Raw genomic sequence first — 53,743 nt, forward strand, 5'->3', positions numbered from 1 at the left:
TCAGGAATCCGATCCCCAGACTGATCAGGCATAAGGTCACGACGACGCCGGCCAGGGCAGCGAGATTGGCCGTCAGCACGTCGAGTTGAGCCGACACGGAGCCGATGATGACCAGGGTCAGGATGATCACCGAGGCGATCCGCACGGGCCTGTCCATGGCCGCCGCGAAGCCGGGCCTCAGCGCGCGCACCAGCATGCCCAGCGCCACCGGCGCCAGCACGATCATGAACACCTCGATCGTCTTGGCCAGCTGAAGTCCCACCTGGCCGCCGCCGGGCTGGAAATAGCCGAGCGACAGATTGACCACGATCGGCAGGGTGATCACCGCCACGACCGAGTTGATGGCGGTCAAGCTGATGTTCAGCGCCACATCGCCCCGGAACAGGTGGCTGTAGAGGTTCGCCGTCGTCCCGCCCGGCGACGCCGCCAGCAGCATCATGCCCACAGCCAGCACCGGCGGCAGCCGGAACAGCAGCACCAGGCCGAAGCAGACCAGCGGGAGGAGAATCAGCTGGCAGGCCAGGGCGATGGACACCGCCTTCGGCTGTCTCCCGATCCGGACGAAATCACCGGTCGTGAGGCTGAGCCCCAAGCCGAACATGATGATCCCCAGCGCGACCGGCAGACCGATGACGGTGATGGCTGAACCCATGAGCGTGTTCCCCCGACGCGGTTTTGCGCCTTTTGGGGGTCAGCGTGTCACGTGATGCCCGGAGCACCAAGCCACGGCGCAGCGTATCGAACGACGCCCGCGCCGGCCCTGAGTCTTTCCTCCGCCCCCGAAACCGCTACGGTCCCGGCCTCAGTCTTAAGGGAGTCTCGCCCATGCGCCGCCGTACCTTCCTGTCGACCCTGCCCGCCGGGGCGTTGATGGCGACAGCCGGGACGCCCGCCGCCTCCCGACCTGTCATCCAGGCCCGGCCCGAGAACCCGTTCGTTGGCGTCACCATGGGCGACCGGATCACGGGGGCTCCGTTTGCGGGCCGCTCGACCGTCTGGGGCATGAACGGCGCGGCGGCGACGGCGCATCCGACGGCGACCCTGATCGGGGTCGACACCCTGAGGCGCGGCGGCTCGGCGATCGATGCGGCCATCGCCATCAACGCCGCCCTGGGCTTCCTCGAGCCGACCGCCAACGGCATCGGCGGCGACGCTTTCTGCATGCTGTGGGATCCGGCGCAGCGGAAGGTCGTCGGCTTCAACGGGTCTGGAAACAGTCCCCTCGCGTTGTCGCTTGAGACGGCTCGCAGCCGGGCGGTGGACGGCTACCTGCCGCGCTATGGCGCGGTGACGGTCAATGTGCCGGGCACGGTGGACGCCTGGTGGAGCGCGCACCAGCGCTACGGCAAGCTGCCGTGGAAGGACGTGCTGATCCCGGTCGCCGAACTGTGCGAGCAGGGCGTGCCCATGCCTCAGACCATCGCCTGGTACATGGAGCGCAACATGGCCGGGTTCGACCGGGCCGGGGGCATCGAGGAGAACGACAATCGCAAGGCCGTCTATGCGCCGGGCGGACGGACGCCGCGCGTCGGCGAGGTCTTCGCCAATCCGCACCTCGGTCGCATGCTGAGGCTGATCGCCGAGGGCGGCCGCGACGCCTTTTACGAAGGACCGATCGCCGAACAGATCGAGCGCTATTTCCGGCGCATCGGCGGCTGGATGACGCGGGCGGACCTGGCCGCGCACCGGACCGAATGGGTTCAGCCGATCCGGACCGACTATCGCGGGGTCGATGTCTATGGCCTCGGACCGAACACCCAGGGCCTGTCGACCAACCAGATCCTCAACATCTGCGAGCAGTTCGACCTGAAGGGTATGGGCTTCCAGTCGGCGGCCTCGATCCATCACCAGGCGGAGGCCAAGCGGCTGGCGTTCGAGGATCGGGCCAAATGGTTCGCCGACGACCGGTTCTCGCAGACGCCGGTCGAATGGCTGAACTCCAAGCCCTACGCCGCCGAACGGGCACGGCTGATCCGGCCGGACCGGATTATGGACCGCGCCTTTCCGGGCGATGCGCCGACCCAAGGCGACACGACCTATTTCAGCGTCGCCGACAAGGACGGGATGATGGTCAGCTGGATCCAGTCCAACTATCGCGGCATGGGCTCGGGGCTGGCGCCCGACGATGGCGAACGCCCGCTAGGCTTCATGTTCCAGGACCGGGGCGAGCTGTTCGCCCTGACCGACGACCATCCGAACGTCTACGCGCCGGGCAAGCGGCCCTTCCACACCATCATTCCCGGCTTTGCCTGCAAGGACGGGGAACCGTGGATGGCGTTCGGCGTGATGGGCGGCGGCATGCAGCCCCAGGGCCAGGCCCAGATCATCATCAACATGGTCGACTATGGCCTCGACCCGCAGGAGGCCGGGGACAGCCCGCGCTGGCAGCATGAGGGCTCATCCGAGCCGACAGGCCAGGCCGCCGAGGGCGCCGGAATCCTGCATCTGGAAAACGGCGTGCCGCAGGCGACGCGCGCCGGTCTGGAACAGCGTGGGTGGGTCCTCGGCCCGACCGACGGCGGCTTCGGCGGCTATCAGAACGTGGTGCGTCAGGACAACGGCGAAGGCCGCTGGACCTATGGCGCGGCGACTGAAATGCGCAAGGACGGGATCGCCCTGGCCTATTGAGCCTGGGCCTCCGCCGCCTCAGGGGCGAGCTTGTAGAGCGTGCCGCAGTATTCGCAGGTGACGTGGATCTTGCCGTCGGGCTCGACCATGTCGGTGCGTTCCTCCGGGCCGAAGGAGGCGAGGACGCCGGCGATGCGCTCGGCCGAACAGCGGCACTGGGCCTTCAGAGCGCGGGCGTCTTCCAGCCGCACGCCGTCCTCGTGGAACAGGCGGAACAGCAGGGTCTCGGGCGTGATGGTCGGATCGACCAGTTCGTCGTCGGCAAGCGTCTGGAACAGGGCGCGGGTGCGGTCCCAGACCTCCTCGGTCGAGCCGCGCGCATCGTCGGCGGCGATCAGCTGGATCAGGGCGCCGCCCGCGCGCCACGTCGTGCCGGTCTCGTCGGTGACGGAGCCGACGGCGAGGCGGACCTTGGTCGGGATCTGCTCGGACTGGACGAAATAGTGTTCGGCGGCCAGCGACAGGCTCTCGCCTTCAATCGGCGTGATGCCCTGGGTGCGTTCGAAGTCGGGTCCACGATCCAAGGTCATGACGAAGACGCCCTGGCCCAGCAGGGTGCGGGCGCCGGGGCGCGAGAAACCGCTGGATGCGGCGGCGACCTCGTCCTCGTCGAAGCGGCAGTAGCCGCGCAGGTGACCGTCAGTGTCGTAATCGGCGACGACATAGCGGACCGGACCGTCGCCCTGGGCCTGGACGATCAGCCGGCCTTCGAACTTCAGCGCCGAGCCAACCAAGGCGGCCAGCGCGCAGGCCTCGCCCAGCAGGGCGGCGACCGGCTCGGGATAGGCGTGGGCCGACAGGATCTTGTCGATGGCGTCTCCGAGACGGACCAGGCGGCCGCGCACAGGCCAGCCCTCGATCTGGAAGGCGGCGGCGAGGTCGTCGGTCGGCGCGGAAACGGCGGCAGGCTCGTGATCGGTCACGGCGGATCCTTGGGCGGTGAGAAATGTCGAGAACGGTGCAAGATAGGAGAGGCGAGGGCGGTTGGTAAGGGCGACCGCCAGTCGTCTGGCGCGGCTGCGTTCGCGTGCTAACTGTCGCAACCGGGCGCACGCCCCGCCCGTTCTTGCATGCCGACACCGACGAAAGCCCGATCATGCCCGCCAAGCCGAACCTGAAACCCCTCGATCAGCAGGCCATCATAATCACCGGCGCCACCTCAGGGATCGGCCTGTCCACCGCGCGCCGGGCGGCGAAGGCGGGCGCCTGCGTCTTCCTGATCGCGCGCGGCGAGAATGACCTGAAGGCGCTGGTCGAGGAACTGCAGCAGGAGGGTGCGCGGGTCGCCTATGCGGTCGCTGACGTCGCCGACTATGAAGCCCTGGCCGAGGCGGCGGACAAGTGCCGGCGGCTGTTCGGCGGCTTCGACACCTGGGTCAACAACGCCGGCGTGTCGATCTACGGCCCCATCCGCGAGACGACGCTGGAAGATCAGCACCAGTTGTTCGAGACCAACTACTGGGGCGTCGTGAACGGGTCGCTGATCGCCGCAGAGCATCTGAGGGCGCAGCCCGACGGCGGGACGATCGTCAACGTCGGCTCGGTTCTGGGCGACGCCCCCATGCCGGTGCAGGGCGTCTATTCGGCGTCCAAACATGCGGTGAAGGGTTTCACCAACGCCTTCCGCATGGAGTTGATGCGCGAAGGGTCGCCGGTCGCCGTCAGTCTGGTCAAGCCGGCGGCGGTGGATACGCCCTATCCGAAGCACGCCCGAAACCTGACGGGCTATGCGGTGCAGAACCCGCAGCCGGTCTATGCGACCAATGTGGTGGCGGACACCGTGCTGTGGTGCGCGACCCATCCGATCCGGGAGATTACCGTCGGCGGAGGAGGGCGCGTGATCGCGTCTTTCTACGCCCTGCTGCCGGGTCTGGCGGAACCACTTTTCGCGCGGTTCGCTCCAGTTGCCATGCGGGACAGGGGTTCCGCCTATCAGCCGTATGACGACGGGCTCTATGACCCGACCGACGACGGCCTCGATGAAGAGGTTCATTATCCCATGGTCCGACAGTTCAGCGCCCTTGCCGAAGTCCGCAAACATCCCGGCATCACCGCAGGATCCTTGGCCCTTGTCGCCACGGCCGCCCTGGTGACCTTTCTGCTCACCCAGCGGACGGGACCGCCCCGGTTCGAGGAGATCCGTGACCGGATCGATCCGCGCGGCTGGATCGACGCCGAGGCCCTGCGTCACCGCTTCGACGCCATCTCGCGCGGTCTGACTGAGCGGGCCGGGGAAGTCAGCGAGCGGGTTGGTGATCTGGGCGATGACGCCCGCCACGAGGCCAGGAAGCTCATGAAGCGTGGCCAGCGCGCCATGTCTGACAAGCAGCGCCGGAAGTACGCCCGCGAAGCGCGCCTCTATGCCGAGGAGACCGGCCGTTCGGCGCGTCGCTATGCCGGGGACGCCGGTCGCTACGCCAAGGATCACGCCCGTGAGGGCGGGGCCCTGCTGGCCGTGGCCACGATCGCAGCGGCCATCGGAGCGGCGGCTCTGGAAAGCCGCCGGCCCGACAGCCGGGTGCGGCGGCTGACCGGGCTGTAAGCCCTCTCACAAAGCCGTTGCTGCGAGTGCGAAGGTCGGCGAAAGAGGGGCATGACCGCCGCTCCGACGCTGATTTTCGACTTCGATTCGACCCTTGTGCGCATCGAAACCCTGGAGGCCCTCGCAGATATCTCTCTGGAGGGGCATGGCGATGCCGTGTCGATCAGGGCGCAGGTCGCCTCCCTGACCGATCGCGCCATGACCGGAGAGGTCGATTTCGGCGAAGCGCTGAGGGCGCGGCTGGCGATGCTGCCGCTGACGCGGATCCACGTTCTAGCTCTGGCGGACCGGATTCTGGACGAGGGGACGCCTTCAGTGCGGCGGAACCTGCGCTTCTTCAACGAGAACGCGGCCAACATCATCATCCTGTCAGGCGGCTTCCGCGAGATCATCGCGCCCATCGCCGAACGGCTGGGCGTGTCGCCGGATCGGGTCATCTGCAACGACCTGATCTACGACGCCGAAGGTCGTGTCATGGGCGTGGACGACGCCAACCCGCTGTCGCATGAGAATGGCAAGCCTACGGTGATCAAGGCGCTGGGTTTGAAAGGACCGGTCGTCATGGTGGGCGACGGCTGGAACGACGCCGAGGTCAAACTGGGTGGCGCGGCCGACCGGTTCTACGCCTTCACCGAGATCGCCCGTCGCGACAAGGTCGTCGCCGTGGCCGACGGCGAGGCCAAATCCATCGACGAACTTCTGCACGCCGAGGGGCTGGCCGGGCGGTGGTCCTATCCGCGCAGCCGCATCCGCATGCTGCTGCTGGAGAATATCCACCCCGCCGCCGTCGAGCGTCTGGAAGAGGCGGGCTATTCGGTAGAGACGATCAAGGGGGCTCTCGACGAGGCGGACCTGATCGAGAAGATCAAGGGCGTCCACGTTCTGGGCATCCGCTCCAAGACCAATGTGACTGAAGCGGTGCTGGAGGCGGCGGACCGACTGCTGGCCGTCGCGGCCTTCTGTATCGGCACCAACCAGATCGATCTGGACGCAGCGGCCTCCAAGGGCGTGGCGGTGTTCAATGCGCCCTATTCCAACACCCGCAGCGTGGTCGAACTGGCCATCGGCCTGACCATCACCCTGATGCGCGACGTGGTCGACAAGTCGGCGGCCATGCACGAGGGCCGATGGAAAAAGTCGGCCGATGGCTCGCGCGAACTGCGGGGCAAGACCCTGGGCATCGTCGGCTACGGCGCCATCGGATCGCAGCTGTCGGTGCTGGCCGAGGCCCTGGGCATGAGGGTCATCTTCCATGACCTGTCGGAGCGGCTGGCGCTGGGCAATGCGAAGCGGATGCGGTCGCTGGATGCGCTTCTGGCCGAGGCGGACGTGGTCACGCTGCATGTCGACGGGCGGCGCGAGAACGCCAATCTGATCGGCGCGTCCGAGTTCCAGATGATGCGACCGGGGACCCTGTTCCTGAACCTGTCGCGCGGCCATGTCGTCAACGTCGGGGCCCTGGCCCAAGCGATCGGGTCGGGCCGGATCGGCGGTGCGGCGCTCGATGTGTTCCCCGAGGAACCACGCACCAACGCCGATCCGTTCGACAGCCCGCTGATGGGGCTGAAGAACGTCATCCTGACCCCGCACATCGGCGGCTCGACCGAGGAGGCCCAGGAGGCCATCGCCGAGTTCGCGGCCGAACGGCTGCTGGGATACCTGAACCGCGGCGACACGACCTTCTGCGTCAATCTGCCCAACGTGCAGCTGACCGAGGTTTCCGGCGGCCACCGCATCCTGCACATCCACCGGAACCAGCCCGGCGTCATGGCCGAGCTGAACCGAGAGCTGTCGGCGGCCGGGCTCAACATCCTCGGCCAGCATCTGAAGACCGACGAACGCACTGGCTACGTCATCACCGACGTGGACCGCGACTATGACCCGCAGGCGCTCCGTGTCCTGAAGAGTGTGGCCGGAACGCTGCGCTTCCGACTTCTGCACTAGAAGCTTCCCCGGCGGCATCTTGCACTCCCGCAAAACGGGCGCAGACTGTCGTGTAACGGTCGTGCTCAATCGACCGACGGGAGGAAGACCATGTCACGTTATCTCCGCGGCGCAGCCTTGGCTGCGCTGACGCTCGCCGCATCCGCCGCGCTCGCCACTGCCGCCTCGGCCCAGTCCTACGGCCGTTTGGTCGTGCTGGGCGACTCGCTGAGTGACAACGGCAACCTGTACCTTGCATCCGGCGGGACCCAGCCGCCATCGCCGCCCTATTTCCAGGGCCGGTTCTCCAACGGGCGCGTCTTTACGGAACTGCTGGGTTTCAACGCCGCCAACTTCAACGGTGCGGTCACCGGCAGCATCAACCTCGCCTACGGCGGGTCGCGGACCGACAACAACGTCGCCTTCCCGCCCGGCATGCGTCAGCAACTGACGACCTATCTCGGCCGGGGCGGAGCGTTCGGCGCGAATGATCTGGTCAGTGTCCTGGGCGGCGCCAACAACATCTTCCAGGCGCTCCCGACCGCCGGCGTCAGCACCAACCCGGTTGCCGCCATCACCCCGACCCTGGCGGCCGCCGTCGCGGACATGAATTTCCTGGTGAACGACATCGCCGGTCGTGGCGCGGGGACGATTCTCGTGACCAACCTGCCGCGCCTGGGCATCACGCCTCAGTTCCGCACCTCGCCGGCCGCTGCCCTGGCCGACTATGCCGGATCGACCTTCAACAGCAGCCTGCAGACGGCTCTGTTGACGACCGCCGCCGCCCGTCCAGGCACGAACATCATCCTGTTCGATCTGGCCAAGGTCAGTGATCTGCTGGCCTCCAGCCCCGGCCGGTTCGGCCTGAGCAACGTGACCGAGGCCTGCTTCAATGGCGTCACGGTCTGCGCCAACCCTGACTCCTACCTGTATTTTGACGGCGTCCACCCGACAGCGGCCGGACACCGGCTGATCGCCACCCTGTCCGGCGACTACCTCTACTATGGTGACCGGGCCGCTGGTTCGACCCTGCAGGGCGAGACCGCCTATCGTCACCGCGAAGACGCCCTGGACGCCGCCGGCGCCCGGATGTCGGGACACGCGCCCTGGACTGCGGGAACCTCGATCTCGATCGGCGCTCTCTATGACCGCTCCGAGACCGACGCGCGCGCTACGGTGGCCTCGGCCAAGTCCGATGGCTACGGCGCCCAGATGACGCTGGAGTCGGGCACCGAGACGATGCGGTTCGGACTGACGGGAAGCTATCGCAACGCCGACGTCAGCGCCGGACCGACCAGCTTCGAACTGCAGACCCTGGCGCTGGACGCCGCTGCGGGCTGGCGGTCGGATGCGATGTTCATCAATGTCGCCGCCGGCTTCGCCAGTGATGACTACAACAATATCGAACGAGTCAGCGCCTTGGCGCCGATTATCCAGACAGCGACCACGCGGGGCTTCAGCTCCGGCGCCCGGTTGCAGGGGGGGATGTGGTTCGATGCGGGCGGGATCGCCATCTCGCCGCGCGTGGCGGTGACCTACGCCAACTCCGACGTCGACGGCTACATCGAGCAGGGGGCGGCGGCCTCCTACCAGTACCGTGACCGCTCGGTCAAAGGCGTCACCGCCGAGGCCGTGCTGCGGGCCGAGGGCGACATGGGCGGCTTCGCCGTCTTCGTCGAGGGCGGCTATCGCGACAGCCTCGACGACAGCTCCGATGCCGTCCGCGTCGGGATCGCGGGCAACCCCGCCCAGGTCCTGTCGCGTCGGTTCGACGACCCGTTCGGCGGTTCGGTCCTGGCCTCTGCCGGGCTGAGCGGGGATCTGGGCCCGCTCGAAGTCGAGATCGGCTATCGCGGCCGCTTCGGCGACCATGCCGACAGCCACATGGGCGGCATTACCCTGACCCTGCCGCTCTAAACGTCCTCCCCCGTCGGGAGGGGACCACGAAGTGGTGGAGGGGGCTGGCTGCAGACACAGCGTCTGGAGTCGGCCCCCTCCGTCACGTCACGAAACCGCTCCGCGCCACCTCCCCCGCTGGGGGAGGATCGCAGGTGCGACGCCCTGTCGCCCCCCGGACGCAACACCCGCGCCCCAAAGTCGCCCCATGAATTGTTGATACGTCCGCTTGCCGAAGCGTGTGCCGGTCCCGGACCCGCGCCCTCTGGCCTCCACTGCTTTCGCAAAAGCGCCACCGAGCCGACGACTTCATGCGCCGACTGTTTCCGACCGCCCGTGCCTTTGTGACCCACTCCGGCCAGACCGTCGCCCTGATCGGGGTCGCTGTTCTGGCCATGGCCATGGCGCCCGCCGAGCGGGAACCCCGCGACCAGATCTTCGCCCTGCCGGAGCGTCCGCCCGTTACCGCCGTGGCCGAGCCCGCCGGGCCGCTGACCCGACCGATGACCTTCGAGGAACCGGTGCGCGGCTTTGCGATCAACTCCCGCTTCGGCATGCGCCGGCTGGGCGGGGAGCCGGGAGCCCGGATGCACAAGGGCGTGGATATCGCCGCGCCTCAGGGCACTTCGGTCTATTCAGCCGCTGAAGGAGAAATCGCCCGAATCGGCCGTCAGCCCGAGGGGTACGGCAACTTCATCGAGATGCGCCACCCGAACGGCATGACGACGATGTACGCCCACCTGTCCCGGATCGATGTCGGATCAGGCGACCGGGTGCTGGCCGGCGAGCGGATCGGTCTCGTCGGTTCGACAGGCTATTCGACCGGCCCGCACCTGCATTTCGAAGTGCGTCGTGGCGGGTCGCAGGTGAACCCGTCCCGTGTCGTCGGTGAGACATTTCAGGTCGTGGTCGCCGACTGATTTCGATGCCGCTTTTCTCGTGACCGGTGCGTAACGGTCGGGACGTCGATTACGGTTCCAATGTAAAGTGTCCTTTGCTACCTCTAGGTCCGTAATCGACCAGGGGATGAATATGGTGGCCTTGACGCTCGAAGGCGTGAGCAAGCGCTACGGCGACTTTCAGGCGGTGAAGGACCTGAGTTTCGAGGTCCGGAAGGGCGCCATCTGCGGCTTCCTGGGCCCCAACGGCGCGGGCAAGACCTCGACCATCCGCATGATCCTGGGGCTTCAGGCAGCCTCCGCGGGCACGATCGACATCCTTGGCGCGTCCGACGGGCGCAAGGTGCGCGACCGGATCGGCTTCCTCCCGGAGGAACGCGGGCTCTACAAGAAGATGACGCCGGTGGAGGCGATCGCCTTCTTCGGCTCGCTGAAGGGGCTGCCGACGCGCGAAGGCAAGCGCCGCGCCCGCGAGATGCTGGAGGCCCAGGGCCTCGGCGCCTCGCAGAAGAAGAAGATGAAGGAGCTGTCCAAGGGGATGGCCCAGAAGGTCCAGCTGATCGCCTCGGTCGTACATCGGCCCGAGTTCGTGATCCTGGACGAGCCGTTCAGCGGGCTCGATCCCGTCAACCAGCAGGGGCTGGAGGCGGTGATCCGCGACCTGGCCGCCAATGGAGCGACCGTCCTGTTCTCCACCCATGTGATGCAGCACGCGGAGCGGCTGTGTGACCAGGTCGTGCTGATGGCGCGGGGCCGCAAGGCCTTCGACGGCACGGTGACCGAGGCGCGGGCGACCTCGCGACGGTTCCTGGAGCTGGAAGGCGAGATCACCCCCGAGGCCGTGGCGGCCCTGCCGGGCGTGACCGGCGTCGAGGTCGTGTCGGACAACGGCGGCGTGAGGGTGCTGAAGGGCGCCCTGGCCAGTGGCGCCGGCGGTCAGGAGGCGCTGAAGACCGCCTTCATCAGCGGCCTGGATGTACGCCGGTTCGAACTGAAGGAACCGACCCTGCATGACGCCTTCATCGACCTGACCGGCGACCATCCAGATCAGGATCAGAGCGTGGCCCGACCTGCCGCCAAATCGGAGGTGAGCCAATGAACCGCATCCTGCTGATCGCCCAGCGCGAGTTCCTCGCCTACGCCAAGACGGTCGGGTTCTGGCTGTCCTTGCTGGCCTTCCCCCTTTTCGCCGTGCTCGGCGGCGCCGTGCCTCTGCTGATGCGCGGCGCCGATCCCGTGCGCGCCGTCGTCCTGATCGAAGAGGGCCCGGCCGCGACCGGCCTGGCCGCCGCTGTGAAGGGCGCTCTGGCCGCCGACGCCGAACGACAGGCGGAACGCGCCCGCGAAGCCGCCGAGAAGGCCGCGGCATCGTCCGGGGCGCCTCCCGGTGCGGCGGAGAGCGCGATCGCCTCCATGACCCGGTCGCGCATTCGGTTTGTCGACGCCCCCGGCGATCTGGCGGGTGCGGAAACCGGCGCGGCCCAGGAGGTCGTGGTGCGGCGCTATCTGACCGACGCGACGCCCAAGGAACAGAGGCTGGACGCCGTCGTCTTCCTGACCCGCACGCCCGAGGGGCCGGCGGCCCGTGTCTGGGCCGCGCGCGCGACCGACGACACGGTCGAGGACTTCGTGCGCCGGGCCCTGCGCGACGAGAACCGCGACACCGTCCTGCGCGAGGCCGGAATCGACGCGGCCGTGGTCGAGCAGGTCGACGCCTTCCGACCCGAGATCAACGTCTTCTCACCGCGTTCGGCGGGGGGAGGGGAGGTGTCGTTCAAGGACCGCCTGCCCGGGATCATCGGCCTGGCCTTCAGCTTCATCCTGTGGTCGCTGATCATCACCGGAGCCTCGATCCTGCTGAACAGCGTGATGGAGGAGAAGTCGAACAAGATCCTCGAGGTCCTGCTGTCGTCGGCCTCGGCGACGGAGATCCTGACCGGCAAGGTACTTGGGGTGGCGATGCTGACCCTGTCGGTGCTGGTCGTCTGGGGCGGGATCGGGGCCGTGGGGCTGATCACGGCGGCGCCGTCCGTCGCGGCGGATGTGGCCTCGGTGCTGATGACCGACGGGCTGATCTTCTACTTCATGGGCTATATCGTCGGCGGCTATCTGATGTACGCGGTGCTGTTCGCGGCCATCGGCGCCTTCTGCGAGACGCCGCGCGACGCCCAGACCCTGATGGGCCCGATCATGATGGTGCTGGTGGTGCCCTTGCTGGTCGTCCAGATGGCCCTGGTGAACCCGGATGCGCCGGCCGTGAAGTTTCTGTCCTGGGTGCCCTTCTTCACGCCCTTCCTGATGAGCGCGCGGGCGCCGTCGGGGCCGCCGCTGATCGAGATCATCGGCACGATGGCGGGGATGTTCGCGGTGGCCCTGCTGATGGTGTGGCTGGCCGGGCGGGCGTTCCGTGCGGGTGCGCTGTCGGACGTGAAGCTGAGCTGGAAGAGCTTCGGCCAGGCGATCAGTGGGGGCGGGCGGTAGAGCGAGAAGTCTCCCTCCCCCGAAGGGGTGGGGGCGTCGCGTAGCGACGGGGTGGGGGCGGCAGGGCGATCCAGACAGAGGCCCGAGGAGTTTTGCCTTGCCGCCCCCACCCGGTCTCCGCTGCGCTCCGACCACCCTCCCCATAAGGGGAGGGAGAAGATCAAGCTGGAATCAAAAAGGCCGCCCCGGTTTCCCGGGACGGCCTTTGAAATCTTGAACTCCGGTCGCGGCCTTAGGCGCGCGGTACCCGGGGCTTCGGAGGCGGCAGCAGGCCTTCGCGCTGCATGCGCTTGCGGGCCAGTTTGCGGGCGCGACGAACGGCCTCGGCCTTCTGGCGGGCGCGCTTCTCCGAGGGCTTCTCGTAGTGCACGTGGCGCTTCATTTCACGGAAGCTGCCTTCGCGTTGCATCTTCTTCTTGAGGGCTTTGAGCGCTTGATCGACGTTATTATCGCGAACGAAAATCTGTACCAGGTTGAACTCTCCTTTGGCTGCCCGCCGCGTCCTTGAGAGGCGGGCAGACAAATAAAATCGGTTCTCGCGGGCGACAGCCCGGCGAGCGAAGGCGTGCGGATACACCAAGCCCCGCCCTCTGTCCAGATCGTCGCGGCGCTTCCGTGACGCTCGCGATCCCGCTGGGACAGGCGTATCATGGACAGATGACCGATACCCCGCAGCTGTCGAATGCGCCCGAAGGCGACTGGGCCGATCGGATGGAGCAGTCGGTGCTTGATTCGGCGCTGGGTCTGGCTCCGCGGCTGGGCTGGAACGGGCGAATGGTGCGTGCGGCCTGCGAGGCGCAGGGCTTGAGCGAAGGCGATCAGGAGCTGCTGCTGCCCAACGGCGCGCGCGATCTGGCGGTCCTCCTGTGGCGACGGCACGACGATGAGGCCCTGGCGGTGCTGGGTGATCCCGCCTTGCTGAAGATCCGCGAGCGAATCGCCCGGGCCCTGGAAACGCGGCTGGAGGTCGCGATGGCGCATCCGGAAGCCGAGAAGCGGGCGGCGGGCTTCATGGCCCTGCCGACCAATGCCGACCTGGTGCTGAGCCTGACCTGGGCGACGGCGGACCGGCTGTGGCGCTGGGCCGGAGATACGGCGACCGACTGGAACCACTATTCGAAGCGGACGATCCTGTCGGGCATCCTGGTCCCGGCGATGACGCTGCGGCTGTTCGACGGCAAGGACGCGGCCGACGCCTTCGTGGCGGCGCGGATCGAGAACGTCATGGCCTTCGAGAAGTGGAAGGCGGGCAAGGACTTTGACGCGCCGGTGCGGCGGGTCACCGAGATGCTGAGCCGGTTGCGGTATCCCACACGCGTTTGATCCTCTCCCGGTGGGAGAGGGCTTGAGGCTCGCAGAGCGAAGCGATGCGTCTTCAGCCGAAAGGGTGAGGGGCGTGCCCTCACCGGTTGGCGACTAACCCCTCACCCTTTCGCGCAAGGACGACGGTAAGCCGCCGTGCGCTCAAGCCCTCTCCCTCTGGGAGAGGGAGAATTAGAGCGGCCGCACCCGGTTCACATGCGCCATCTTGCGGCCGGGCCGGGCTTCGGCCTTGCCATAGAGGTGGAGGCGCTGATCGGGTCCGGCGGCCAGTTTCGACCACTGCTCGACCTCGTCGCCCAGCAGGTTGGTCATCTCGACGCGGGCGTGGGCCTTCGTCGGTCCGAGCGGCCAGCCGGCGATGGCGCGGATGTGCTGTTCGAACTGGTCGCAGACGCAGCCGTCCTGGGTCCAGTGGCCGGTGTTGTGGACGCGAGGGGCGATCTCGTTGACCAGCAGTTGGCCGTTGCCGAGGTCGAACAGCTCGATGCCGATGACGCCGACGTAGGCGAGGCCGTCGAGGATGGCGGCGGCAATGGCGCGGGCGCGCTTCTCCGTCCTGGCGTCGACCTTCGCCGGGGCGTTGGTGGTGCGCAGGACCCCGCCGGCGTGCCTGTTCTCGCCCAGCGGATAGACGGCCACGGCGCCGTCCCGGCCCCGGGCGGCGATGATCGACAGCTCGCGAGTGAAGGCGGCCCTGGCTTCGAGGATTGCGGGGCGTCCGCCGAGTTCGGCGAGAGAGGCGGCGGCCTGTTTCGTCGACTTGATCCAGACCTGGCCCTTGCCGTCGTAGCCGTCGCGACGGGTCTTGAGCAGGGCGGGCGTGCCGAGGGTCTCGAGCGCGGCGGTCAGGTCGTCGAGGCTGTCGACGGGGGCGAACGCGACCGTCCTGGCGCCGACGGCGTTGAGGAAGGTCTTTTCGTCGACCCGGTCCTGGGCCACGGCGAGGGCGGTGGGTCCGGGGGCGACGAGGGCGCCAGCCTCGGCCAGACGCTCGACCGAGGCGGCGGGGACGTTCTCGAATTCGAAAGTGACGACGTCGCAGACGCGACCGAAGACGGTCAGGGCCGTCGGATCGTCATAGGCGGCGACGATCTGGCCGCGCGAGACGCGACCGGCGGGGCTGTTCTCTTCGGGATCGAGGATGACCACGTCGAAGCCAAGGCGCGAGGCGGCCTGCGACAGCATCCGGCCCAGTTGGCCGCCGCCGAGGATGCCGATGGTCGAGCCGGGCGCGAGAGGAGCGGGCAGGGCTGTTTCAGACAGAACGGGCACTCAGTCTTCGACCGTCTCGTGGACCGACTTGGTCTGGGCCTCGCGGAAGGCGTCGAGACGGCCGGCCAGGGTCTCGTCGGACAGGGCCAGGATCTGGGCGGCGAGGATGCCGGCGTTCTTGGCCCCTGCATCGCCGATGGCCAGGGTGGCGACCGGGACGCCGCCAGGCATCTGGACGATGGAGAGGAGGCTGTCGAGGCCCTTCAGCGCCTTCGACTGGACCGGCACGCCCAGCACGGGCAGCGGCGTCATCGAGGCGGCCATGCCCGGCAGGTGGGCGGCCCCGCCGGCGCCGGCGATGATGACCTTGAAACCGGCCACCCTGGCCCCGTTGGCGAAGTCGAACAGGCGTTGCGGCGTGCGGTGGGCCGAGACGACGCGGGCGTCCCAGCCGACCCCCAGCCGGTCGAGCATGTCGGCCGCGTGCTTCATGGTGGGCCAGTCCGAGCGGCTGCCCATGATGATCGCCACCGGGGGGGTCGTCGTCGCCATGCGTCACTGAGCCTTGCGAGGAAAGCGGCCGGTTACAGCACGCGCGTTGCGCCCGCAACCAAGGGCGTTAGCTTGGGCGCAGGAGGCGCCCGTATTGAGTCGCGCCCGGAGTGGCTTCTCGACGTGACCGACGCGCCGAACATCAATGAGATCGTCGACCCGGGCCTGGACCCTGTGGCCGAGATCGCCCGGCTGCGCGCCGAGGTGGCGGCCCTGACCGCGCGCGCCGAGGCGGCCGAGGCTGCGGCGGAACATGACGTCCTGACCCCGGTGCTGAACCGACGCGGCTTCGCGGCGGCGATGGTGCGGACGATGGCCTACTGCAGCCGCTACAAGGTGCCGGCGGTGCTGCTGTATCTGGATCTCGACGGGTTCAAGACGGTCAATGACTCACTCGGCCATGCAGCGGGTGATGCCGCCCTGGTGCGGGTCGCCGAGCTGCTGCTGGAGAATGTGCGGGCCACGGACGCGGTCGGCCGGCTGGGCGGGGACGAGTTCGGCGTGCTGCTGCTGAACTCCGGCCTGGAGGCAGGGCGCGAGAAGGCGGCGGGTCTCAAGCAAGCGCTGGAAGAGGCCGAGTTCCGCTGGGAGGGCGCCCCCGCGTCGCTGGGCGGATCGTTCGGGGTGCGGGCCTTCGCCGGCCAGGCGGACGTCGAGACCTGGCTCGCCGAGGCTGACGCCGCCATGTGGGTCCGAAAGCGTGGACGATAAGTTGTAAAAACAACGACTTATTCGGGTTTGCGCAAGCGGAGCCAAAGACTAGGCGCTCCGCAGACTGGGCTCTTAAAAAACCAAGTCCAAAGAGTGCAATCCATTGAATTCTAATAACTCTGTGTGCACTTTTTTGGACTCATAGAGGCCAACGGATTTCCCTCTCCCGGTGGGATAAGGGAAGGGATCAGGCGATGATGTCCGGCAGGATGCGGCTTTCGATCTTCACGATCTCGTCGCGCAGCAACAGCTTCTTTCGCTTCAGGCGGGCGATCAGGAGCTGGTCCGGAATCGGCATGTGCGACAAGGCGTCGATCGAGGCTTCGAGGTCGGCGTGCTCCAGCCGCAGGTCCTTGACCTGGGCGTGCAGGGCGATCTCGTCGTCGGTCAGAAAGGGTTGGTCGTCGTTCATGCCGGTCCCCGCGAAGGCGGGCTTATAGCCGAGGCCGGGTCAGGCCGGAAGGCATTCGGCGAGCGTCGTCAGCGCCGGGCGTGGCACGACCCGGCTCCAGACGCGGGCGACGGCGGCCAACGCGTCTATGGCCGGACGGGGCGGGCCCGTGCGGGAGGGCGCCAGTGCCTCCAGTCCCGCCATCAGATGGCGTTCCGCGGCCAGTTCGACGACCTTCACGGCCTCACGCAGGCTCTCGCGCGCAGCATTGTCGATGTCGGGGTTGGTGTTCCTGAGCGTGCGGCGAAGGGTGCGCAGCGGCGTGACGGCTGCGGCATCCCAGGCGCGGGCGCAGTCGCAGGCGCCCTCGATGGCGTCCCCGTCGAGCACGCGGCCCGTCGCGGCGGTCCAGCCGGCCCAGAGCAACAAGGGGATGTTCTGGCCGGTTCCATCCTGAAGCTGCAGGCAGGCCTCCTGCACGCCGGGCGCAGCGTAGGCTTTCAGCGCCCAGTCCCAGAAAGGGTCGCTCACTCCGTTACGGGGCCCCTGAGCCCCTCCCACCGCTTCACCGGCGCCCAGTCGAGACCGAACAGGTCCAGCGCGCGGCCCACGGACTGGTCGATCATCTCCGCGATCGAGGCGGGTTTGGAGTAGAAGGCGGGCAGGGGCGGGGCGATGGTCGCGCCCATCTCGGCCAAGGCTGTCATGGTGCGCAGGTGGCCGAGGTGGAAGGGCGTCTCGCGCACCATCAGGACCAAGGGGCGGCGCTCCTTCAGCACGACGTCGGCGGCGCGGGTCAGCAGGGTCGAGGTTACGCCGGTGGCGATCTCGCTCATGGTCCTGACCGAACAGGGCGCGACGATCATGCCCAGCGACCGGAACGAGCCCGAGGCGATCGAGGCCCCGACGTCATTGAGCTTGTGAAGGACGGTGGCCTTGGCGGTCAGGTCGTCAGGGCTGAGATCGGTCTCCTGCGACAATGTGAGCAATGCGGCGCGGGTGACCACCAGATGGCTTTCGACGCCCAGGTCGTTCAGCGCATCCAGCACCCGGGCGCCATAGATGACTCCCGATGCGCCGGAGATTCCGACCACCAGCCGGGTCGGCGGGTTCCGTACCGCTACGTTCACATCATGGTCCAGGTTGGGGGCCAGGCTAGGCCGTGCCCGGAGAAATTTTACGTTCCGTTGACGTCACTGAACCGTGATTTCACAGGCGGCAAATCCAGGCGCTCATTGTGTGGTCCCTTAGACATGGAGGCGCAAGCCATGACCATCGAAGCTCGTATCCGCGAACTGGGAAATCGTCACCGTCAGCTGGATGACACTATCCGGCTGGAGGTGGGCAGGCCTTCCGTGGATCCGCTGCAGGTCAGGGAGCTCAAGCGAAGGAAGCTCCGGCTCAAGGAAGAAATCACCAGTCTGGAGGCCAGGGCAGGCTAGCCCCGGTCTCCGCCAGAAAAACGAACGGCCCCGGGAGCGATCCCGGGGCCGTTTTCAGTCCTCCCCCAAGCGCAGCGCAGGGGGAGGATTTACTCGTTCGTGCCGAACACCGACGCGGCGGTCGGTTCGGCCGTGCGGCGTTCGCGTTCTTCGGGGACGAACTCCGGCTCGGCGGGTTCGGCCTCGATGGGCTGGAGGGCGGCGCCGCCCTTCTTGGCGTCGTCGCGGTTCTTCTTCTCGGCGGCCCTGGATACCAGGTCGTCCAGCACCAGCTGTCCGACGAGACCCAGGGTCACCGGGTCGACAGGCTTGATCTGGGGGCTGTTCCAGTGCGTGCGGTTGCGCACGCTGTCGATCGTCGACTTGGTGGTGCCGAGCAGTTTGGCGATCTGGGCGTCGGTGACCTCGGGGTGGTTCTTGACGAACCACATGATGGCGTCCGGACGGTCCTGGCGGCGCGACACCGGGGTGTATTTCGGCGCGGGCCTGTGGGCCTTCATCAGTTCGGCGTGACGGCTGACGATCGCCTTCATGCGGTAGGTCTCGTCGCCCTGGGCCTTGTCGAGTTCCTCACGGCCCAGCTGGCCGCCGGTGATGGGATCGACACCCCGGATGTCGCGGGCCACGTCGCCGTCGGCGATGCCGCGCACTTCCAGCGGATGCAGGCCGCAAAAGTCCGCGATCTGTTCGAAGGTGAGCGAAGTGTTGTCCACAAGCCAGACCGCGGTGGCCTTGGGCATCAGGATGTCGGTCATGGGGGCAGTCCCGGAAATGAGGGGCCCGGCGATCGCGGGCTCTGGATACGACGGCGCCCGACCTTTCGGCCGGGCGCTGATGATTTCGATATAGGCCGTTTCGGCGCAAAAGAAAACGTCACTGGCTGGTGATCGATCACGGGTTTATATATCGTTGCTCGGCCAGACTGTGCGGCCGGCCTCATCCCCGGGGGAGACCTTGAAACTCATCACATTGCTGTCCGTGGCGGCTGTTGCGGGCGCCGGCCTCGACGCCGCGCCGGCGACGCTACTGGCCCAGGCGAGCGCCGTGCCGCAAGGCAGTTTTTCCCAGACCTGCGCCGCGTCCTATGTGCTCGGCGGACGGTTGTTCTCCAACTGCCGCAACACCTCGGGCGCCTTCGTAAGGTCATCGATCCCGCTGACATCGTGCACGGGCGTGGACGTCGCCAACATCAACGGGACACTGACGTGCGGCGGCACGGCGGGGCGACTCGAAACAAGCACCGCCGTCACACACCCGCCGACGCCGACCGTCTCGGTGACAATCTACAGGGACATCAATTTCGTCGGCTATTCCCGAACCTACACGACAGCCCAGCCCAACTTGACCGCCTCGGGCCTGAATAATCAGATCAGTTCGATGCGGTTGACCGGCGGGTGGCAGGCCTGCTCCGGGGCCAATTATCGCGGCCAATGCCAGAGCTTCGCCGGTCAGGTGAGCAACCTCAATGATGTGGGTTTCGACAACGTCATCCTGTCGCTCCGGCCGCTACGTTAAGCTAAGGCAAGCGGAGCCATACAGGTTCGGTTCATGCTGGATGTTGAACAGTGTGACATCGGACGCGTTCAGCGGCCTTAGTGATCACTTGGAGGAAGCCCATGTCTATCGCACTCACATCTCTCGCAGCGCTGGCCGTGCTGGCCGGCGGCGCCCAGGAACGCGCGCCGTCGATTGACGATGGCGCCCAGCGAGTCGCGCCGCGCGGCAGTTTCGCAGACAGCTGCAGCGGATCCTACGTCAACCAGGGCCGTCTCTACGCCGACTGCCGGGACATGCGTGGCAATGTCCGCGGCACCTCGATTGAACTGGCGCGCTGCTCCGCCTTCGACATCGCCAACAATGACGGGCTGCTGATCTGCGGCAATGTGCGCGGCGAGTACGAGCGCGGCAGTGGCGGCGGCAACAACGGCGGCGGCAATAACGGCGGCGGTTGGGGCAACGGCGGCAATAACGGCGGCGGTTGGGGCAATGGCGGCAACAATGGCGGCGGTTGGGGTAACGGCGGCAACAATGGCGGCGGCTGGGGCGGCAACAACGGCCGCACGAGCATCACCGTCTACGCCGACAGCAACTACCGCGGCTATTCGCAGACGTTCCGCAGCGAGATCGCCGACCTCGGTCGCTCGGGTCTCAACGATCAGATCAGCTCGATGGAGCTCAACGGCGCCTGGGAAGTCTGCACCGACGCCTATTTCCGCGGCCAGTGCCAGGTGATCACCTCCAGCACTAGCAACCTGAACTATACGAGCGTCAACGACCGCATCTCGTCGATGCGTCCGGCTCGCGGGGGCGGTCGCTGGTAGCGATCTAGACCGTCAGCACGATCTTGCCGACATGCTCGCCCGCCTCCAGCCGGAGGTGGGCGAGTTTTGCTTCAGCCAGGGGGAAGGTCGCCTCGACCGGCGGGCGCACGAGGCCCGAGACGACCCAGGGCCAGACCGTGGCCTCGATCGCCGCCGCAAGTCGGGCCTTTTCGTCGGCCGGACGGCGACGCAGGGTCGATCCGGTCAGGGTCGCCTGTTTCATCATGATCCGCATCAGATCGACCTCGGCGAGCGCGCCGCTCAACGTCGCGATCACGACCCAGCGTCCGCCGGGCTTCAAGGCATTCAGATTGACCTCGGCATAAGCGGCGCCGACCATGTCGAGGATGACGTCTGCGCCGCCCGCATCCCGGATCGCGGATTCCAGGTCTCCGGCCGAGGCGTCCAGGCTGACGTCGGCCCCGAGATCGAGCGCCGCCGCCGTCTTCGCTGCGCCCCGGGACGTGGCGATGACGCGGGCGCCCGCCGCCCGGGCCATCTGGATCGCCGTTACCCCGATGCCGGACGTCGCGCCGTGGACCAACAGGGTCTCGCCGGCCTTCAGGGCGCCGGCCTCGAACACATTGGCGTAGACGGTGAAGACGGTCTCGGGCAGGGCCGCGGCCTGGATGAAGTCGAGGGCGTCGGGGATCGGCAGGGCGTGGCGGGCGTCGACGACAGCATAGTCCGCATATCCTCCGCCGCCGAGCAGGGCGCAGACCCGGTCGCCGGCCCGCCAGCGCGTGACCTCATGTCCGACCTGATCGACCTCGCCCGCGACCTCCAACCCCATGATCTCGGACGCGCCAGGCGGAGGAGGGTAGCCGCCTTTGCGCTGGAGAAGGTCCGGGCGATTGACCCCGGCGGCGCGCACGTGGATGCGGATTTCACCCGGTCCCGCCTGGGGATCGGGGCGTTCGGAGAGCCACAGGGCCTCTGCGGGACCTGAGCCGCCGTCAATCTCGATCACCCGCATATCCGTCCAAGCCTTGCAATCGTCCGTGTCCGGGAGCGTAAATGGGCTTCTTCGGGGTTCTGGCCAAGGAGGCGACGATGACGTTCGAGGATCTTGAACCGCGTCCGCAACGCGGAGCGTCCGTGGCGGCCTTGGGTCGCGAGGACCTGGACCTCTATTCGGTCGAGGAACTGGGCGAGCGCATCGAGGCGCTGGACGCCGAGATCGCGCGGGCGCGCGGCGCCATCGCCGGCAAGACGGCCAAGAAGTCCGCCGCCGACGCCCTGTTCAACTTCGGCAACTGATGCGGTTCTGCGTGGCGGCTTTCCGTGGCCCCCTTTTTCGTGGCATGCCGGTTGCAGGCGAAACCCGTGCGGCGCCGTTCCGGGCCGATGGACCAGCGGACGTTGCGGATCACGATGAGTATGGTTGAGTTGATGGGCACCGAGAATTCCGCGCCGGGTACCGGGTCCACGGCGTCACGCGCCGGGGAGATCCGCGACTTCGCCCGGTCCGAACTGTTCGAGCGCACCTTCCAGGACGGTATGGACCTGGTCGAGGAGACCGCCGCCTATCTGGACGGCGACGGACGCCGGGACTCCAAGCTGCTGTCGCGTTCGGCCGCCCTGGCCTATGCCGCTGAGAGCATGAAGTTGACGACGCGGCTGATGCAGGTCGCGTCCTGGCTGCTGGTGCAACGCGCCGTGCGCGAGGGCGACATGGCGCCGGAGGCCGCCTGCGAGCCGCGCTATCGCCTCAACGAACGCAAGATCGAGGCCGAGCCGAGCCACCCGGAGATGCCGATCGCTCTGGTCGAATACCTGGTCCGCGCCGAGAAACTGCATGACCGCGTCCTGTATCTGGACAAGCGGATGTATCTCGATGACGCGCCCGAACCGGATGCGAACCCTGTACTGAGCCAGATGGGCCTGCTGGAAGCGGCGTTCAGGGGGTAGGACTAAAGTTCTCCCTCCCCCTGCGGGGGAGGGGGGGGGCGGAGCGAAGCGGAGACCGGTTGGGGCGGGCAAGGCAAACCGCACGCACCTCCGCCATGATCTTATCCAGGCGATCCCGGAGCAGAAGATTTCCGTATCGCAGGGTCAACAACCCTTCCGGGGCCAGAACAGCCTGGCCTCGGCCGGCGTGATTGCCTTTCGCATTTCGCGAGCCTTGGCGATGATCACCATGTCGCCTTGCCCTTCCCACCCGATCGCTTCGCGATCTGCCCTCCCCCGAGGGGGAGGGAAAAGTTGGCGCTCTAAGCCTTACGGCCCGACGTCGTTGGCCACGGCGGTCCCGTCATCGATCACGGCCGGCAGGCTGACGGCGATGCCGAGGGCCTCGGCCAGCTTCTGGTCGCGGCGATAGACGTCTTCGCGGAAGGCGACGCGGCCCTGTCCGTCGACGAAGGCGGTCCAGTAGAGCAGCCGCACGGTGATCTCGCGGCCCGTCTGGATGCGCTGGGTCTCGCGGCTGACCTGGGCGTCGTCGAACTGGCCCAGCAGCATGGGATCGGGCGACAGCAGCAGGCGCGCGAACTCGACCGCGTTCTGGACGCGGACGCAGCCGTGCGACCGTTGGCGCATCGACAGGTTGAAGGCGGCCTTGGACGGGGTGTCGTGCAGGAAGATGGCGTAGCTGTCCCGCAGTTCGAACTTCACATAGCCGAGCGCGGCTGTGGGGCCGGCGCGCTGGATGACCGTGCCGTTCGAGATGTACATGTTCTGGCTGGCCAGATAGCCGGGGCCGCGCGGCAGGATCTCACGGCGGGCGATGCCGGCGGGCACATACCAGGGCGGATTGGCGACGACCGATGCGAAGGGCTTTTCCAGGCTGGGCGTCTGGTTGGCAGGCGAGCCGCAGACGACGCGGTTGGAATGAACCGGGCGGCCTTCCTTCCAGTAGACCATGATGGCGGCGGCTGTGTTGACCTCGATCCGCTCGGGATTCAGGTCTCGCTTCAGCCAGCGGCGGCGTTCCAGGTTGAGGGCGATCTGGCGGGCGCGGTCTTCGGCCGATGCGCCGAGCGAGCTCTGGGTGCCGGCGCCGATGCGGCCGTCGGCCGCCAGTCCGTGTCGGGCCTGGAAGCCGCGCATGGCGGTCTGCAGTTGCGGACCGTAGACCAGCCCCTCGGCGGTCAGGCGGGCGCCGTCAGATGCGCTGAGGTCGCCCTCGGCCACCAGGCGGGCAATCATGGCGGGCACGCGGTTGTCGCTGGCGCCCGGCTCGATCGTGCCGGACCTTGCGACGAAGCGGGGCCAGCCGCCCTCGCGGATAATTCGGCGGTAGCGGACGTAGCCGGCGGACAGGTTCGAATAGCCGATGTCGGTCGGCGCCAGGCCTTCGAACCATTCGACGACCTTGTTCTGGACCAGGGCGTCGTTCAGGCCGACCGGCAGATCGACCCGGTTCTTCTCCATCTCCCACAGGTCCTCGACCGTCTCGGGACGGATGCGGCCCTCGGCCAGGACGCGGGCGTAGGTTATGGCGGCGGCGGTGGTGCGCATGTCCGCCGTGTCCGGATCGGCGGCGAGGCCCACGAAGTCGAAGAAGTCCGAACGCGACAGCCCGTGGCGCTCCGCGCGGGCGGAGGCCTGGTTCAGGGTGCGCAGTCGGGCGCCAGTCCAGGCCGGCTGCCAGCCGTTCAGTTCGTAGAAGGCGCGCACGTCGGGCTGGATCGCAGCGGGCAGGCGCTCCAGCTGGGCGTTGAAGGCGGCGTAGTAAGGGCTGGTCGGCGTGACGACGACGGTCTGGGGCTGGCCCTGAATCTGGGCGCCCATCGGAGCGTTCTGCGCCGCGGCCGAACCGGCGAGAGCCGATACGGCTGCGCCGAGGGTGAGTTCGCGTCGATTCATGGTCGTATTCGCCTTGGTGCGACGCCTGGTGGAGCCCCGTGTCCACGCCCGGGTATCGAACGAGCCCATGTTATCGACGTTCCGGACAAACAAAAAGCGCCGGTCGGGTGACCGGCGCTCTTCGTGTCGTCTTTGTCGCACCCGTGTGGTGCTGAGGCCTACTTCTTGATGAAGCCGCCGAACTTGTTGTTGAAGCGCGAAACGCGACCGCCGCGGTCCAGCATCTGCTGGTTGCCGCCGGTCCAGGCCGGGTGCGTCGAGGGATCGATGTCCAGGTTCAGCGTGTCGCCCTCTTTGCCGTAGGTCGAACGCGTCTTGTACGTGTCGCCGTTCGTCAGGGTGACGGTGATGAAATGGTAGTCGGGGTGCGTATCGGCCTTCATGGTCGTATTCCGGTCTCTGTACGCGGTGACGATGCCGACCGTCGGTGCGTGAAAAATGAGAAAACCCGCCAGAGTCCGGCGGGAATGAGCGGCGGCGTTTACACCGCAGGGCGTTCCGGGGCAAGACCCGCGCATGAGCACCCCCTCGCCGACCCAGGACGCCTATTCCAGCACGGAGGCGGTGGGACGCCCCGGCGCCGGGGCCGTGCTTGTCGAACAGATGGGCGAGGCGGGGGCGCGGCGCGAGAAGCGCAAGGATGTGCGGCCCCTGCTGCGGCTGTGGCCCTATCTCATGCAGCACCGGCTGGACGCCGTGATCGCGGGCTTCTGGCTGCTGGGATCCACATCGGCGTCCCTGGGCCTGACGGCGACGGCGCGGGGCGCCATCGACCACGGGTTCGAGAATGGCGGCGCGGACATCAATCGCTGGTTCCTGATCCTTGGGCTGAACGCGGTGATTCTGGGGGTCGCGACGGCAGTCCGGTATTTTTACGTGACCAAGACCGGCGAACGGATGATCGCCGACCTGCGAAAGGCCCTGTTCGACCGTATCCTGACGCTGGATCCGTCCTTCTTCGCGCGGATGCGGACCGGAGAGGTGCTGTCGCGCCTGACCACGGACATCGCCCTGGTCGAGACCCTGCTTACGACCTCGGTGTCCTTCGCCCTGAGGAATTTCCTGACCCTGATCGGCGGTGTCATCCTGCTGTTCATCGTCAGCCCGAAGCTGACGGGACTGGTCCTGCTGACCGCGCCCCTGCTGTTGGCGCCGATCTTCCTGTTCGGGCGGTCGGTGAGGAAGCTGACCGTGAAGTCCCAGGACCGGTTCGCCAATGCTGTGGGCTTCGCCGGCGAGAGCGTGGACGCCATCGAGACAGTGCAGGCCTTCGGTCGCGTCCGCAGCGCGGTGGAGCGGTTCGGCGGGGTGGTGGAAGAGGCGTTCGGCGTCTCCATCATCCGAATGCGCGCGCGGGCCTGGATGACGGCGGTGGTCATTGTGGTGATCTTCGGCGGCGTCACCCTGGTGCTGTGGCTCGGGGCCCAGGACGTGATTCGGGGCGCGATGACGCCCGGCGCCCTGCTGCAGTTCGTGCTGCTGTCGGTGTTCACGGCCGGGGCGGTGGGCGCGCTGGGCGAGAGCTGGGGCGATGTGCAGAAGGCTTCGGGCGCCATGCAGCGGATCGACGAACTGATGAAGGCCCAGGCGTCGATCGCCGCGCCGGAGCAACCCGTCGCCCTGCCGAGCCCGCCTGAAGGGCGTGTGGCTATGGCGGGGGTGCGGTTCGCCTATCCGGGACGGCCCGACCTGCCGGCGTTGAAGGGCTTCGACCTGACGGTGCGGCCCGGCGAGACCGTGGCCCTGGTTGGGCCGTCCGGGGCGGGCAAGTCGACGGTATTCCGCCTGCTGCTGCGCTTCTACGACCCACAGGAAGGCGCGGTCAGCGTGGACGGCGTCGATGTCCGGTCCGCTGATCCGGCCGAGGTGCGCGGGCGGTTCGCCTGGGTGTCGCAGGAGGCGCCGCTGTTCTCGGGCTCGGCGCTGGAGAACATCCGCTTCGGTCGCGAGCAGGCTTCCGAAGACGAGGTCCGCAAGGCGGCGGAGGAGGCGCAGGCCCTGACCTTCATCGACGCCCTGCCGGAGGGTTTCGCGACGCCGCTGGGCGAGCGCGGCAAGAGCCTGTCCGGCGGACAGCGCCAGCGGCTGGCGATCGCACGGGCCCTCGTCCGCGACGCACCGATCCTGCTGCTGGACGAGGCGACCAGCGCGCTGGACGCCGAGAACGAGCGGCTGGTGCAGGCGGCGCTGGATCTGGCGATGGAGGGGCGCACGACGCTGGTGATCGCCCACCGGCTCGCTACCGTGCTGCGCGCCGACCGGATCGTGGTGATGGAGGACGGCGTCGCGGTCGAGGAAGGCACGCATCACGAACTGGTGGCCAAGGGCGGGCTCTATGCGCGTCTGGCGGAGTTGCAGTTCCGGGAGGGCTAGTCTCGTGCCTGCACAGCCACGCCCGGAAAGTCGCTGAAGACCGCGTCCACGCCGAGATCGTAGAAGCGCCTGATCCAGCCGGGCAGGTCGCCGCGATAGTCGGTGGGGACAAAGATGTCCTCCGCGCGGAAGGTCCAGACCACGACTTTCAGATCGGCGGAGTGGGCATCCTCAACCAATGTCGTTGGAACACCAGGGGCGCCGGCGGGCGTGCGGGGAATGATCAGGGCGGTCTCGACCCCGATGGCGTCGGCATAGGTCGCGATCTCGGCCAGGCCCTCCGGCGTCGCCATGGCGGCGTAGGTCATCTCGGGGTGATCGGCGGGGCCGCCGGACGGCGACATCAGCTGGAGCAGCGGCGCATCGGTCTGCTGGTTCAGGGAGCGCAGGCAGTCGATCTCGAAACACTGGATCATGATCGCGCTGTCGGCGCTCGTCAGATCGTTGGCGCGCAGGGCCTCGACGAAGGCGGGCTCCATCGGCAGGCCCGCCTTCTCGAAATAGCTCGGGTGTTTCAGCTCCGGCGCGACGCCGATGACGCGGCCGGTGCGGGCCGAGGCGGCGCGGGCGATGTCGATGACCTCCTGGAAGGTCAGGATCGTCTCGTCGGTCCAGGCCGTGTTGCCCGGACGCAGGGCCGGCAACCGCTCGCGGGCGCGCAGCGTGCGGAGCTCGGCGAGGGTGAAGTCCTCGGTGAACCAGCCCCTGGTGCAGACTCCGTCGATGATCTTTGTCGTGCGTCGTAGGGCGAATTCGGGATGGTCTGCGACGTTCGTCGTGCCGCCGATCTCGTTCTCGTGCCGGACGACCAGCTGGCCGTCCTTCGACATGACCAGATCGGGCTCGACCAAGTCGGCGCCCTGTTCGATGGCCCGTTCATAGGCGGCAGCCGTGTGCTCGGGTCGCTCGCCGGAGGCGCCGCGGTGGGCGATGACGAGGGGGTGGGGCATTGTCTGGGCGGCGACCGGGCTGGCGAGGAGCAGGGCGGCGAGGATGAACCGGATCATTCGCCAGCGGTAGGGGAGGGGCGTGACGCCCCTGTGACCCTCCTAGGAGGCCTGAAGCACCTTGCGCAGCCGGGGGTGCAGTTCCGGGTTGGACGCCAGGATGGACACGCCGGTCTTGGGATCGCCGTCGTTGTCGATGGTGGTGACCTGGCCGCCGGCCTCGGTGACGAACAGGATGCCGGCCGCCACGTCCCAGGGCTTCAGATTGCGCTCGTAGTAGGCGTCGAAGCGACCGCAGGCGACCCAGGCGAAGTCCAGAGCCGCAGAACCCAGACGACGGATGCCGGCGACGCGCTGGCCGACGGCGTGGATGTCCTTGATCGACTGGGCGTGGCCGGTCTTGCCGATGAAGGGCAGACCGGTGGCGATCAGCGATTCAGACAGGTCGCGACGGCCGGAGACACGGATGCGCTGGTCGTTCAGATAGCAGCCCTTGCCCTTCTCGGCCCAGAACAGCTCGTTCATGATCGGGTTGTAGGTGACGCCGGCGACGATCTCCGACGACCCGTCCGGCGCATAGCGCTGCAGGCCCACGGTGATGGCGAAGTGGGGCATGGCGTGCATGAAGTTGGTCGTGCCGTCGATTGGATCGACCACCCAGGTGTGGGACTTGTCGGTGCCCTCGATCATGCCGCGCTCCTCGCCCAGGAAGCCGTAGCCGGGGCGGGCCTTCATCAGCAGTTCGTAGAGGGTATCCTCGGCCTTGATGTCGGCGGCGGTGACGAAGTCGCCGGGCCCCTTGCGCGAGACCTGCAGCTGGGCGACCTCGCCGAAGTCGCGAAGCATGGGCCGGGCCGTCTTGCGAACGGCGTCGATGATGACGGAAACGAGGGCGGAGGCGAGGGACATGGAGAATCTCCTGGTCCGCCTGTCCTGAAAAGGCCCCCACCCTCGATGGAGTGGCGCCCGGACAGACGGAGAAGTTCACAGGGGCGCGACATGCGCCTCCGGTCGTCGGTGGTAAGTCGGCCTATTCGGCGCGGCGGACGTATTCGCCGGTCGTGGTGTCGACGATGATGCGCTCGCCGGCCGACATATAGGGCGGGATCATGATGCGCACGCCGTTGTCGGCCATGGCGGGCTTGTAGGACGACGAGGCGGTCTGGCCCTTCACGGTCGGCTCGGTTTCGGCGACGGTCACCGTCACCTGATCCGGCAGGTTGAGACCGATCGGACGGTCGTCGTGCATCTCGATGACGACCTTCATGCCGTCCTGGAGGTAGGGGATCGAATCCTCGCCGACCCAGGTCTTCTGCAGTTCGATCTGTTCGTAGGTCGCGTCGTCCATGAAGACGAGGGCGTCGCCCTGTTCGTACAGGAAGGAGAAGCCTTTCTGCTCGAGCGTGACGCGCTCGACCTTGTCTTCCGAGCGGAAGCGTTCGTTCAGCTTGTTGCCGGTCTCGAGGTTCTTGGCCTCGACGTTGGCGAAGGCGCCGCCCTTGCCAGGCTTGACGTGGCTGGCCTTGGTGACGACCCACAGGCCGTTGTTGTGTTGCAGGACCATGCCCGGCTTGATGGTGTTGCCGTTGATTTTCGCCATGGGAATCACTGGGGTTGAGGCGCTGCCAGCAGCTGCGCGAAATCGGGCGCGATCCCTATAGGAGGCGGGTCGTCAGGGCAAGGTCAGTGCATGGTCGCCTGCCGGGCCTCGGCCTTGCGGCCCATGGCGTTGACGAAGCCGACGCCGCGCGCGGTGGGGTTGGCCAGCTTTCCGGCCGTCGGGTCCAGCTTGCGGGCCTCGTGGGCGAAGGCGGCGGCAAGGCCGGCGGAGGTCATGGCCGCAGCGATCTGCATGCCCCGGCTGGCCGGTCGAAGGGCGATCCACAGGGCGTTGATCGTCTGGGCCCCGGCCCACAAGACCATGGCGCTGGTCCGGGTGGCGTTCGACGGAGCATTCCAGACCCGCACCGCGGACAGGGTGGTCGCCGAGAAGACGGCGGGCAGGATCAGGCTGAAGGCGCCGCGAGGGCGCTCGGCCACGGGGGCGTCGCCGTCACGCCGTTGGGCCGCCGTGCGCCGGGGCGGCTTGATCGCGCCGCTCGCGAGCGCCGTGGCCAGCAAGGCGAAACCGACGGTCGCCGCGATGCCGAGGGCGACGTGGCCGGCGCTGCGTCCATCTGCATTGAGGAAGTCGGCGGCGGCCTCGCGCACGTCGTCGATGGTCTCGTCGATGTCGGTCATGGCCTCGTTCCTCCAGCGGAGGAGGAATGGTCGGCGGCCCATGCGGTTCCGGGCGATTCCCGCTCAGATGCCGTTGTCGTCGGCGCGCGCCAGGTCGGCCGGGTCGTGGTCGTAGTCCAGCAGGTCGCCGGGCCGACAGTTCAGGGCGGCGCAGATGCGGGCCAGGGTCGAGAAGCGGATGCCCTTCACCTTGCCGGAGCGGAACAGGGATAGCTGGGTCTCGCTGAGACCCACCTCTGCCGCCAGGTCGCGGGCCTTGATCCCGCGCGCAACGATCAGCCGGTCCAGGGTGACGCGGACCGGCATCAGATCATCTCGTCCAACTCGGACTGGATGCGGTCGGCCTGGTCGACGACGCGGCCCAGCAGGAACAATGCCCCGCCGATCATGCCCAGGGTCATGCCGGCGACATCGAAATAGGCGAAACTGCCCTGCTCGCCGCCGATCAGGCGCGAGATGTTGGTGATGCCAAAAACGCTCAGCAGACCGCCGAGTCCCAGGGCGATTCCGACGTGTCGCAACGCTCTGCCCAGAATCGGCTGGATGAGACGGCCTTTGGCGACCTGGCCCAGGGCCGATCCGATCGACCAGACGGCAAAGAGATAGAACAGCGTAGGCGTCGCCCAGATGGCCTTTTCCAGCCAGATGGCAGGGTCGATCCGGGTGTCGCCGCGGGCCGTCAAAATGGCCGGCTCCACGACGTGGATGAGGGCGAGGATCGCGCCCACGCTGCACACCATAAAGATGGCGAGCCAGCGGAACTGGCCGCACATCCGGCGGAAACGGGTGAGGTCGTGGGTGGTCATGGCGTCGAAGAATTCCTGTCTCATCTTTAATCTTGACTTAAAGGTGCGACCTTCGCGACTTTATATGGGACTTAAACGGAACGGGGACGGACGGATGGTGGCGGCGATCGAGACCGAGGGGCTGACACGGCGGTTCGGCAAGCATCGGGCGGTCGATGCGGTGTCGCTGACCGTGCCGGAACGGGCCGTCTATGGCTTCCTGGGCCGTAACGGGGCGGGCAAGACCACGACGCTGAAGATGCTGCTGGGTCTGCTGAAGCCGACCGCCGGATCGGTGCGGATCTGCGGGGTTGACGTGGGCCGGGACCGGATCGGTGCGGCGCGGAAAATCGGGGCGCTGCTGGAGGCCCACGGCTTCTACGGCAACCTCACGGGACGGGAGAATCTGGACCTGACACGCGTGCTGCTCGCCCTGCCGGCGACCGAGATCGACCGGGTGCTGGAGGTCGTCGACATGACCGACAACGGGCGCCGGCGGGTCGCGGACTGTTCGCTGGGCATGCGCCAGAGACTCGGTCTCGCGCGGGCCATGCTCGGCGCGCCGCCGGTGCTGATTCTCGACGAGCCGACGAACGGGCTTGATCCCGACGGTATCGCCGACATGCGACGCTTCCTCAGGAGCCTGCCGGATCGCACGGGGGCCACAGTGCTTTTGTCCAGCCATCTGCTGGGTGAGATCGAGCAGACAGCGACCCATATCGGAATCGTCCACGACGGGCGGCTGGTGCTGGAGGGCGAACTCGCGGCGCTGAAGGCGGGCCTCGCGCCGGAGATCGGCCTGCGCGTCGACGATCCGGACCGGGCAAGGCGGGTGCTGAAGGGCCACGACCTGACCCTGACGTCGGACGCGGCCGGTCTGGTCGCGCGGCTGAGGCCCGGGGCGGACCATGACGCGGCGACAGCGGCCGTGAACAGCGACCTGGTCCATGCGGGGGTCAGGGTCTTCGCCATCGGCCCGCGCACCCCCTCGGTGGAGGGCATCTATCGCAACGTCACCGCGCCGCGCGCTGCGGCCGCACGCCAAATGGAGACCGTCTGATGCTCGCCGTCCTGTCCGTCGAAATCCGCAAGCTGAACCGGTCGCTGGCCGCCGTCCTTGCGGTCGCCGCCCCTTCGCTGATCGCCGTCTTCGCTTTCTTCATGCTGCTGCGCGGGAAAGCGGCCCAGCCCTGGGAGATGTGGATGCTCAGTTCGATCGGCATCTGGGCCTACTTCATGCTGCCGATGAGCGTGACGGCCCTGACGGCCCTCGTCGCCCATATGGAGAACGGCCCGAAGTCGTGGGACCATCTGCGCAGCCTGCCCCTGCCGCGCTGGCACCTCTATGCGGCCAAGGCGGTGATGGTCCTGGCCGTGGTCGCGATCATGAGCGTCCTGACCCTCGTCATGACTTGGGGCGCGGTGATGCTGGCGGTGGCGATCAAGCCGGAGCTCAGCCCGACCGGGCCACTGGACGTCGGGCTCTACGCCGCGACCATGAGCAAGGTCTTCCTCGCGGCCACTCTGATGGTCGCCATCCAGTTGTGGATCGCCTTGCGCTTCGCCAGCTTCGTGCCCGCCCTGGTAGTCGGGATCGGCGGGACCTTCTTCTCGGTCGTGGCGACGTCGGCGAAGCAGGGAGTGTTTTTCCCCTGGCAGATGCCGGTCAACATGCTGGCCGGCGAAGCCTGGCGCGTGAACACGGCTCTGGGGCTCGGCTGTGGCTTGGGGCTTGTCGTCCTGGCCCTCGCGGCTGCTCATCTGAGCCGCCGCGAGGTGCTGTAGAGCCTGATCGTTTCTGGAGGAACCGCTCGCGGTTCCGACATGAAGCGAGAATCAGGCTCTCGCTCAAATCTGGAGCCTGATTCACGGCATCAGCGGGATCGCAAAGCGATCCCTCCTCAGTCGATAAGGCTCTAGGGTCAGTTGCCGGTGGCGGACTTGTCCGGGGCGATCTCGGTCATGGCCGACTGCAGGTAGTTCTGCTCGCCCAGCTGTTCGATCAGCTTGAACTGGGCCTCGAGGAAGTCGATGTGCTCCTCGGTGTCGGACAGGATCTCCATCAGGATCTGGCGGCTGACGAAGTCGGATGCGGCCTCGGCCTGGGCCACGCCGGCGACCACGGTGTCGCGACCGCCGAGTTCGAGTTGCAGATCGGCGCCGAGGCATTCGACCGCCGTCTCGCCGATCTTGAGCTTGTGCAGGTCCTGCAGGTTGGGCAGACCGTCGAGGAAGAGGATGCGTTTGACCAGCTTGTCGGCGTGCTTCATCTCGCCGATCGACTCGTCGTAGATGATCTGGCCGAGGTGCTTCAGCCCCCAGCTCTCGAACATGCGGGCGTGCAGGAAGTACTGGTTGACCGCCGTCAGCTCGTTGGTCAGCACCGCGTTGAGGGTGCGGATGATCGCGGGATCGCCCTTCATGGCCGTCTCGTCCTTGCTCTGCGGGCGGCCCTTTCGGAGCCGTTCATGTCGGGTGGCATAGCACAGGGCAATCGCCTGTGTTCAGTTGCGAATGCTTATCGGCACATTGATATTGCGAATGATTTTGGTCCGCAGGACTACGAACCTACTCGGCTGCGAGGGCCCAGGATTCGCGGGTCTCCGAGATCATCTGGCGCATTTCGCAAACGCATTTGGCGCACTGCGCTGCGCATTGATTGCGCTGGAAAACCTCGCGCGGGCGGGTCGCACCCGCCTCGATCGCGCGCGCCACATCGCGTCGTCTCAGACCGTTACAGTTACACACGTACAAGGTGGGCCGCCCCGAAGCGTCAGTTGCGATTGGTTCGCTATAGCAGGTCTTCGGGCGATTGCAACGCGTTCGCAAAGACATCGGCCGGAGGGGTGGTTGACGACAGGCTCCGGGCGTCGCACCTGCGGCCCATGTCCGCGCCCGCCTGCCAGCTCTATCTGATCACCCCGCCCGTCATCGACGACCTGGAGGCCTTCGCCGCCCGGCTGGAGGCGGCCCTGGATGCGGGACCGGTCGCCGCCCTGCAGATACGCATCAAGCCGGCGAGCGACGAAGCGATCACCGCGGCGGTGCGCCGACTCGCGCCTGTCGCGCAGAGTCGGGGCGTGGCCGTGATCCTGAACGACCGGCCGGACCTGGCGTCGGCGCTGGGCTGCGACGGCGTCCATGTGGGGCACGGCGACGCCTCAGTCGCCTCGGCGAGGCGTATCATGGGCAAGTCGGCGATGATCGGCGCGACCTGCCACGACAGCCGCCATCTGGGCATGGAGGCGGCGGAGCAGGGGGCCGACTACGTCGCCTTCGGCGCCTTCTATCCCACCTCGACCAAAGACACCGTGCATCGTCCGGAACCCGAAATCCTGACCATTTGGCAGGAGACGATGGAAATCCCGTCGGTGGCGATCGGCGGCATCACGATCGAAAACGCCGCGCCCCTGATCGCGACAGGCGCCGACTTCCTGGCAGTCAGCGCCGGCGTATGGGCGTATCCCGAGGGGGCCGCCGAGGCGGTGCGGCGGTTTTCGCAGCTTCTGTCGGAAAGCGTCTAACTTCAGGGGATATTAGGAAGCTCTGGTTAAGGTTGGGCCTCGTCTGCCCACCCAGAGTTATACTGTATGCTTCAAAGCCGCGCGATGACCGCGACCGATACGGACGCCTTGGAGCCTATCGCCGCAGCCGCGCGTCCGGGGCGCACGTCCACGGCTGCCGGGCTGTTCGCCCAGCCCCTGGCGCCGATGCTGACGGTTCTGGGTGTCGCCGTCCTGGTCTTTGCGGCGATCTCCACGGCCCGCACGGCCGACATGATCGCGGCGCTCTGGGCGGCCAACGGCCTGGCCGTCGCCGTCTGGCTGAGAAGCGGCCGTGGGTTCGGCTACGATCTGGCCTTCGGCGGGCTGATCGCCTTCGGGGTCCTCGCCGGTGAGTTCCTTGCTGGCAACGGCCCGATCCTGTCCGTCGGGTTTACGGCGCTCAACATGCTGGAGATCGTGCTGGCCGTGTGGCTGGCCCGGCGGTTCGCTCCCACCCTTAACCTGGCCACAGTGGCAGGCGCGTGCCGGTTCATCCTCTGCACCGCGGGGGTCGCGCCCGCCGTCGCCGGACTGGCCGCCGGGACTTTCCTGTTGCTGACCCGGGGGACGCCGTTTGTGCCGACCTTCCAGACCTGGTGGTTCGGCCATGCCCTGGGCCTGGCGGTGATCGGATCATTCATCCTGGCCCTCGACATGCGGGCCGTCCGGGCGATGTTCAACCCGTGGCGCGCGGCCGAGACGGTGCTGACATTCGGCCTGCTGATCGTCATCTGCGTGACCGTCTATTTCGTGCTCGACATGCCGCTGGGCTTTGTCATGGTGCCCGTGCTCATCGTCATTGCGGCCCGCCTGAGGGTCATAGGGGTAACCGCCGCCCTGGTGGTCATCTCCGTGCTGTCTCTGGGCTCACTGATGATGGGCGCCGGGCCCTGGCACCTGGTGATCGGCGATCTGTCCGAACGCGCCGTCCTGCTGCAACTGACGCTCCTGTTCGGCTATCTGCCGATCCTGCTGGTCGCCTCCCTGCTGGAGGAACGGGACCGTCTGTCGGCGCGTGCCAAGGCGGGGCAGCTTCGCGCCGAGAAGGCTTCGGCAGCCAAGTCGCGCCTGCTCGCCAATGTGGCCCACGAAATCAAGAGCCCCATCGGCGGCATCATCGGCATCGGCGACCTGTGGTCGACCGGGCAACTCGGCCCCATCACCGAGACCGAGGCCGAGATGGCCGCCATGCTGGTCAAGACGGCCCGCCAGGTCGAGGCCCTGTCGCACGACCTGCTCGACGTCGCCCGCGCCGAGTCCGGGGCCGTCAAGGTCGAGATGCGCCCGACCGACATCCCCGGCATCCTGGAAGACGTTCGACGCGCCACGGCGATGCGCCCGGAAGCCCGGATGCTGTCCCTGAAGGTCATCTGCGAGGGCGACGGGCTCGTGGCCCTGGCCGATTCCCAGCGCCTGGCCCAGGTGATCGACAATCTGGCGACCAATGCCGTGAAATACGGCGCGGCGGGAGGCGAGGTCCTCTTCCTGGCAAAGCGGGTCTATGACGGCGTCCGCATCGAGGTCAGCGACAAGGGCCCAGGCCTGTCGCCCGATAAACAGGCCCAGTTGTTCGAACCGTTCAACCGACTGGGTCTCGAGCGATCGGCGATCGAGGGGCACGGCATCGGCCTGGCCCTGGCCAAGCGGCTGGTTGAGCTGCAGGGCGGGTCGATCGGCGTCGTGTCCGTTGCGGGCGAGGGCGCCACTTTCTGGATCGAACTGCCCGCCGCCTGACGTCAGTATTCACTGCTTGATGAAATAACGCGACCGACTGTCGCGCGCCGTTCGCGCTGGTGGACACCGCCGATGAGAGGGCGCAATCCGCCGCCATCGCATTGTCACCAGGAACACACCGTGGACCTCGACGCCCTACTGCTGTCACGCCTTCAGTTCGCCTTCACCATCGCCTTTCACATCCTGTTCCCGGCCTTCACCATCGGGCTGGCGGCCTATCTGGCGGTGCTGGAAGGGCTGTGGCTGTGGACCAAGCGCGAGGCCTTCAAGGTCCTCTATCTGTTCTGGGTCAAGATCTTCGCGCTCAGCTTCGGCATGGGCGTCGTGTCAGGCGTGGTGCTGAGCTACCAGTTCGGCACCAACTGGAGTGAATTCATTCGCCTGACCGGCGGGGTGATCGGGCCACTGCTGGCCTACGAAGTGCTGACGGCCTTCTTCCTCGAAGCGTCCTTCCTCGGCGTCATGCTGTTCGGCTGGAAGAAGGTGGGGCCGAAGCTGCACTTCGCCTCCACCGTTCTTGTGGCCGTCGGGACCACGATTTCGGCCTTCTGGATCCTGTCGGCCAACAGCTGGATGCAGACGCCTCAGGGGTTCCAGATCATGGCCGACGGCCGGTTCGAGGCGACCGATTATATGCAGGTCATCTTCAACCCCAGCTTCCCGACGCGACTGGCGCACATGCTGCTGGCCGCCTTCCTGACGACGGGACTGGTGGTCGGCGGCGTCTCGGCCTATCGGCTGCTCAAGGACCGCGCCGCGGGCGTGAAGACCGAGGGCTGGAGCGAAAGCCGCATCTCCCTGGTCATGGCGGTGGGGCTGATCGCCGTTCTGGCCCCGCTGCAACTCGTGGTCGGCCACGCCTCGGGCGAGGTCGCGCACAAATACCAGCCGTCCAAGACGGCCGCCATCGAGGGATACTGGGAGACCCGGGCCGACCAGCCGTTGCACCTGTTCGGCATTCCCGACCGTGACGCGCAGAAGAACCATTTCGAGGTCTCCATCCCGGGCGTCGGCAACCTGATTCAGGGCGTGCCGAAGGACGAGGTGATCAAGGGGCTGGACAGCTGGGCGCGCGAGGATCAGCCGCCGCCCTTCATCCCCTTCTTCGGCTTCCGGATCATGGTCGGACTGGGCCTGCTGATGATCGGGCTCGGCGCCTGGGGCGCGGTGCTGATCTGGCGCAAGAAAATCTTCAACAGCCCGCTGTTCCTGCGTTTCGCCGTCCTGATGGGGCCGGCCGGCTTCATCGCCGTCCTGGCCGGCTGGATGGTCACCGAGGTCGGACGCCAGCCCTGGGTCGTCTATGGCGTGCTGAAGACGCGCGACGCCGTCTCGCCGGTGGTGACCAGTCAGGTGGCCACCTCGCTGATCGCCTATGTCCTGGTCTACTCTGTTGTTTTCACCGCAGGGGCCATCTTCATCCTGAGGCTGATGGCCGAAGGGCCGGTCGCCGCCGTCACGGAGCCGTCGCCGCGCGGGCAGAGATCGCCGGGCACGCCACTCGCCAAGGCGCCCGAGGACACGACCCCGGGCCGACCCGACGGCGTGCCGGGAGACCCGAAATGAACCTCGACCTGCAACTGATCTGGGCTGGCCTGATCGCCGTCTCCGTCCTGCTGTACGTGACGCTTGACGGCTTCGACCTGGGGATCGGCATCCTGTTCCCATTCGCGAAGTCCCCGGGCGAGCGGGACGTGATGATGAACACCATCGCCCCGGTCTGGGACGGCAACGAGACCTGGCTGGTGCTGGGAGGAGGGGGGCTGCTGGCGGCCTTCCCCCTGGCCTATTCGGTGCTGATGCCGGCGCTGTATCTGCCGATCCTGCTGATGCTGGCGGGGCTGATCCTGAGAGGCGTGGCGTTCGAGTTCCGCTTCCGGGCGCGCAACAAGGGCCGCAAATTCTGGACCCAGATGTTCTCCGGCGGGTCGATCCTGACCGCAGTGGCCCAGGGTCTGGTGCTGGGCGGATTCATCCAGGGGGTGACGGTGCGCGACGACCGGTTCGCCGGCGGCCAGTTCGACTGGCTGACGCCCTACACCCTGCTGGTTGCGGCGGGGCTGGTGGCCGGTTACGCCCTGCTGGGCGGGGCCTGGCTGATGATGAAGACCAAGGACAATCTGCACGGCGATGCGAAGCGCTGGACCGGCATTTCGGCCCTGATCGTGACCGGGTTGCTGGCGGCGGTCAGCGTGGCGACCCTGCTGATCCATCCGCGGGTCGCAGAGCGTTGGGGCTTCGATCTGCACGACGGGTTCGCGCTGGAGCTGGCGAAGCTCTTGCCGCTCTTGCCGATCCCGCTGCTCGGCCTGATCGGTCTGGGCATCGTGTTCGTGATGAGCCGCAAGGGGTCGCATCGCTGGCCGTTCGTCGGAGCGATCCTCGTCTTCCTGTCCGGCTATCTCGGGCTGGCGGTCGGGTTCGCCCCCTATATCGTGCCCTACGCCCTGAACTTCCGGCAGGCGGCGGCGCCCGACAATGCGCTGGGGCTGATGCTGGTGGGGACCGCGGCGATCCTGCCGCTGATCCTGGCCTACACGGCGTGGGTCTACTGGGTGTTCCGCGGCAAGATCGACGAGGAGGCTGGTTATCATCATTGAGCCCGTTCCCCCACCCGAGGCCGGCGAAGACGTCGGCCCGCTGTGGAAGAAGCTGGCCTGGTTCGCGGGCCTCTGCCTCGCCGGGTCGGCCACGGTCGCCGTCGTCGCCTATGCGCTGAGAAGCTTGCCGTTCATGGGCTGAGAGGCGATGGTCGCGGCCATGTCGCATATCCTCGTCCTCACCGTCCTCCTGATCGCCCAGACCCAGGCCGCGCCCTCCACCGGCAGCGCCCTGACCCGCAGCCTGAACGCGGCGCCTCCCGCCGCAGCCACGCCGGCTCCGCGCCCGGCGACCGTATCGCCAACCCCCGCGACGACCCTGCCGCCGCCCATCTTAAGCCTCCCCCCGCCCGGACGGGTGGCGCCGATTCCCTCGGCGCCCGTGACCGCGCCGCCGAGGGCTGCGCCGATCACCCCGCCGGGGGTGGCCAATCCGCCCCGGACCCAGCCTCTGGCGACACCCGCAACACCCGCGCCGACGACTGCCGCGCCTGCTCGTGCGCCGACTGCGACGGCGCCGGTCATGACGCCCCGACCCATAGCTCCCACGCCGCGCGCCGTCGCTCCGCGCGCTACCACGCCCGCTCCGACCACTGCTGCGCCTCGGACCACCCCAGCCGCTCCGACCACGGCCACGACGCCCGTCACCAGTCCGGCGCCCCGACCGACCCCTCCGGCGGCGACTGTCCCGGCCCCGGCCCCGGTGGTCACGGCCCCCGCCGAGCCGCCTCCGCCGCCGATGACGGTGCTGGACGCGCCGGCCATCCGCGCCCTGCCGTTCACCATCGACCTGCCGGCAGGCTTCACGATCACGACCGGTCGGCCCGGGCCGAACTTCAACATCTGGACTATCCGGCGCGGGCAGCAGCCGCTGGTCATGGTCTATGCCGGACCGGCGTCGCAGTTCCCGATCTACAGCGGCGAGATGGTCGAGGCCGGGGCTCGCGCCTCGGTCGTGGCGACTGAGGACGGGCGGCGCGTGGCGCTGGAGCATCTGTTCACCCGCACGTCTGCGCCGCGGGAGGTCCACGTCTGGATTACCAGCGTGGACGGCGCTGACCGAACCTTGGCGGAGCGGATCGGTCAGTCGGTGGACGTCCGCTAGGGCCTGATCGTTTGAGACGGAAGCGCTTCGCGCTTCTGTCGAAAGCGTGAATCAGGCCCTCGCTGATATCTGGAGCAGGATTCACGGCATCAGCGGAATCGCGAAGCGATTCCTCCTCAGCCGATCCTGCTCTAGGCGCGTCTGACGGGCGTGTCCGTGACGCCGAGCCGTACGCCGCGTTTGCCGGCGAATATCAGCACTTCCTGACCCTCGGCGGCGGCCCAGCGACGTAGCTGTGTCTGATAGGGCTCGCGCCGCCAGTCATGGGGGCGGGCGGCGTCGCATTCGACGATCAGCCTCCCCCCGCCCAGTTCCGAGTGCAGGACGAAGCCCGAGGTCGTCGGCTTCCAGCTGTCGTCCAGCGCCTCGGTCAGCAGCCACAGGCAGTTGAACACCCGGCAGTCGTTCGGCCTGTCGTCGTAGATGGCGCAGCCGGTCGTCTTGCCGAAATGGCGGCACCAGCGGCCTGCCGGCTTCTCAAGGGCGGTGACGCCCATGATCTTGCAACATAGACCGCAGTCGCCGCAGGTCTTCATCCGCCCTCGGACCAGACCGCCAGCTCGTTGCCGGACGGGTCGCGGAAGTGGAAGCGCTGGCCGCCGGGGAAGTCGAAGATGGGTTTCAGGATCGTCCCGCCCGCCTCCACGACCCTGGCCAACATGGCCGGGAGGTCGGCGGCATAGAGGACGGGAAGGGGCGCTTTCGGCCGGTCCGCGTCGGCGTCGAAGCCGCCGTCCAGACCCTGGTCGAACGCGGCGTAGGTCGGGCCGTAGTCCTGGAAGGTCCAGCCGAATGCCGCCTCATAGAAGGTCTTGGTCTCAGGCAGCCCGGTCGAGGGCAGTTCCAGATAGTCGAGTTTTCCGTCGCTTCGCATTGTCATGATCCGATGAAAAAACCGCCGGAAACCGGCTTGCCACGGCGCGAAAGCCCAAGCAATCTTGCGAACGGTTCGCAACGAGGAGACGCCCGGTGATCGTTCTGTCGACAGGCCCGGACGCCTTGATCCGCCTGATGCGGGAGGCGAGGCCACAGCCCGCGCCGACGCCTCGAAAACCTGTCGTCCGCGTATTTACGCGCTGAGCCAGCCGTTCCTGCGGCCGAATGCCGTGACAAGCGCGGGCCAGACGGCGGCGGGCTTGCCGGCGATCAGGCGGATGCCGAAGCCGTGGCCGCCTTCCTGGAATAGATGGGCCTCACTGACGACATGGGCGGCACGGAGCGCGGTCAGGAGCTGAAGGCTGTTTTCCGGCGGCACGCTGGCGTCATCGAGGGCGTGGATCAGGACGGTGGGACCGACACCGGTCCAGTCCAGCCTGTCCAGTGACCACTGTGCAATCTGTTCCTGCGTTGGCGACAGGCCCAGCAGGTGTTCACGCGATCCGGCATGAACGAATGGATCAGCCATGGTCGCGACCGGATAGAGCAGGATGTTCAGGTCGGGGCGATGCGAGACATGGTCCGCAGCATCGATCGCCGCGTAGGTCGCGTCATGACGGGCAGCGAGCAGGCCGGCAAGGTGACCGCCTGCGGAGGCGCCCAGACTGGCGATGCGGGACGGATCGACGCCATAGACGGCGGCATCGGCGCGGATCAGGCGCAAGGCCCGCTGGGCGTCCTGCAACGGCGCGTTCGGTCCAGCGGCCCAGCCGTCGGCGGGCAGACGATAGCGCAGGACGAAACAGGTGATCCCGGCCGCCGCGAACACGCGGGCGCAGTCCATCCCCTCCTTGTCCACCACCGCCCAGCGATAGCCGCCGCCGGGGATCAGCAGCAGGGCGGCGCCGTTCGGTCGCTCCGGCCGCATGACGGTCAGGATCGGGTCGGTGGTGTACTGGGCGAAGCGGTCGTGGAAGGCCGGGTCGGTCGAGCGCTCCGGCACGATCGGCGTGACGGTGACAGTCTCACCGCCTGGCGCGCCGTTTGGCCACAGATGGACGACTTCAGTGGGATCGGCCGGGGCGATGGTCTGCGCCCGGGCGGCGCCCGCCGCTGCTGCGGTGACAGCCGCCGCGCCGAGGAGGGAACGGCGGCTGAGATCGATCATCAGGCCAGCTCGACCGCAACAGCCACGGCCTCGCCGCCCCCGATGCACAGGGACGCCACGCCCTTCGACTTGCCCCGGTTCTGCAGCGCCGAGATCAGGGTGGTCAGGACGCGCGCGCCCGAGGCGCCGATGGGGTGGCCCAGGGCCGTGGCGCCGCCGTTCACGTTCAGCTTGCTGTGCTCAATGCCCATCTCCTGCATGGCGATCATGGGGACGACGGCGAAGGCCTCGTTGATCTCCCACAGGTCGACGTCCTCGACCGACCAGCCGGCCTTTTTCAGCGCCTTCTGCATGGCCGGGACCGGGGCGGTGGTGAACAGGCCTGGCTCGTGGGCGTGGGCGGCATGGGAGACGATGCGGGCCAAGATGGGCAGGTTCATCGCCTTAGCCACGCTCTCGCGCGTCATGACCAGGGCGGCGGCGCCGTCACTGATCGACGAGGCGTTGGCGGCGGTGATGGTGCCGTCCTTCGAGAACGCGGGCTTCAGGGTCGGGATCTTCTCGGGCATGGCCTTGCCGGGCTGTTCGTCCTCGGTGACCGTCACGGTCCCCTTGCGACCCGTGACCTCGACCGGGGTGATCTCGGCCTTGAAGGCGCCGGTCTCGATGGCCTTCAGCGCGCGGCTGAGGCTCTCCAGGGCATAGGCGTCCTGCTGCTCGCGTGTGAACTGATAGGTCCGGGCCGAGTCCTCGGCGAAATTCCCCATCAGCTTGCCGGGCGTATAGGCGTCCTCCAGCCCGTCCATGTACATGCTGTCGACGATCACATCGTGGCCGATGCGGGCACCGCCGCGATGCTTGTTCATCAGGTAGGGGGCGCCGGTCATCGACTCCATCCCGCCCGCCATGATGATGTCGGCGCTGCCTGCCGCGAGGCTGTCCGAGGCCATCATCACCGCCTGCAGGCCCGAGCCGCACATCTTGTTCACGGTCGTCGCCTCGACGTGCTGGCCGAGGCCGGCGCCGATGGCGGCCTGGCGCGCAGGGGCCTGGCCGAGGCCGGCGGGCAGGACGCAACCCATATAGATCTGCTCGATCTTTGCCGGATCGACCCCCGCCCGCTCGACCGCCGCCCTGACCGCCGTGGCGCCCAGCTCGGTCGCCTTCACGCCGTTGAACGCCCCCTGGAAGCCGCCGATGGGCGTGCGGGCGAAGGCGACGATGACGACGGGATCGGACATGGACAGGCTCTCACAATGACGTGGAGCGGATGTAGCGTTCACCGAGGGGGATTGCGAGGGGAGGGGAAATCCCTTCTCCCCTTGCGGGAGAAGGTGGCCGAGCGAAGCGAGGTCGGATGAGGGGTCACGCTGACGTCGACGGTCAGCGCTCGATCCGGCCATTCCAGCTGCCGGTGCAACCACTCACCCGACCGTGCAAGGACGACGGCTACGCCGCCGTGCGCGGGCTCGCTCTCCCGCAAGGGGAGAGGGAAGAGATCACCACCAGCGCTCCGCCCGACCCACGCCGCCCGCCGCCTGTTCCAGCGCGGCGCCGACCTGAAGCACGGTCGCCTCATCCAGCGCCTTGCCGATCACCTGCAAACCCAGCGGCAGGCCGTTGGCATCCACGCCCGCCGGCACCGAAATCCCCGGCAGGCCGGCGAGGTTCGCCGTCACCGTGAAGACGTCGTTCAGATACATCGTCACCGGGTCGATCTGCTTGTCGCCGATGGCGAAGGCGGCCGACGGCGTCGATGGCGTCAGGATGGCGTCGACCTGGCCCCAGACCTTGTCGAAATCCTCGGCGATGCGGCGGCGGACCTTCAGGGCGCGGACGTAGTAGGCGTCGTAGAACCCGGCCGACAGCACATAGGCCCCGATGACCAGACGGCGCTTGACCTCAGCGCCGAAGCCCTCGGCGCGGCTGGTCTCGTACAGGTCGGTCAGGGAGCTTGTGTTCGACGCCCGATGGCCGAAGCGCATGCCGTCATAGCGGGCCAGGTTCGAGGAGGCCTCGGCAGGGGCGACGATATAGTAGGTCGGCAGGGCGTATTTGGTGTGCGGCAGGGAGATGTCGACGATCTCGCAGCCCGCGTCGCCCAGCCAGGCCACGCCCTGGTCCCACAGGGCCTGGATCTCGGCGGGCATGCCGTCCACGACGTATTCGCGCGGCACGCCGATGCGCAGCCCCTTGACCGACTTGCCGACCGAGGCGGACCAGTCGGGCGTCGGGATGTCGAGGCTGGTCGAATCCTTGACGTCGAAGCTGCACATCGACTGCAGCATCAGGGCGGCGTCCTCGACCGTCTTCGTGATCGGCCCCGCCTGATCCAGCGACGAGGCGAAGGCCACCATGCCGAACCGGCTGGCGCGGCCATAGGTGGGCTTGATCCCGACCGTGCCGGTGAAGGCGGCAGGCTGGCGGATCGAACCGCCGGTGTCGGACGCTGTGGCGGCCAGGCAGAGGTCGGCGGCGACGGCCGAGGCCGACCCGCCAGAGCTGCCGCCCGGAGTTAAGTCAGCGTTTGAACTCTTTGACTTCCATGGATTCACGACCGGACCGAAGGCCGAGGTCTCGTTCGACGAGCCCATGGCGAACTCGTCCATGTTGAGCTTGCCCAGCATGACCGCCCCGTCGCGCCACAGGTTGCCGGTGACGGTGGACTCATAAGGCGGGACGAAGCCGCGCAGCATGTTGGAGCCTGCGGTCGTTTGGACGCCCTCGGTGCAGAACAGGTCCTTGATCCCCAGCGGCGCGCCTTCCAGGGCGCCGGCGGTTCCGGCCGCGATGCGAGCGTCGGAAGCTTTCGCCATGTCGATCGCCTTGTCGGCGGTGACCACGACAAAGGCGTTCAGGGTCGGGTTGGCGGCCTCGATGTTCGAGATGAAGGCGCGGGTGATCTCCTCGGACGAGAAGGCCCTGGCCTTGAGGCCGTCGACGGCGGCCTTGAGGGTCAGTTTCGTAAGGTCAGACATCTACTCGACCACCTTGGGCACGACGTAGAAGCCGTCGGCGGACTTGGGCGCATTGGACAGGACCGCCCCGACCCTGGCGCCGTCGGTGACGACGTCGTCACGCAGGCGCAGCGGCTGGGCGACGTTCGAGGTCATCGGCTCCACGCCGACCACGTCGACCTCGTTGAGCTGGTCGATCCAGGCCATGATGCCGTTCAGCTCGCCGGCCAGCGGCTCCAGCCGGTCGTCGGGGGTCTTGATGCGGGCGAGGTGCGCGACCTTCCTCACCGTCTCTGCGTCGATGGCCATCCGGCCCTCCGATAGTCTCAGTGCAAGCGGGCGGGATTAGCCGCCCGTGCCGCGCTGCACAAGGACCGCAGGACCTACTGCCCCGGGGTGACCGTGACTGCAGTCGGCGCGGTTTCCTCGGCGGCTTGCGTCCACTGGACGATGATCTTGCGGTGGCGGTCGCCAATGTTGCCGGTCGCCTCGTCCATCGTGCTCTCTTGGACGTCGAGATCGACTCGGCCGTTGGCGCTGGACAGGACCGTGTAGTCGAGGAAATCGCCGATCCTGTAGACCGCCCAGCCCTCGGCCGGAGACAGGTAGAAGGCGATGTAGGTGTAGAGGCCGTTCATGGCCGGATCGCCACCGGCCGTGCCGAACAGTTTGGCGTTCTCGCCGGGGACCTCGTCGACCCGGACCACGGCCGCCGCCCATTGCAGTCCGTCGTCGCCTTCCGAGGCGTCGGCGACGGTCAGAGGCTCCGGCGCGCCCGAGGGCGCAAGCGGCGCCGCCTGGGCCGGCTCAGCCGGGCCTTCCGTCGTCGTGGTTGTCTTGACAGCTGGGGTGGCGTCGCAGGCCGCGAGCGACAGGGCGGCGGCGACGGTGATACTTATAACCGAAGAACGCGCAGACATGGATCTCTCCCGGACCGGTGATACGCCACAGTCGCCTTTGACAGGGAGAATGGCAACGCCTACCGCCCGCGTGTGCCAGTTCTAGACATCCTCGACCTGCCCGCCGCCTGCCCGCCCGGCACCGCCTGGATGGGGCTGGATCTCGGCGAGCAGACCATCGGGGTCGCGGTGTCGGATACGACGCGGCTGATCGCCAGCCCGCTGTCGCTGATCCGGAAATCGAAGTTCACCGATGATGCCGCCGCGCTGTTCAAGCTGATGGACGCCCGCAAGGTTTCCGGCCTCGTCATCGGCCTGCCGGTCAATATGGACGGCACGGAGGGACCTCGCGCCCAGTCGTGCCGGGCGTTTGCGCGCAATCTGGACAGGCTTCGACCGACAAGCGTCGCCTTCTGGGACGAGCGGCTGTCGACCAGCGCCGTCGAGCGGTTCCTGATCGACGAGCTGGACCTGTCACGGAAGCGTCGCGCCGGGGTGGTCGATCGGACGGCCGCCGCCTGGATCCTGCAGGGAGCCCTGGACCGGGTGCGCGACCAGCAGACCTGGACATGATCGGCCTGATCGCCGGGGTCGTCCCGGTCTTCATCCTGATCGCCCTGGGCTACGTGTTGAGGAAGACGGATTTTCTGCCCGACGCGACGTGGCGGCCGATCGAGAAACTGTCGATCAACCTGCTGTATCCCGGCTTCCTGATCCCGGCGATCTGGGGCGCCGACCTTTCGGGCGGCAGCGCCCGGGCGGCGGCGGCGGCGGCGGTCGTCGCGGTCCTGATCGTGTCGGCGGCGACGCTGCTGGCCAAGCCTCTGATGACGATCGAGGGGCCGGCCTACACCTCCGTGTTCCAGGGCGTGATCCGGTGGAACAGCTTCGTCTTCCTGCCGGTGATCCAGACCGCGTTCGGTGCCGAGGGGCTGGCGCTGGCGGCGGTGATGATCGCCTGCATCATTCCTGTGACCAATATCGCCTGCGTCGCCGTGCTGGCGAAATGGGGCGCCGATCAGCGGGTCGTGACACCGTTCCAGCTCCTGAAGGCGATGCTGGCCAATCCGATCCTGCTTGCCTGTCTGATCGGCCAGGCGCTGAACTTCGCACGGGTGCCGCGCCTGCCGGGGATTTCGGACACGCTGGAGCTGCTGGGCTCGGCCGCCCTGCCGCTGGGCTTGATCATCGCCGGCGCGGGCCTGAGCTTCGCCGAGGTGGCGCGCAGGAAGTTCACCATCGCCGGGGTGTCGTTCGTCAAACTGTTCCTGATGCCGCCCCTCATGTGGGGGCTGTGCATCCTGTTCGGCGGCGATCATCTGGCTCAGGGCGTGGCCATGCTGTGCGGGGCGGCGCCGGGGGCGGCGGCGGCCTATCTGCTGGCCCGCCAGATGGGCGGCGATGCGCCCCTGATGGCGGGTGTGATCGCTCTGACGACGGTGATCAGCGCCCTGATGATGCCGCTGCTGCTGTTCCTCCATCACCTGACTTGAGGCCATTGTCTTGAGGTCGAGGCCTGACGTCCGTATAGCCGGGCTTTGATGACCCAGCTTTATGCCGCCGCCGACCTTATCGCCGACCGGCTGGTCCCGTTTCCGAAAGCCCATTTTCTCGCCGCCGGCGATCTGAACCCGCCGTTCGTGTTGAGCCTGCTGGATCTGGCGGACTCGTTCGTCGACCTGAACCGCCAGTCGACCAAGCAACTCGATCTGCTGCGCGGCCGCACGGTCATGAACCTGTTCTTTGAGAACTCGACCCGGACGAGTTCCTCGTTCGAGATCGCGGCCAAGCGGCTGGGCGCCGACGTCGTGACCATGCCGGTGCAGGCCAGTTCGGTGAAGAAGGGCGAGACCCTGATCGACACGGCGGTCACCCTGAACGCCATGAAGCCCGACATTCTGGTCGTCCGGCACGGCGCGTCGGGCGCGGCGGCCCTGCTGTCGCAGAAGGTCGGCTGCGCGGTGGTCAACGCCGGCGACGGACGACACGAGCATCCGACCCAGGCCCTGCTGGACCTCTTGAGCCTGCGCCGCGCCTTCGGCGACGTGGGCGGGCTGACCGTCGCCATCTGCGGCGACATCGCCCACAGCAGGGTGGCGCGGTCCAATGTCGCCCTGCTGTCGATGATGGGGGCGCGGGTGCGGCTGATCGGGCCGCCGACCCTGGTGCCCGGCGACGCCGACCGCTGGGGCTGCGAGGTCTTCCACGACATGCGAGAGGGTCTGGCCGGCTGCGACGTCGTCATGATGCTGAGGCTGCAGCTGGAGCGGATGGATGGGGCCCTGGTGCCGTCGACGCGCGAGTATTTCCGCTTCTGGGGTCTCGACCGCGAGAAGCTGGCCTGGGCGAACGTCGGCGCCAGGGTCATGCACCCCGGACCGATGAACCGCGGCGTGGAGATCGATTCCGACGTTGCCGACGACCTTACCGTCTCTCTCATCCAGGATCAGGTGGAGATGGGGGTCGCGGCGCGGATGGCGGTGCTGGCCTCGCTGTCGGCCCGTCTGGAGGGCGCGGCATGAGCTCTCAGGCCATCATCAACGCCCGGCTTCTGGACCCGGCGAGCGACTATGACGGCCCCGGCTCGGTGGTCATCGAGGACGGCGTCATCACCCGCGTCGAGCGCGGGTCTGTCGCGGTCTCGGCGACGGAAATCCTCGACGCGCGAGGCCTCTGTCTGTCGCCCGGTCTGATCGACATCCGCGTCCGCACCGGCGAGCCGGGCGCCGAGCCCAAGGAGACGCTGAAGTCCGCCAGCCTGTCGGCGGCGGCGGGCGGGGTCACCACTGTGGTCATTCAGCCGGACACCGACCCGGCTGTGGATGATCCGGCCATGGTTGATTTCATCCAGAGGCGGGGCACCGCCCTGAACCTCGTGAACGTGCGGGCGGCAGGCGCGGCGACCAAGGCCCGCGACGGCAAGCGGATGGCCGAGATCGGCCTGATGCACGAGGCCGGCGCTCTGTATTTCACCGACGGCGACCACGTCATCGCCGACAGCCGCGTGCTGCAGCGGGTCATGGCCTATGCGACGGCGTTCAACGCCCTGATCGCCTGTCGTCCAGCCGATCCGTGGCTGACGGAGGGCTCGGTGGCGACGTCGGGCGAGCTGGCGACCCGTCTGGGCCTGAGCGGCGCGCCCGCCATCGCCGAACGCATCCAGCTGGAGCGGGATCTGGCCCTGGTCGAACAGACGGGCGTGCGGTTCCTTGTGGATCAAATCTCGACCGAGGCGGCGCTGGAGGTGCTGGCGCGGGCGCGGGGCCGGGGGCTTGAGGTCGCGGCCTCGGTCTCGATCAACCACCTGTGCTTCAACGAGATCGACATCGGCGACTACCGCACCTTCTTCCGGCTGGAGCCGCCGCTGCGCCCCGAGAGCGACCGTCGCGCCCTGATCGAGGCGGTCCGCGACGGGCTGATCGAGGCCATTACCTCGGCCCACACCCCCGCGCCTGCCGAGGACAAGCGCCGCCCGTTCGCCGAGGCCGCGCCGGGGGCCGTGGGTCTGGAGACACTTCTGCCTGCCGCCCTCAGCCTGCATCACGAGGAGGGGCTCGATATCCTCGACGTGCTGCGGCCGCTGACCCATGGGCCTGCGAGCCTTCTGGGGCTGGACGCGGGGGTGCTGGAGGCCGGAGCGCCGGCCGATCTGATCCTGTTCGATCCGGGCGCGCCGGTGATCGTCGACGCCGCCAGTCTGCGATCGAAGTCGAAGAACTCTCCGTTCGACGGGCGCAGGCTGCAGGGCAGGGTGCAGATGACGATCGTCGGCGGGCGGGTGGTGTTCGAGCACTGACGTCCCGGCTGCCGGCAAGAGGTTCGTCAGTTCATCCCGACGAAAAACACCCTGACGAAACGGACGAAACGGACGAAGTCGCCGCTGTTCGCTCTCTCCGCGAACCGTGATTGGGAAGTATAGGGCCTCGGGGGACCAAGGCGCGCAAATCGCGGTGCGGGTCCCGCTGTGACTGACCAGATCGTGATCTGAGCGTCGCGTAGAAAAATTTGCGCGACATGATTGGGCCCCTGCCGCCGATCCAGCCTGCGTGCACCCCGGCGAACGCCGGGGTCCAGGTCACAGACCGAGCCAGCTGGGATCTCGCACCGGTCCAGCTGATCTGGGCTGCGGACTTCCATCTGGACCCCGGCCTTCGCCGGGGTGCACGGTGATTGAATTACGGCTTCCGCTCCAACGCATAGAGCGCCTCGGCCATCTCCTCGGCCCTGGTCGCTATCAGGGCCTGGGCGTCGTAAACGGCGCGATTATAGACCGCGTGGCCCAGGGTATTGGCGAAGAAGTCCATCAACAGCGACGCCTGCAGGTCGCCGATCTCCAGATCCAGTTCGTCGCGTACGAAGGCCTTGATGCGCGGGATCAGGTCGCGCTGTTCTTCCTTCGAAAACACGATCGGCTTCATCAGGAAATCTCGGCCAGGGTTTCCTCCGCCGTCATCCAGGCGGCTTCGGCGGCGTCGAGGTCGACCTGGGTTTTTGCGCGGGCGCGGGTCAGCCCTTCCAGCGCCTTCGGATTGGACACGGCGGCGTTGGCCAGGTCGTCGTCGATGCGGGAAATCTCCGCCGTCAGGGCGACGACCCGTTCCTCAGCCTTCTTCACCGCATGCCGCAGGGTCGAGGGAGAAGGGCCGCCCTTCTGCTTCTGAGGCCTGGCGTTGGGGGTCGAGGCGACGGCCGCCTCTTCCTTCTTGATCTGGCTGGGCTTCACCGCCGCCTGTTTGGCGCGGTCGAGGACGAATTTCGCATAGTCGTCCATGTCGCCGTCGAAGGGCTTCACCGTGCCGTCGGCGGCCAGCCACAGCCGGTCGGCGACCATCTCCATCAGCGACCGGTCGTGGGTGATCAGGATGACCGCGCCCGTGTAGTCGTTCAGCGCGTCAAGCAGGGCGCGGCGGCTGTCGATGTCCAGGTGGTTGGTCGGTTCGTCGAGGATCAGGACGTGCGGCGCCTCCATGGCGACCATGTTCAGCAGCAGGCGCGCGCGCTCGCCGCCGGACAGGCTGTCGACCGTGGTCTCCTGCTTCTCGTAGTTCAGGCCGAACTGGGCCAGCTTGGACCGCCGCCCGGCCTCGGTGGCTTCCGGCATGGCGCGGCGGATGATCTCCAGCGGCGTGTCGGTCGGGTCCATGGCCTCGATCTGGTGCTGGTGGAACCAGCCCACCCGCATCTTCCTGTCGCGATGCAGTTCGCCCTCGGTGACCTTGAGCGCGCCCGCGATCATCTTGGCGAAGGTCGACTTGCCGGCGCCGTTGACGCCCAGCAGGCCGATGCGGTCGTCCAGGTCCATGCGCAGGTTGAGATTGCGCAGGATCGGCCGGCCGGTCTCGTAGCCGACGTTGGCGCGCTCCAGGCGGATCAGCGGCGGCGCCAGGGGACGGGGCGGCGAGGGCAGGGTGAAGGGGGCGACGCGCTCCTCGATCGTGGTCGAGACAGGCTGCATCTTGGCCAGGCGCTTCATGCGGCTCTGGGCCTGGGCGGCCTTCGACGCCTTGGCCTTGAACCGGTCGACGAAGGACTGGAGGTGGGCGCGTTCGGCGTCCTGCTTGGCCTTGGCCGACAGCTGCAGGCGGGCCTTTTCGGCGCGCGCCTGTTCGAACTGGTCGTAGTTGCCGGTGTAGATCTCCAGCTTGCGGTTCGCGAGGTGCAGGATGTGGGTGCAGACCTCGTTCAGCATCTCGCGGTCGTGGGAGATGATCAGGGCCGTCGCCGGATATTTCTTCAGCCGCGCCTCGAGCCACAGGGCGCCTTCAAGGTCGAGGTAGTTGGTCGGTTCGTCGAGCAGCAGCATGTCGGGCTGGGCGAACAGGGCGGCGGCCAGGGCGACGCGCATGCGCCAGCCGCCGGAGAATTCCGACATTGGCCGCTGCTGGTTCTCGTGGTCGAAGCCGAGGCCGGCGAGGATTTCGGCCGCGCGAGAGGGGGCGCCGTCCGCGTCGATCTCGATCAGCCGGGTCCAGATCTCGCCCATCTCCTCGGGCTCGGCGGTTTCGAGACGGCCCAGCAGGTCGTGGCGCTCCGTATCGGCCTCGAGAATGGTTTCGACCACACTGACGGGCGTCGCCGGGTGCTCCTGATCGACAGAGCCGATCCGGGCGGTCTTGGGCAGGGAGACTTCGTCGCCATTGCCGGCCAGCTCGCCCAGGATGATCTTGAACAGGGTCGACTTGCCGATGCCGTTACGGCCGACCAGCCCGACCTTGGAGCCCGGGGGCAGGCTGACCGAGGCGTCGTCCAGAAACTGGCGACCCCAGGCGTTGAACGTCAGGTTGGTGATCTGGAGCATGGCGAAAGAAAACGTCCGAAAGGCGAAAATCCGCTCCTCAAGCAGCGAGCCGCCGCGCGGGGAACGATAGGAGCCAACATGATGTTGGAAACCGGGGAGGCGGCGTCTATAAGCCCGCGACCTTCAAACTCCCAACAAGAAGTCTATCCATGACCGACCGTACCTTCTCGATCATCAAGCCCGACGCCACGCGCCGCAACCTGACGGGCTCGATCAACGCCGTCATCGAGGGCGCAGGCCTGCGCATCGTGGCCCAGCGCCGCATCAAGCTGACCGAGGCCCAGGCCAAGAAATTCTACGAAGTCCATGCCGAGCGTCCGTTCTACGGCGAACTGGTCGGCCAGATGATCGCCGAGCCCGTCGTCGTCCAGGTGCTGGAAGCCGAAGGCGCCGTCGCAAAATACCGCGACGTCATGGGCGCGACGAACCCGAAGGACGCCGCCGACGGCACGATCCGCAAGCTGTTCGCCCTGTCGATCGGCGAGAACTCGGTCCACGGTTCGGACAGCGAAGAGAACGCCGCGCTCGAGATCGCCCAGTTCTTCACGGACGCCGACATCGTCGGCTAAGCGGCTGATATAAAACGTCGCTCAAGCAGAGAGCGACCGCAAGCCTGTGCTCCGGCCGATCGGAGATCGGACCGGGGGCGAACGATAGCGACACTTAACAAAGAGGCCCGCGTCCGGAATCGGACGCGGGCCTTTCCGTTTGATCTCCACGCTGTCCCCGAAGCGAAACTGGAGATTTGACCATGAAGACGATCCTGAAGATGGCCCCGCTGGTCGGCGCGATGGCCCTGCTGGCCGCCTGCGGAACGACGATGGAACAACGCGCCGCCACCGGCGCCATCGGCGGCGCTGTCGCCGGCCAGGTCATCGGCGGCAACACCGGCTCGACCGTGGCCGGCGCCGCGATCGGCGGCGTGGCCGGCGCTGCGACCACCCCGCGTCGTCCGAACTAGGCAGAACCGTCCCTCAGGCAGCGGGGCTTCGCGAGCCTCGCGTTAGCGAGACCAAAAAGAAAGGCCCCGGAGCGATCCGGGGCCTTTTTCGCATTCACCAGATCCGCGCCCGGGCTTCTGGGGCCAGATACTGTTCGTCGCCGGGCTGGACGCCGAAGGCTTGGTACCAGGCGTCGATGTTCCGGGGCGAGACCGCAGCGCGGTACATGCCCGGCGAGTGCGGGTCGGTCGTGACCTGCTGACGCAGGTATTCGTCACGGCTGTTGGTCCGCCAGACCTGGGCCCAGCCGAGGAAGACGCGCTGATCGCCCGTCAGGCCGTTCAGCACCGGCGCCGGCTGGCCGTTCAGCGACATGTGATAGGCGTCCAGCGCCATCAGCAGACCGCCCAGGTCGGCGATGTTCTCGCCCATGGTCAGGTCGCCGTTGACGTTGGCGCCTTCCACCGGCGACAGGGCCGAATACTGGGCCCCCAGGACGGCGGCCCGCTCCTCGAACTTGGCGGCGTCCTCAGCCGTCCACCAGTCGCGCAGCACGCCGTCGCCGTCGGTCTTGCGGCCCTGGTCGTCGAAGCCGTGGGTGATCTCGTGACCGATGACGGCGCCGATGCCGCCGTAGTTGACCGCCGGATCGGCGCGCGGATCGAAGAAGGGCGCCTGCAGGATGGCGGCCGGGAAGACGATCTCGTTGCGCGGCGGGTTGTAGTAGGCGTTCACCGTCTGGGGCGTCATCCCCCATTCCAGCGGGTTCACCGGGCGATCCAGCTTGGAGAGGTTGAACGCCCATTCGAAGGCCGCCGAGCGCTCGACATTGCCGTAGAGGTCGCCGGCCACGAGGTTCAGCCCGTCATAGGAGCGCCACTCGTCCGGATAGCCGATCTTCACCCCGAACCGGCTCATCTTGTAGAGCGCCTGTTCCTTGGTCTCCGGGCTCATCCAGTCGAGGTTCTGGATGCGGATGGTCATGGCGGCGCGCAGGTTGGCGACCAGGTCCTCCATCTGGGCCTTGGACTCGGCCGGGAAGTGGCGGGCGACGTATTCGCGCCCCAGGGATTCACCGAGCGAGCCCTCGACCAGGGTCACGCCGCGCTTCCAGCGGGGCTGGATTTCCTGCTGACCGCTCAGGGTCTTGCCGAAGAATTCGAAGCGGGCGTCGACGAAGGGCTGCGACAGATAGGGGGCGGC

At 67.6% G+C, this 53,743-nt stretch carries 59 protein-coding genes (2 of these 59 running past the window's edge); 28 read left to right on the forward strand and 31 right to left on the reverse strand.

Going from position 1 to position 53,743, the window contains the following annotated elements; all coding sequences use genetic code 11:
* Positions 1–652, reverse strand: partial view of a bile acid:sodium symporter family protein gene (locus tag ACP7AZ_RS01085; protein WP_426035253.1) — the 5' portion only. It extends 230 nt beyond the left edge of the window; only the first 652 of its 882 coding nucleotides appear in the window; it begins with the start codon at positions 650–652; its stop codon lies beyond the left edge, outside the window.
* Between the two features lie 173 nt (positions 653–825).
* Between ACP7AZ_RS01085 and ACP7AZ_RS01090 the strand changes: the two genes are divergently transcribed.
* Positions 826–2,628, forward strand: coding sequence for a gamma-glutamyltransferase family protein (locus tag ACP7AZ_RS01090; RefSeq protein WP_426035255.1), 1,803 nt, complete (start codon positions 826–828; stop codon positions 2,626–2,628).
* On the opposite strand, the gene ACP7AZ_RS01095 is transcribed toward ACP7AZ_RS01090, so the two are convergent.
* Positions 2,622–3,551, reverse strand: a complete 930-nt coding sequence (locus ACP7AZ_RS01095) for an Hsp33 family molecular chaperone (protein ID WP_426035257.1) — start codon at positions 3,549–3,551, stop codon at positions 2,622–2,624. The genes ACP7AZ_RS01090 and ACP7AZ_RS01095 overlap by 7 nt on opposite strands.
* A 173-nt stretch (positions 3,552–3,724) precedes the next feature.
* Here ACP7AZ_RS01095 and ACP7AZ_RS01100 point away from each other — a divergent pair, with 173 nt between their 5' ends.
* From ACP7AZ_RS01100 to ACP7AZ_RS01125, 6 genes are all read left to right on the forward strand, one after another.
* A complete protein-coding gene (locus ACP7AZ_RS01100) occupies positions 3,725–5,170 on the forward strand; it encodes an SDR family oxidoreductase (RefSeq protein WP_426035259.1) in 1,446 nt (481 codons plus the stop codon).
* Positions 5,171–5,221: 51 nt separating this feature from the next.
* Positions 5,222–7,114, forward strand: coding sequence for a phosphoglycerate dehydrogenase (gene serA, locus ACP7AZ_RS01105; protein ID WP_426035261.1), 1,893 nt, complete (start codon positions 5,222–5,224; stop codon positions 7,112–7,114).
* Between the two features lie 90 nt (positions 7,115–7,204).
* Positions 7,205–9,010 (forward strand): SGNH/GDSL hydrolase family protein, encoded by a 1,806-nt coding sequence (locus ACP7AZ_RS01110; RefSeq protein ID WP_426035263.1) that lies wholly within the window; start codon positions 7,205–7,207, stop codon positions 9,008–9,010.
* Positions 9,011–9,300: 290 nt separating this feature from the next.
* Entirely contained in the window at positions 9,301–9,909 is a 609-nt protein-coding gene (locus tag ACP7AZ_RS01115) for a M23 family metallopeptidase (RefSeq protein ID WP_426035265.1), read from the forward strand.
* A 112-nt stretch (positions 9,910–10,021) separates the two neighbouring features.
* A complete protein-coding gene (locus ACP7AZ_RS01120) occupies positions 10,022–10,987 on the forward strand; it encodes an ABC transporter ATP-binding protein (protein WP_426035267.1) in 966 nt (321 codons plus the stop codon).
* Complete coding sequence (locus ACP7AZ_RS01125; RefSeq protein ID WP_426035269.1) at positions 10,984–12,369, forward strand: ABC transporter permease; 1,386 nt, start codon at positions 10,984–10,986, stop codon at positions 12,367–12,369. The genes ACP7AZ_RS01120 and ACP7AZ_RS01125 overlap by 4 nt, the downstream gene beginning before the upstream one ends.
* A gap of 232 nt (positions 12,370–12,601) precedes the next feature.
* Here the strand turns inward: ACP7AZ_RS01125 and rpsU are convergent, their stop codons facing one another.
* Positions 12,602–12,841: a 30S ribosomal protein S21 gene (gene rpsU / locus ACP7AZ_RS01130; RefSeq protein WP_298161710.1), complete on the reverse strand. Its 240-nt coding sequence runs from the start codon at positions 12,839–12,841 to the stop codon at positions 12,602–12,604.
* Positions 12,842–13,026: 185 nt separating this feature from the next.
* Here rpsU and ACP7AZ_RS01135 point away from each other — a divergent pair, with 185 nt between their 5' ends.
* Positions 13,027–13,692: a COQ9 family protein gene (locus tag ACP7AZ_RS01135; protein ID WP_426035271.1), complete on the forward strand. Its 666-nt coding sequence runs from the start codon at positions 13,027–13,029 to the stop codon at positions 13,690–13,692.
* Positions 13,693–13,863: 171 nt separating this feature from the next.
* On the opposite strand, the gene ACP7AZ_RS01140 is transcribed toward ACP7AZ_RS01135, so the two are convergent.
* Positions 13,864–14,964 (reverse strand): 5-(carboxyamino)imidazole ribonucleotide synthase, encoded by a 1,101-nt coding sequence (locus ACP7AZ_RS01140; RefSeq protein ID WP_426035273.1) that lies wholly within the window; start codon positions 14,962–14,964, stop codon positions 13,864–13,866.
* On the reverse strand, positions 14,965–15,456 hold the full coding sequence (gene purE / locus ACP7AZ_RS01145) for a 5-(carboxyamino)imidazole ribonucleotide mutase (RefSeq protein ID WP_426035275.1): 492 nt from the start codon (positions 15,454–15,456) through the stop codon (positions 14,965–14,967).
* A gap of 123 nt (positions 15,457–15,579) precedes the next feature.
* Here purE and ACP7AZ_RS01150 point away from each other — a divergent pair, with 123 nt between their 5' ends.
* Positions 15,580–16,167: a GGDEF domain-containing protein gene (locus tag ACP7AZ_RS01150; protein ID WP_426035277.1), complete on the forward strand. Its 588-nt coding sequence runs from the start codon at positions 15,580–15,582 to the stop codon at positions 16,165–16,167.
* A gap of 187 nt (positions 16,168–16,354) precedes the next feature.
* On the opposite strand, the gene ACP7AZ_RS01155 is transcribed toward ACP7AZ_RS01150, so the two are convergent.
* From ACP7AZ_RS01155 to ACP7AZ_RS01165, 3 genes are read right to left on the reverse strand one after another with little or no spacing between them, the layout of a single operon-like run.
* Positions 16,355–16,579: a YdcH family protein gene (locus ACP7AZ_RS01155; protein WP_426035279.1), complete on the reverse strand. Its 225-nt coding sequence runs from the start codon at positions 16,577–16,579 to the stop codon at positions 16,355–16,357.
* A gap of 39 nt (positions 16,580–16,618) precedes the next feature.
* Complete coding sequence (locus ACP7AZ_RS01160; protein ID WP_426035281.1) at positions 16,619–17,089, reverse strand: TIGR02444 family protein; 471 nt, start codon at positions 17,087–17,089, stop codon at positions 16,619–16,621.
* Entirely contained in the window at positions 17,086–17,688 is a 603-nt protein-coding gene (locus tag ACP7AZ_RS01165; protein ID WP_426035283.1) for a UbiX family flavin prenyltransferase, read from the reverse strand. Before ACP7AZ_RS01165 ends, ACP7AZ_RS01160 begins: the two co-directional genes overlap by 4 nt.
* Positions 17,689–17,826: 138 nt before the next feature.
* Here ACP7AZ_RS01165 and ACP7AZ_RS01170 point away from each other — a divergent pair, with 138 nt between their 5' ends.
* Complete coding sequence (locus ACP7AZ_RS01170; RefSeq protein ID WP_426035285.1) at positions 17,827–18,000, forward strand: YdcH family protein; 174 nt, start codon at positions 17,827–17,829, stop codon at positions 17,998–18,000.
* 89 nt (positions 18,001–18,089) lie between these two features.
* Here the strand turns inward: ACP7AZ_RS01170 and ACP7AZ_RS01175 are convergent, their stop codons facing one another.
* Positions 18,090–18,755, reverse strand: a complete 666-nt coding sequence (locus ACP7AZ_RS01175; RefSeq protein ID WP_426035287.1) for a DUF1013 domain-containing protein — start codon at positions 18,753–18,755, stop codon at positions 18,090–18,092.
* A 199-nt stretch (positions 18,756–18,954) separates the two neighbouring features.
* Here ACP7AZ_RS01175 and ACP7AZ_RS01180 point away from each other — a divergent pair, with 199 nt between their 5' ends.
* Both ACP7AZ_RS01180 and ACP7AZ_RS01185 read left to right on the forward strand, forming a co-directional pair.
* Entirely contained in the window at positions 18,955–19,515 is a 561-nt protein-coding gene (locus ACP7AZ_RS01180) for a beta/gamma crystallin-related protein (RefSeq protein ID WP_426035289.1), read from the forward strand.
* Positions 19,516–19,616: 101 nt separating this feature from the next.
* On the forward strand, positions 19,617–20,321 hold the full coding sequence (locus ACP7AZ_RS01185; protein ID WP_426035291.1) for a beta/gamma crystallin-related protein: 705 nt from the start codon (positions 19,617–19,619) through the stop codon (positions 20,319–20,321).
* Between the two features lie 4 nt (positions 20,322–20,325).
* Here ACP7AZ_RS01185 and ACP7AZ_RS01190 read toward each other — a convergent pair whose 3' ends face one another.
* A complete protein-coding gene (locus ACP7AZ_RS01190) occupies positions 20,326–21,297 on the reverse strand; it encodes an NAD(P)H-quinone oxidoreductase (RefSeq protein ID WP_426035293.1) in 972 nt (323 codons plus the stop codon).
* 41 nt (positions 21,298–21,338) lie between these two features.
* Between ACP7AZ_RS01190 and ACP7AZ_RS01195 the strand changes: the two genes are divergently transcribed.
* Both ACP7AZ_RS01195 and ACP7AZ_RS01200 read left to right on the forward strand, forming a co-directional pair.
* The gene (locus tag ACP7AZ_RS01195) at positions 21,339–21,581 is read left to right on the forward strand and encodes a DUF1192 domain-containing protein (protein ID WP_426035295.1); all 243 of its coding nucleotides are present in this window, start codon (positions 21,339–21,341) and stop codon (positions 21,579–21,581) included.
* A gap of 132 nt (positions 21,582–21,713) precedes the next feature.
* Entirely contained in the window at positions 21,714–22,232 is a 519-nt protein-coding gene (locus ACP7AZ_RS01200) for a DUF1465 family protein (protein WP_426036049.1), read from the forward strand.
* A 309-nt stretch (positions 22,233–22,541) separates the two neighbouring features.
* Here the strand turns inward: ACP7AZ_RS01200 and ACP7AZ_RS01205 are convergent, their stop codons facing one another.
* Together ACP7AZ_RS01205 and rpmE are read right to left on the reverse strand one after the other, a co-directional pair.
* On the reverse strand, positions 22,542–24,131 hold the full coding sequence (locus ACP7AZ_RS01205; RefSeq protein ID WP_426035297.1) for a L,D-transpeptidase family protein: 1,590 nt from the start codon (positions 24,129–24,131) through the stop codon (positions 22,542–22,544).
* 158 nt (positions 24,132–24,289) lie between these two features.
* Complete coding sequence (rpmE, locus tag ACP7AZ_RS01210; protein WP_303695506.1) at positions 24,290–24,514, reverse strand: 50S ribosomal protein L31; 225 nt, start codon at positions 24,512–24,514, stop codon at positions 24,290–24,292.
* A gap of 133 nt (positions 24,515–24,647) precedes the next feature.
* On the opposite strand from rpmE, the gene ACP7AZ_RS01215 reads away from it, so the two are divergent.
* A complete protein-coding gene (locus tag ACP7AZ_RS01215; RefSeq protein ID WP_426035299.1) occupies positions 24,648–26,504 on the forward strand; it encodes an ABC transporter transmembrane domain-containing protein in 1,857 nt (618 codons plus the stop codon).
* On the opposite strand, the gene ACP7AZ_RS01220 is transcribed toward ACP7AZ_RS01215, so the two are convergent.
* The 6 genes from ACP7AZ_RS01220 to ACP7AZ_RS01245 all read right to left on the reverse strand — a co-directional run bounded on the left by ACP7AZ_RS01220 (position 26,501) and on the right by ACP7AZ_RS01245 (position 30,522).
* Positions 26,501–27,511, reverse strand: coding sequence for a glycerophosphodiester phosphodiesterase (locus ACP7AZ_RS01220; protein WP_426035301.1), 1,011 nt, complete (start codon positions 27,509–27,511; stop codon positions 26,501–26,503). The two genes, ACP7AZ_RS01215 and ACP7AZ_RS01220, sit on opposite strands and share 4 nt — an antisense overlap.
* Positions 27,512–27,553: 42 nt before the next feature.
* A complete protein-coding gene (locus tag ACP7AZ_RS01225) occupies positions 27,554–28,360 on the reverse strand; it encodes an inositol monophosphatase family protein (RefSeq protein WP_426035303.1) in 807 nt (268 codons plus the stop codon).
* Positions 28,361–28,481: 121 nt separating this feature from the next.
* Positions 28,482–29,051, reverse strand: a complete 570-nt coding sequence (efp, locus tag ACP7AZ_RS01230; RefSeq protein ID WP_426035305.1) for an elongation factor P — start codon at positions 29,049–29,051, stop codon at positions 28,482–28,484.
* Positions 29,052–29,134: 83 nt separating this feature from the next.
* The gene (locus tag ACP7AZ_RS01235; protein ID WP_426035307.1) at positions 29,135–29,692 is read right to left on the reverse strand and encodes a tryptophan-rich sensory protein; all 558 of its coding nucleotides are present in this window, start codon (positions 29,690–29,692) and stop codon (positions 29,135–29,137) included.
* Positions 29,693–29,755: 63 nt separating this feature from the next.
* On the reverse strand, positions 29,756–29,998 hold the full coding sequence (locus ACP7AZ_RS01240; protein ID WP_426035309.1) for a helix-turn-helix domain-containing protein: 243 nt from the start codon (positions 29,996–29,998) through the stop codon (positions 29,756–29,758).
* On the reverse strand, positions 29,998–30,522 hold the full coding sequence (locus ACP7AZ_RS01245; RefSeq protein WP_426035311.1) for a DUF2975 domain-containing protein: 525 nt from the start codon (positions 30,520–30,522) through the stop codon (positions 29,998–30,000). The genes ACP7AZ_RS01240 and ACP7AZ_RS01245 overlap by 1 nt, the downstream gene beginning before the upstream one ends.
* Positions 30,523–30,592: 70 nt before the next feature.
* Here ACP7AZ_RS01245 and ACP7AZ_RS01250 point away from each other — a divergent pair, with 70 nt between their 5' ends.
* Together ACP7AZ_RS01250 and ACP7AZ_RS01255 are read left to right on the forward strand one after the other, a co-directional pair.
* Positions 30,593–31,537 (forward strand): ABC transporter ATP-binding protein, encoded by a 945-nt coding sequence (locus tag ACP7AZ_RS01250; RefSeq protein WP_426036051.1) that lies wholly within the window; start codon positions 30,593–30,595, stop codon positions 31,535–31,537.
* Positions 31,537–32,262, forward strand: coding sequence for an ABC transporter permease (locus ACP7AZ_RS01255; protein ID WP_426035313.1), 726 nt, complete (start codon positions 31,537–31,539; stop codon positions 32,260–32,262). The genes ACP7AZ_RS01250 and ACP7AZ_RS01255 overlap by 1 nt, the downstream gene beginning before the upstream one ends.
* A gap of 137 nt (positions 32,263–32,399) precedes the next feature.
* Here ACP7AZ_RS01255 and bfr read toward each other — a convergent pair whose 3' ends face one another.
* Together bfr and ACP7AZ_RS01265 are read right to left on the reverse strand one after the other, a co-directional pair.
* Positions 32,400–32,900 (reverse strand): bacterioferritin, encoded by a 501-nt coding sequence (bfr, locus tag ACP7AZ_RS01260; RefSeq protein ID WP_426035315.1) that lies wholly within the window; start codon positions 32,898–32,900, stop codon positions 32,400–32,402.
* Between the two features lie 145 nt (positions 32,901–33,045).
* On the reverse strand, positions 33,046–33,231 hold the full coding sequence (locus tag ACP7AZ_RS01265) for a (2Fe-2S)-binding protein (protein ID WP_426035317.1): 186 nt from the start codon (positions 33,229–33,231) through the stop codon (positions 33,046–33,048).
* 131 nt (positions 33,232–33,362) lie between these two features.
* Here ACP7AZ_RS01265 and thiE point away from each other — a divergent pair, with 131 nt between their 5' ends.
* From thiE to cydB, 4 genes are all read left to right on the forward strand, one after another.
* Entirely contained in the window at positions 33,363–34,001 is a 639-nt protein-coding gene (gene thiE / locus ACP7AZ_RS01270; protein ID WP_426035319.1) for a thiamine phosphate synthase, read from the forward strand.
* Positions 34,002–34,085: 84 nt separating this feature from the next.
* Positions 34,086–35,756, forward strand: coding sequence for an ATP-binding protein (locus tag ACP7AZ_RS01275; RefSeq protein ID WP_426035320.1), 1,671 nt, complete (start codon positions 34,086–34,088; stop codon positions 35,754–35,756).
* Positions 35,757–35,876: 120 nt separating this feature from the next.
* Positions 35,877–37,322 (forward strand): cytochrome ubiquinol oxidase subunit I, encoded by a 1,446-nt coding sequence (locus tag ACP7AZ_RS01280; protein ID WP_426035321.1) that lies wholly within the window; start codon positions 35,877–35,879, stop codon positions 37,320–37,322.
* Positions 37,319–38,356 carry a cytochrome d ubiquinol oxidase subunit II gene (gene cydB, locus ACP7AZ_RS01285; RefSeq protein WP_426035323.1) on the forward strand — a complete coding sequence of 346 codons (1,038 nt, stop codon included), beginning with the start codon at positions 37,319–37,321 and terminating at the stop codon, positions 38,354–38,356. Before ACP7AZ_RS01280 ends, cydB begins: the two co-directional genes overlap by 4 nt.
* Positions 38,357–38,464: 108 nt before the next feature.
* Here the strand turns inward: cydB and ACP7AZ_RS01290 are convergent, their stop codons facing one another.
* Positions 38,465–39,121 carry a hypothetical protein gene (locus ACP7AZ_RS01290; RefSeq protein WP_426035325.1) on the reverse strand — a complete coding sequence of 219 codons (657 nt, stop codon included), beginning with the start codon at positions 39,119–39,121 and terminating at the stop codon, positions 38,465–38,467.
* Between ACP7AZ_RS01290 and ACP7AZ_RS01295 the strand changes: the two genes are divergently transcribed.
* Positions 39,096–39,461 carry a hypothetical protein gene (locus tag ACP7AZ_RS01295; protein WP_426035327.1) on the forward strand — a complete coding sequence of 122 codons (366 nt, stop codon included), beginning with the start codon at positions 39,096–39,098 and terminating at the stop codon, positions 39,459–39,461. The two genes, ACP7AZ_RS01290 and ACP7AZ_RS01295, sit on opposite strands and share 26 nt — an antisense overlap.
* Before the next feature lie 131 nt (positions 39,462–39,592).
* Here the strand turns inward: ACP7AZ_RS01295 and ACP7AZ_RS01300 are convergent, their stop codons facing one another.
* The 7 genes from ACP7AZ_RS01300 to ACP7AZ_RS01330 form a co-directional block, all read right to left on the reverse strand.
* The gene (locus ACP7AZ_RS01300) at positions 39,593–39,997 is read right to left on the reverse strand and encodes a YkgJ family cysteine cluster protein (RefSeq protein WP_426035329.1); all 405 of its coding nucleotides are present in this window, start codon (positions 39,995–39,997) and stop codon (positions 39,593–39,595) included.
* The gene (locus tag ACP7AZ_RS01305; RefSeq protein ID WP_426035330.1) at positions 39,994–40,335 is read right to left on the reverse strand and encodes a VOC family protein; all 342 of its coding nucleotides are present in this window, start codon (positions 40,333–40,335) and stop codon (positions 39,994–39,996) included. Before ACP7AZ_RS01305 ends, ACP7AZ_RS01300 begins: the two co-directional genes overlap by 4 nt.
* Positions 40,336–40,530: 195 nt before the next feature.
* Positions 40,531–41,505 carry an alpha/beta hydrolase gene (locus tag ACP7AZ_RS01310; protein WP_426035332.1) on the reverse strand — a complete coding sequence of 325 codons (975 nt, stop codon included), beginning with the start codon at positions 41,503–41,505 and terminating at the stop codon, positions 40,531–40,533.
* Positions 41,505–42,692: a thiolase family protein gene (locus tag ACP7AZ_RS01315; protein WP_426036053.1), complete on the reverse strand. Its 1,188-nt coding sequence runs from the start codon at positions 42,690–42,692 to the stop codon at positions 41,505–41,507. The genes ACP7AZ_RS01310 and ACP7AZ_RS01315 overlap by 1 nt, the downstream gene beginning before the upstream one ends.
* Before the next feature lie 252 nt (positions 42,693–42,944).
* A complete protein-coding gene (gatA, locus tag ACP7AZ_RS01320) occupies positions 42,945–44,423 on the reverse strand; it encodes an Asp-tRNA(Asn)/Glu-tRNA(Gln) amidotransferase subunit GatA (protein WP_426035334.1) in 1,479 nt (492 codons plus the stop codon).
* A complete protein-coding gene (gene gatC / locus ACP7AZ_RS01325; protein ID WP_426035336.1) occupies positions 44,424–44,711 on the reverse strand; it encodes an Asp-tRNA(Asn)/Glu-tRNA(Gln) amidotransferase subunit GatC in 288 nt (95 codons plus the stop codon).
* Positions 44,712–44,785: 74 nt separating this feature from the next.
* On the reverse strand, positions 44,786–45,322 hold the full coding sequence (locus ACP7AZ_RS01330) for a hypothetical protein (RefSeq protein WP_426035338.1): 537 nt from the start codon (positions 45,320–45,322) through the stop codon (positions 44,786–44,788).
* A 72-nt stretch (positions 45,323–45,394) separates the two neighbouring features.
* On the opposite strand from ACP7AZ_RS01330, the gene ruvX reads away from it, so the two are divergent.
* The 4 genes from ruvX to pyrC are packed head-to-tail and all read left to right on the forward strand — an operon-like array spanning position 45,395 to position 49,097.
* On the forward strand, positions 45,395–45,874 hold the full coding sequence (gene ruvX / locus ACP7AZ_RS01335) for a Holliday junction resolvase RuvX (RefSeq protein ID WP_426035340.1): 480 nt from the start codon (positions 45,395–45,397) through the stop codon (positions 45,872–45,874).
* Positions 45,871–46,794 (forward strand): AEC family transporter, encoded by a 924-nt coding sequence (locus ACP7AZ_RS01340; protein WP_426035342.1) that lies wholly within the window; start codon positions 45,871–45,873, stop codon positions 46,792–46,794. The genes ruvX and ACP7AZ_RS01340 overlap by 4 nt, the downstream gene beginning before the upstream one ends.
* A gap of 48 nt (positions 46,795–46,842) precedes the next feature.
* Positions 46,843–47,823 carry an aspartate carbamoyltransferase catalytic subunit gene (locus ACP7AZ_RS01345; RefSeq protein WP_426035344.1) on the forward strand — a complete coding sequence of 327 codons (981 nt, stop codon included), beginning with the start codon at positions 46,843–46,845 and terminating at the stop codon, positions 47,821–47,823.
* Positions 47,820–49,097 carry a dihydroorotase gene (gene pyrC, locus ACP7AZ_RS01350; RefSeq protein WP_426035346.1) on the forward strand — a complete coding sequence of 426 codons (1,278 nt, stop codon included), beginning with the start codon at positions 47,820–47,822 and terminating at the stop codon, positions 49,095–49,097. The genes ACP7AZ_RS01345 and pyrC overlap by 4 nt, the downstream gene beginning before the upstream one ends.
* A 379-nt stretch (positions 49,098–49,476) precedes the next feature.
* Here the strand turns inward: pyrC and ACP7AZ_RS01355 are convergent, their stop codons facing one another.
* Positions 49,477–49,719 (reverse strand): DUF2164 domain-containing protein, encoded by a 243-nt coding sequence (locus tag ACP7AZ_RS01355; RefSeq protein WP_426035348.1) that lies wholly within the window; start codon positions 49,717–49,719, stop codon positions 49,477–49,479.
* Positions 49,719–51,599: an ABC-F family ATP-binding cassette domain-containing protein gene (locus ACP7AZ_RS01360; protein ID WP_426035350.1), complete on the reverse strand. Its 1,881-nt coding sequence runs from the start codon at positions 51,597–51,599 to the stop codon at positions 49,719–49,721. Before ACP7AZ_RS01360 ends, ACP7AZ_RS01355 begins: the two co-directional genes overlap by 1 nt.
* 149 nt (positions 51,600–51,748) lie before the next feature.
* On the opposite strand from ACP7AZ_RS01360, the gene ndk reads away from it, so the two are divergent.
* Together ndk and ACP7AZ_RS01370 are read left to right on the forward strand one after the other, a co-directional pair.
* On the forward strand, positions 51,749–52,168 hold the full coding sequence (ndk, locus tag ACP7AZ_RS01365) for a nucleoside-diphosphate kinase (RefSeq protein WP_425987315.1): 420 nt from the start codon (positions 51,749–51,751) through the stop codon (positions 52,166–52,168).
* Between the two features lie 182 nt (positions 52,169–52,350).
* Complete coding sequence (locus ACP7AZ_RS01370; RefSeq protein ID WP_426035352.1) at positions 52,351–52,560, forward strand: hypothetical protein; 210 nt, start codon at positions 52,351–52,353, stop codon at positions 52,558–52,560.
* A 94-nt stretch (positions 52,561–52,654) separates the two neighbouring features.
* On the opposite strand, the gene ACP7AZ_RS01375 is transcribed toward ACP7AZ_RS01370, so the two are convergent.
* On the reverse strand, positions 52,655–53,743 hold the 3' portion of the coding sequence (locus ACP7AZ_RS01375; RefSeq protein ID WP_426035354.1) for a M13 family metallopeptidase. Its footprint extends 972 nt past the window's final position; only the last 1,089 of its 2,061 coding nucleotides appear in the window; the start codon falls outside the window, past its right edge; the stop codon is at positions 52,655–52,657.

This window comes from Brevundimonas sp. DC300-4, from assembly GCF_049897365.1.
In the GTDB taxonomy this organism is placed as follows: Bacteria; Pseudomonadota; Alphaproteobacteria; order Caulobacterales; family Caulobacteraceae; genus Brevundimonas.

Excerpts from the sequence above, each read along its gene's own strand:
- ACP7AZ_RS01125 (WP_426035269.1), top strand. The coding sequence starts at position 10,984 with ATGAACCGCATCCTGCTGATCGCCCAGCGCGAGTTCCTCGCCTACGCC.
- gatA (WP_426035334.1), bottom strand. The coding sequence starts at position 44,423 with ATGTCTGACCTTACGAAACTGACCCTCAAGGCCGCCGTCGACGGCCTC.
- rpmE (WP_303695506.1), bottom strand. The coding sequence starts at position 24,514 with ATGAAGGCCGATACGCACCCCGACTACCATTTCATCACCGTCACCCTG.
- cydB (WP_426035323.1), top strand. The coding sequence starts at position 37,319 with ATGAACCTCGACCTGCAACTGATCTGGGCTGGCCTGATCGCCGTCTCC.
- ACP7AZ_RS01255 (WP_426035313.1), top strand. The coding sequence starts at position 31,537 with ATGCTCGCCGTCCTGTCCGTCGAAATCCGCAAGCTGAACCGGTCGCTG.
- ACP7AZ_RS01205 (WP_426035297.1), bottom strand. The coding sequence starts at position 24,131 with ATGAATCGACGCGAACTCACCCTCGGCGCAGCCGTATCGGCTCTCGCC.
- ACP7AZ_RS01170 (WP_426035285.1), top strand. The coding sequence starts at position 17,827 with ATGACCATCGAAGCTCGTATCCGCGAACTGGGAAATCGTCACCGTCAG.
- ndk (WP_425987315.1), top strand. The coding sequence starts at position 51,749 with ATGACCGACCGTACCTTCTCGATCATCAAGCCCGACGCCACGCGCCGC.
- gatC (WP_426035336.1), bottom strand. The coding sequence starts at position 44,711 with ATGGCCATCGACGCAGAGACGGTGAGGAAGGTCGCGCACCTCGCCCGC.
- ACP7AZ_RS01275 (WP_426035320.1), top strand. The coding sequence starts at position 34,086 with ATGACCGCGACCGATACGGACGCCTTGGAGCCTATCGCCGCAGCCGCG.
- ACP7AZ_RS01110 (WP_426035263.1), top strand. The coding sequence starts at position 7,205 with ATGTCACGTTATCTCCGCGGCGCAGCCTTGGCTGCGCTGACGCTCGCC.
- ACP7AZ_RS01330 (WP_426035338.1), bottom strand. The coding sequence starts at position 45,322 with ATGTCTGCGCGTTCTTCGGTTATAAGTATCACCGTCGCCGCCGCCCTG.
- bfr (WP_426035315.1), bottom strand. The coding sequence starts at position 32,900 with ATGAAGGGCGATCCCGCGATCATCCGCACCCTCAACGCGGTGCTGACC.
- ACP7AZ_RS01340 (WP_426035342.1), top strand. The coding sequence starts at position 45,871 with ATGATCGGCCTGATCGCCGGGGTCGTCCCGGTCTTCATCCTGATCGCC.
- ACP7AZ_RS01220 (WP_426035301.1), bottom strand. The coding sequence starts at position 27,511 with ATGATCCGGTTCATCCTCGCCGCCCTGCTCCTCGCCAGCCCGGTCGCC.
- ACP7AZ_RS01225 (WP_426035303.1), bottom strand. The coding sequence starts at position 28,360 with ATGTCCCTCGCCTCCGCCCTCGTTTCCGTCATCATCGACGCCGTTCGC.
- ACP7AZ_RS01305 (WP_426035330.1), bottom strand. The coding sequence starts at position 40,335 with ATGCGAAGCGACGGAAAACTCGACTATCTGGAACTGCCCTCGACCGGG.
- ACP7AZ_RS01100 (WP_426035259.1), top strand. The coding sequence starts at position 3,725 with ATGCCCGCCAAGCCGAACCTGAAACCCCTCGATCAGCAGGCCATCATA.
- serA (WP_426035261.1), top strand. The coding sequence starts at position 5,222 with ATGACCGCCGCTCCGACGCTGATTTTCGACTTCGATTCGACCCTTGTG.
- ACP7AZ_RS01295 (WP_426035327.1), top strand. The coding sequence starts at position 39,096 with ATGACGGTGCTGGACGCGCCGGCCATCCGCGCCCTGCCGTTCACCATC.
- efp (WP_426035305.1), bottom strand. The coding sequence starts at position 29,051 with ATGGCGAAAATCAACGGCAACACCATCAAGCCGGGCATGGTCCTGCAA.
- thiE (WP_426035319.1), top strand. The coding sequence starts at position 33,363 with ATGTCCGCGCCCGCCTGCCAGCTCTATCTGATCACCCCGCCCGTCATC.
- ACP7AZ_RS01120 (WP_426035267.1), top strand. The coding sequence starts at position 10,022 with ATGGTGGCCTTGACGCTCGAAGGCGTGAGCAAGCGCTACGGCGACTTT.
- ACP7AZ_RS01185 (WP_426035291.1), top strand. The coding sequence starts at position 19,617 with ATGTCTATCGCACTCACATCTCTCGCAGCGCTGGCCGTGCTGGCCGGC.
- ACP7AZ_RS01115 (WP_426035265.1), top strand. The coding sequence starts at position 9,301 with ATGCGCCGACTGTTTCCGACCGCCCGTGCCTTTGTGACCCACTCCGGC.
- ACP7AZ_RS01290 (WP_426035325.1), bottom strand. The coding sequence starts at position 39,121 with ATGGCCGGCGCGTCCAGCACCGTCATCGGCGGCGGAGGCGGCTCGGCG.
- ACP7AZ_RS01370 (WP_426035352.1), top strand. The coding sequence starts at position 52,351 with ATGAAGACGATCCTGAAGATGGCCCCGCTGGTCGGCGCGATGGCCCTG.
- ACP7AZ_RS01310 (WP_426035332.1), bottom strand. The coding sequence starts at position 41,505 with ATGATCGATCTCAGCCGCCGTTCCCTCCTCGGCGCGGCGGCTGTCACC.
- ACP7AZ_RS01195 (WP_426035295.1), top strand. The coding sequence starts at position 21,339 with ATGGGCTTCTTCGGGGTTCTGGCCAAGGAGGCGACGATGACGTTCGAG.
- ACP7AZ_RS01250 (WP_426036051.1), top strand. The coding sequence starts at position 30,593 with ATGGTGGCGGCGATCGAGACCGAGGGGCTGACACGGCGGTTCGGCAAG.
- ACP7AZ_RS01155 (WP_426035279.1), bottom strand. The coding sequence starts at position 16,579 with ATGAACGACGACCAACCCTTTCTGACCGACGACGAGATCGCCCTGCAC.
- purE (WP_426035275.1), bottom strand. The coding sequence starts at position 15,456 with ATGGCGACGACGACCCCCCCGGTGGCGATCATCATGGGCAGCCGCTCG.
- ACP7AZ_RS01135 (WP_426035271.1), top strand. The coding sequence starts at position 13,027 with ATGACCGATACCCCGCAGCTGTCGAATGCGCCCGAAGGCGACTGGGCC.
- ACP7AZ_RS01355 (WP_426035348.1), bottom strand. The coding sequence starts at position 49,719 with ATGAAGCCGATCGTGTTTTCGAAGGAAGAACAGCGCGACCTGATCCCG.
- ACP7AZ_RS01235 (WP_426035307.1), bottom strand. The coding sequence starts at position 29,692 with ATGACCGACATCGACGAGACCATCGACGACGTGCGCGAGGCCGCCGCC.
- ACP7AZ_RS01245 (WP_426035311.1), bottom strand. The coding sequence starts at position 30,522 with ATGAGACAGGAATTCTTCGACGCCATGACCACCCACGACCTCACCCGT.
- ACP7AZ_RS01175 (WP_426035287.1), bottom strand. The coding sequence starts at position 18,755 with ATGACCGACATCCTGATGCCCAAGGCCACCGCGGTCTGGCTTGTGGAC.
- ACP7AZ_RS01360 (WP_426035350.1), bottom strand. The coding sequence starts at position 51,599 with ATGCTCCAGATCACCAACCTGACGTTCAACGCCTGGGGTCGCCAGTTT.
- ACP7AZ_RS01200 (WP_426036049.1), top strand. The coding sequence starts at position 21,714 with ATGGGCACCGAGAATTCCGCGCCGGGTACCGGGTCCACGGCGTCACGC.
- ACP7AZ_RS01090 (WP_426035255.1), top strand. The coding sequence starts at position 826 with ATGCGCCGCCGTACCTTCCTGTCGACCCTGCCCGCCGGGGCGTTGATG.
- ACP7AZ_RS01215 (WP_426035299.1), top strand. The coding sequence starts at position 24,648 with ATGAGCACCCCCTCGCCGACCCAGGACGCCTATTCCAGCACGGAGGCG.
- ACP7AZ_RS01345 (WP_426035344.1), top strand. The coding sequence starts at position 46,843 with ATGACCCAGCTTTATGCCGCCGCCGACCTTATCGCCGACCGGCTGGTC.
- pyrC (WP_426035346.1), top strand. The coding sequence starts at position 47,820 with ATGAGCTCTCAGGCCATCATCAACGCCCGGCTTCTGGACCCGGCGAGC.
- ACP7AZ_RS01190 (WP_426035293.1), bottom strand. The coding sequence starts at position 21,297 with ATGCGGGTGATCGAGATTGACGGCGGCTCAGGTCCCGCAGAGGCCCTG.
- ACP7AZ_RS01300 (WP_426035329.1), bottom strand. The coding sequence starts at position 39,997 with ATGAAGACCTGCGGCGACTGCGGTCTATGTTGCAAGATCATGGGCGTC.
- ACP7AZ_RS01240 (WP_426035309.1), bottom strand. The coding sequence starts at position 29,998 with ATGCCGGTCCGCGTCACCCTGGACCGGCTGATCGTTGCGCGCGGGATC.